General features: G+C 40.0%; 54 protein-coding genes, 1 tRNA gene and 1 CRISPR repeat array (1 of these 56 running past the window's edge). Of the genes, 22 read left to right on the top strand and 33 right to left on the bottom strand.

Annotated features, from left to right (window positions below):
- The 3 genes in view from alaS to CV014_RS04885 are tightly spaced (at most 39 nt apart) and all read left to right on the top strand, a layout consistent with a single transcriptional unit that may run on beyond the window.
- Positions 1–2573, top strand: partial view of an alanine--tRNA ligase gene (gene alaS, locus CV014_RS04895; RefSeq protein WP_236140992.1) — the 3' portion only. 70 nt of this gene lie to the left of the window's left edge; the window shows 2573 of its 2643 coding nt (coding positions 71–2643); its start codon lies beyond the left edge, outside the window; the stop codon is at positions 2571–2573.
- A 39-nt stretch (positions 2574–2612) separates the two neighbouring features.
- The gene (locus tag CV014_RS04890; protein WP_236140991.1) at positions 2613–2894 is read left to right on the top strand and encodes a hypothetical protein; all 282 of its coding nucleotides are present in this window, start codon (positions 2613–2615) and stop codon (positions 2892–2894) included.
- A complete protein-coding gene (locus CV014_RS04885) occupies positions 2872–3021 on the top strand; it encodes a hypothetical protein (protein WP_236140990.1) in 150 nt (49 codons plus the stop codon). Before CV014_RS04890 ends, CV014_RS04885 begins: the two co-directional genes overlap by 23 nt.
- Positions 3022–3315: 294 nt before the next feature.
- Here CV014_RS04885 and CV014_RS04880 read toward each other — a convergent pair whose 3' ends face one another.
- The 11 genes from CV014_RS04880 to CV014_RS04830 form a co-directional block, all read right to left on the bottom strand.
- Positions 3316–3663 (bottom strand): hypothetical protein, encoded by a 348-nt coding sequence (locus tag CV014_RS04880; RefSeq protein ID WP_236140989.1) that lies wholly within the window; start codon positions 3661–3663, stop codon positions 3316–3318.
- Between the two features lie 66 nt (positions 3664–3729).
- Positions 3730–5184, bottom strand: coding sequence for an ABC transporter ATP-binding protein (locus tag CV014_RS04875; RefSeq protein ID WP_236141033.1), 1455 nt, complete (start codon positions 5182–5184; stop codon positions 3730–3732).
- Between the two features lie 247 nt (positions 5185–5431).
- Positions 5432–6204: a CRISPR direct-repeat array (repeat unit 36 nt; unit sequence CTTTCCAAACCCTCTTCCCCTAACGGGGATGGAAAC).
- A 197-nt stretch (positions 6205–6401) separates the two neighbouring features.
- Entirely contained in the window at positions 6402–9437 is a 3036-nt protein-coding gene (locus CV014_RS04870; protein WP_236140988.1) for a type I restriction endonuclease subunit R, read from the bottom strand.
- Positions 9438–9657: 220 nt separating this feature from the next.
- Positions 9658–9873, bottom strand: a complete 216-nt coding sequence (locus CV014_RS04865; protein ID WP_236140987.1) for a DUF4351 domain-containing protein — start codon at positions 9871–9873, stop codon at positions 9658–9660.
- A gap of 249 nt (positions 9874–10122) precedes the next feature.
- On the bottom strand, positions 10123–11070 hold the full coding sequence (locus tag CV014_RS04860) for an Rpn family recombination-promoting nuclease/putative transposase (protein ID WP_236140986.1): 948 nt from the start codon (positions 11068–11070) through the stop codon (positions 10123–10125).
- Positions 11071–11182: 112 nt separating this feature from the next.
- Positions 11183–12094, bottom strand: a complete 912-nt coding sequence (locus CV014_RS04855) for an Rpn family recombination-promoting nuclease/putative transposase (protein ID WP_236140985.1) — start codon at positions 12092–12094, stop codon at positions 11183–11185.
- Positions 12095–12317: 223 nt separating this feature from the next.
- On the bottom strand, positions 12318–12548 hold the full coding sequence (locus CV014_RS04850; protein WP_236140984.1) for a type II toxin-antitoxin system Phd/YefM family antitoxin: 231 nt from the start codon (positions 12546–12548) through the stop codon (positions 12318–12320).
- Positions 12549–12562: 14 nt separating this feature from the next.
- Positions 12563–13918, bottom strand: a complete 1356-nt coding sequence (locus CV014_RS04845) for a restriction endonuclease subunit S (RefSeq protein WP_236140983.1) — start codon at positions 13916–13918, stop codon at positions 12563–12565.
- Positions 13919–14022: 104 nt separating this feature from the next.
- Complete coding sequence (locus CV014_RS04840; RefSeq protein ID WP_236140982.1) at positions 14023–14328, bottom strand: hypothetical protein; 306 nt, start codon at positions 14326–14328, stop codon at positions 14023–14025.
- A gap of 139 nt (positions 14329–14467) precedes the next feature.
- Positions 14468–16684, bottom strand: coding sequence for a type I restriction-modification system subunit M (locus tag CV014_RS04835; protein WP_236140981.1), 2217 nt, complete (start codon positions 16682–16684; stop codon positions 14468–14470).
- A 195-nt stretch (positions 16685–16879) separates the two neighbouring features.
- Positions 16880–16951, bottom strand: a tRNA-Gly gene (locus CV014_RS04830).
- A 485-nt stretch (positions 16952–17436) separates the two neighbouring features.
- On the opposite strand from CV014_RS04830, the gene CV014_RS04825 reads away from it, so the two are divergent.
- Positions 17437–18306: an Npun_R2479 family HD domain-containing metalloprotein gene (locus CV014_RS04825; protein WP_103136358.1), complete on the top strand. Its 870-nt coding sequence runs from the start codon at positions 17437–17439 to the stop codon at positions 18304–18306.
- A gap of 120 nt (positions 18307–18426) precedes the next feature.
- Positions 18427–19626 carry an ABC transporter permease gene (locus CV014_RS04820; RefSeq protein WP_236140980.1) on the top strand — a complete coding sequence of 400 codons (1200 nt, stop codon included), beginning with the start codon at positions 18427–18429 and terminating at the stop codon, positions 19624–19626.
- A 232-nt stretch (positions 19627–19858) separates the two neighbouring features.
- On the opposite strand, the gene cobJ is transcribed toward CV014_RS04820, so the two are convergent.
- The 3 genes from cobJ to CV014_RS04805 all read right to left on the bottom strand — a co-directional run bounded on the left by cobJ (position 19859) and on the right by CV014_RS04805 (position 23663).
- Positions 19859–21547 carry a precorrin-3B C(17)-methyltransferase gene (gene cobJ, locus CV014_RS04815; protein ID WP_236140979.1) on the bottom strand — a complete coding sequence of 563 codons (1689 nt, stop codon included), beginning with the start codon at positions 21545–21547 and terminating at the stop codon, positions 19859–19861.
- Between the two features lie 183 nt (positions 21548–21730).
- On the bottom strand, positions 21731–23056 hold the full coding sequence (locus tag CV014_RS04810; protein WP_236140978.1) for a DUF58 domain-containing protein: 1326 nt from the start codon (positions 23054–23056) through the stop codon (positions 21731–21733).
- A 289-nt stretch (positions 23057–23345) separates the two neighbouring features.
- The gene (locus CV014_RS04805) at positions 23346–23663 is read right to left on the bottom strand and encodes a hypothetical protein (protein ID WP_236141032.1); all 318 of its coding nucleotides are present in this window, start codon (positions 23661–23663) and stop codon (positions 23346–23348) included.
- Positions 23664–23928: 265 nt separating this feature from the next.
- On the opposite strand from CV014_RS04805, the gene CV014_RS04800 reads away from it, so the two are divergent.
- Positions 23929–25794 carry a PAS domain-containing sensor histidine kinase gene (locus CV014_RS04800; protein WP_236140977.1) on the top strand — a complete coding sequence of 622 codons (1866 nt, stop codon included), beginning with the start codon at positions 23929–23931 and terminating at the stop codon, positions 25792–25794.
- Here the strand turns inward: CV014_RS04800 and CV014_RS04795 are convergent.
- The 3 genes from CV014_RS04795 to CV014_RS04785 form a co-directional block, all read right to left on the bottom strand.
- Positions 25772–26341 carry a Uma2 family endonuclease gene (locus CV014_RS04795; protein WP_236141031.1) on the bottom strand — a complete coding sequence of 190 codons (570 nt, stop codon included), beginning with the start codon at positions 26339–26341 and terminating at the stop codon, positions 25772–25774. The genes CV014_RS04800 and CV014_RS04795 overlap by 23 nt on opposite strands.
- 474 nt (positions 26342–26815) lie before the next feature.
- Complete coding sequence (locus CV014_RS04790) at positions 26816–27175, bottom strand: type II toxin-antitoxin system PemK/MazF family toxin (RefSeq protein ID WP_236140976.1); 360 nt, start codon at positions 27173–27175, stop codon at positions 26816–26818.
- Positions 27172–27450, bottom strand: a complete 279-nt coding sequence (locus tag CV014_RS04785; protein WP_236140975.1) for a CopG family ribbon-helix-helix protein — start codon at positions 27448–27450, stop codon at positions 27172–27174. The genes CV014_RS04790 and CV014_RS04785 overlap by 4 nt, the downstream gene beginning before the upstream one ends.
- Before the next feature lie 159 nt (positions 27451–27609).
- Between CV014_RS04785 and CV014_RS04780 the strand changes: the two genes are divergently transcribed.
- Entirely contained in the window at positions 27610–27948 is a 339-nt protein-coding gene (locus CV014_RS04780) for an EF-hand domain-containing protein (protein WP_236140974.1), read from the top strand.
- On the opposite strand, the gene CV014_RS04775 is transcribed toward CV014_RS04780, so the two are convergent.
- Positions 27927–28881 (bottom strand): IS630 family transposase gene (locus CV014_RS04775; RefSeq protein ID WP_236140973.1). Its coding sequence is split into 2 segments (ribosomal slippage): positions 27927–28539 and positions 28538–28881, totalling 957 coding nucleotides; the frame shifts between segments, so codons are not numbered across the junction. The two genes, CV014_RS04780 and CV014_RS04775, sit on opposite strands and share 22 nt — an antisense overlap.
- Positions 28882–28912: 31 nt before the next feature.
- Here CV014_RS04775 and CV014_RS04770 point away from each other — a divergent pair.
- The 3 genes from CV014_RS04770 to CV014_RS04760 all read left to right on the top strand — a co-directional run bounded on the left by CV014_RS04770 (position 28913) and on the right by CV014_RS04760 (position 32075).
- The gene (locus CV014_RS04770) at positions 28913–29206 is read left to right on the top strand and encodes an EF-hand domain-containing protein (protein ID WP_236140972.1); all 294 of its coding nucleotides are present in this window, start codon (positions 28913–28915) and stop codon (positions 29204–29206) included.
- Positions 29207–29480: 274 nt separating this feature from the next.
- Positions 29481–30269 carry an N-acetylmuramoyl-L-alanine amidase gene (locus CV014_RS04765; RefSeq protein WP_236140971.1) on the top strand — a complete coding sequence of 263 codons (789 nt, stop codon included), beginning with the start codon at positions 29481–29483 and terminating at the stop codon, positions 30267–30269.
- 246 nt (positions 30270–30515) lie between these two features.
- Positions 30516–32075 carry a glucosaminidase domain-containing protein gene (locus CV014_RS04760; protein WP_236140970.1) on the top strand — a complete coding sequence of 520 codons (1560 nt, stop codon included), beginning with the start codon at positions 30516–30518 and terminating at the stop codon, positions 32073–32075.
- 128 nt (positions 32076–32203) lie between these two features.
- Here the strand turns inward: CV014_RS04760 and CV014_RS04755 are convergent, their stop codons facing one another.
- Positions 32204–33520, bottom strand: coding sequence for a hypothetical protein (locus tag CV014_RS04755; RefSeq protein WP_236140969.1), 1317 nt, complete (start codon positions 33518–33520; stop codon positions 32204–32206).
- Positions 33521–33746: 226 nt separating this feature from the next.
- A complete protein-coding gene (gene mnmG / locus CV014_RS04750) occupies positions 33747–35669 on the bottom strand; it encodes a tRNA uridine-5-carboxymethylaminomethyl(34) synthesis enzyme MnmG (protein ID WP_236140968.1) in 1923 nt (640 codons plus the stop codon).
- 202 nt (positions 35670–35871) lie between these two features.
- On the opposite strand from mnmG, the gene CV014_RS04745 reads away from it, so the two are divergent.
- The 3 genes from CV014_RS04745 to CV014_RS04735 are packed head-to-tail and all read left to right on the top strand — an operon-like array spanning position 35872 to position 38574.
- Positions 35872–37029, top strand: a complete 1158-nt coding sequence (locus tag CV014_RS04745) for an AAA family ATPase (protein WP_236140967.1) — start codon at positions 35872–35874, stop codon at positions 37027–37029.
- On the top strand, positions 37030–37719 hold the full coding sequence (locus CV014_RS04740) for a hypothetical protein (protein ID WP_236140966.1): 690 nt from the start codon (positions 37030–37032) through the stop codon (positions 37717–37719).
- 9 nt (positions 37720–37728) lie between these two features.
- Positions 37729–38574, top strand: coding sequence for a D-alanyl-D-alanine carboxypeptidase family protein (locus tag CV014_RS04735; protein WP_236140965.1), 846 nt, complete (start codon positions 37729–37731; stop codon positions 38572–38574).
- 294 nt (positions 38575–38868) lie between these two features.
- Here CV014_RS04735 and CV014_RS04730 read toward each other — a convergent pair whose 3' ends face one another.
- Both CV014_RS04730 and CV014_RS04725 read right to left on the bottom strand, forming a co-directional pair.
- Positions 38869–40164 (bottom strand): hybrid sensor histidine kinase/response regulator, encoded by a 1296-nt coding sequence (locus CV014_RS04730; RefSeq protein ID WP_236140964.1) that lies wholly within the window; start codon positions 40162–40164, stop codon positions 38869–38871.
- Entirely contained in the window at positions 40161–42593 is a 2433-nt protein-coding gene (locus tag CV014_RS04725) for a hybrid sensor histidine kinase/response regulator (protein WP_236140963.1), read from the bottom strand. Before CV014_RS04725 ends, CV014_RS04730 begins: the two co-directional genes overlap by 4 nt.
- Before the next feature lie 174 nt (positions 42594–42767).
- Here CV014_RS04725 and CV014_RS04720 point away from each other — a divergent pair, with 174 nt between their 5' ends.
- A complete protein-coding gene (locus tag CV014_RS04720) occupies positions 42768–43343 on the top strand; it encodes a TIGR04376 family protein (protein ID WP_236140962.1) in 576 nt (191 codons plus the stop codon).
- 298 nt (positions 43344–43641) lie between these two features.
- Positions 43642–44208, top strand: a complete 567-nt coding sequence (locus CV014_RS04715) for a nitrate transporter (protein ID WP_236140961.1) — start codon at positions 43642–43644, stop codon at positions 44206–44208.
- Between the two features lie 191 nt (positions 44209–44399).
- Here CV014_RS04715 and CV014_RS04710 read toward each other — a convergent pair whose 3' ends face one another.
- Positions 44400–44921 carry a photosystem I assembly protein Ycf3 gene (locus CV014_RS04710; protein ID WP_103136341.1) on the bottom strand — a complete coding sequence of 174 codons (522 nt, stop codon included), beginning with the start codon at positions 44919–44921 and terminating at the stop codon, positions 44400–44402.
- A gap of 105 nt (positions 44922–45026) precedes the next feature.
- A complete protein-coding gene (locus CV014_RS04705; RefSeq protein ID WP_236140960.1) occupies positions 45027–45728 on the bottom strand; it encodes an SOS response-associated peptidase in 702 nt (233 codons plus the stop codon).
- A gap of 199 nt (positions 45729–45927) precedes the next feature.
- Here CV014_RS04705 and CV014_RS04700 point away from each other — a divergent pair, with 199 nt between their 5' ends.
- A complete protein-coding gene (locus CV014_RS04700) occupies positions 45928–46560 on the top strand; it encodes a glutathione S-transferase family protein (RefSeq protein ID WP_236140959.1) in 633 nt (210 codons plus the stop codon).
- Positions 46561–46930: 370 nt separating this feature from the next.
- On the opposite strand, the gene CV014_RS04695 is transcribed toward CV014_RS04700, so the two are convergent.
- Positions 46931–47131: a hypothetical protein gene (locus CV014_RS04695; protein WP_236140958.1), complete on the bottom strand. Its 201-nt coding sequence runs from the start codon at positions 47129–47131 to the stop codon at positions 46931–46933.
- Between the two features lie 94 nt (positions 47132–47225).
- The gene (locus CV014_RS04690; RefSeq protein ID WP_236140957.1) at positions 47226–47609 is read right to left on the bottom strand and encodes a hypothetical protein; all 384 of its coding nucleotides are present in this window, start codon (positions 47607–47609) and stop codon (positions 47226–47228) included.
- Positions 47610–48056: 447 nt separating this feature from the next.
- On the opposite strand from CV014_RS04690, the gene kdpF reads away from it, so the two are divergent.
- The 3 genes from kdpF to CV014_RS04675 all read left to right on the top strand — a co-directional run bounded on the left by kdpF (position 48057) and on the right by CV014_RS04675 (position 50043).
- A complete protein-coding gene (kdpF, locus tag CV014_RS04685; protein ID WP_236140956.1) occupies positions 48057–48293 on the top strand; it encodes a K(+)-transporting ATPase subunit F in 237 nt (78 codons plus the stop codon).
- A 169-nt stretch (positions 48294–48462) separates the two neighbouring features.
- Positions 48463–48657, top strand: coding sequence for a heavy-metal-associated domain-containing protein (locus CV014_RS04680; protein ID WP_236140955.1), 195 nt, complete (start codon positions 48463–48465; stop codon positions 48655–48657).
- A 300-nt stretch (positions 48658–48957) separates the two neighbouring features.
- On the top strand, positions 48958–50043 hold the full coding sequence (locus CV014_RS04675; RefSeq protein ID WP_236140954.1) for an aromatic ring-hydroxylating dioxygenase subunit alpha: 1086 nt from the start codon (positions 48958–48960) through the stop codon (positions 50041–50043).
- 251 nt (positions 50044–50294) lie between these two features.
- On the opposite strand, the gene CV014_RS04670 is transcribed toward CV014_RS04675, so the two are convergent.
- Positions 50295–50471 (bottom strand): helix-turn-helix domain-containing protein, encoded by a 177-nt coding sequence (locus CV014_RS04670; RefSeq protein WP_329608331.1) that lies wholly within the window; start codon positions 50469–50471, stop codon positions 50295–50297.
- Positions 50472–50575: 104 nt separating this feature from the next.
- On the opposite strand from CV014_RS04670, the gene CV014_RS04665 reads away from it, so the two are divergent.
- A complete protein-coding gene (locus CV014_RS04665; protein WP_236140953.1) occupies positions 50576–51277 on the top strand; it encodes a Coq4 family protein in 702 nt (233 codons plus the stop codon).
- Positions 51278–51285: 8 nt separating this feature from the next.
- Positions 51286–51489 (top strand): hypothetical protein, encoded by a 204-nt coding sequence (locus tag CV014_RS04660; protein WP_236140952.1) that lies wholly within the window; start codon positions 51286–51288, stop codon positions 51487–51489.
- Positions 51490–51496: 7 nt separating this feature from the next.
- Here CV014_RS04660 and CV014_RS04655 read toward each other — a convergent pair whose 3' ends face one another.
- The 4 genes from CV014_RS04655 to CV014_RS04640 all read right to left on the bottom strand — a co-directional run bounded on the left by CV014_RS04655 (position 51497) and on the right by CV014_RS04640 (position 54771).
- Positions 51497–52369, bottom strand: a complete 873-nt coding sequence (locus tag CV014_RS04655) for an MBL fold metallo-hydrolase (protein ID WP_236140951.1) — start codon at positions 52367–52369, stop codon at positions 51497–51499.
- A 513-nt stretch (positions 52370–52882) separates the two neighbouring features.
- Positions 52883–53431: a ribosome recycling factor gene (frr, locus tag CV014_RS04650; protein ID WP_236140950.1), complete on the bottom strand. Its 549-nt coding sequence runs from the start codon at positions 53429–53431 to the stop codon at positions 52883–52885.
- On the bottom strand, positions 53418–54146 hold the full coding sequence (pyrH, locus tag CV014_RS04645; RefSeq protein ID WP_103136329.1) for a UMP kinase: 729 nt from the start codon (positions 54144–54146) through the stop codon (positions 53418–53420). Before pyrH ends, frr begins: the two co-directional genes overlap by 14 nt.
- A gap of 70 nt (positions 54147–54216) precedes the next feature.
- Complete coding sequence (locus CV014_RS04640) at positions 54217–54771, bottom strand: thioredoxin family protein (RefSeq protein WP_236140949.1); 555 nt, start codon at positions 54769–54771, stop codon at positions 54217–54219.
- Positions 54772–55178: 407 nt separating this feature from the next.
- Between CV014_RS04640 and CV014_RS04635 the strand changes: the two genes are divergently transcribed.
- Entirely contained in the window at positions 55179–56111 is a 933-nt protein-coding gene (locus CV014_RS04635; RefSeq protein WP_329608330.1) for an alpha/beta fold hydrolase, read from the top strand.
- Positions 56112–56200: 89 nt separating this feature from the next.
- Here the strand turns inward: CV014_RS04635 and CV014_RS04630 are convergent, their stop codons facing one another.
- Both CV014_RS04630 and CV014_RS04625 read right to left on the bottom strand, forming a co-directional pair.
- Positions 56201–56494: a hypothetical protein gene (locus CV014_RS04630; protein WP_236140948.1), complete on the bottom strand. Its 294-nt coding sequence runs from the start codon at positions 56492–56494 to the stop codon at positions 56201–56203.
- Positions 56495–56969: 475 nt separating this feature from the next.
- Entirely contained in the window at positions 56970–57161 is a 192-nt protein-coding gene (locus CV014_RS04625) for a hypothetical protein (RefSeq protein ID WP_236140947.1), read from the bottom strand.
- Between the last annotated feature and the right edge of the window lie 510 nt (positions 57162–57671).

Below are 57671 nucleotides of genomic sequence, written 5' to 3'. Positions count from 1 at the left end.
GGGAACACCAAATTTTACCCAGTGCTTCCCTAGTACCAGAAGATCCTACTGTGCTGCTGACGATCGCGGGGATGCTACCATTTAAACCGATATTCTTGGGGCAGCGCACACCAGAATTTAAGCGGGCGACAACTTCCCAAAAGTGCATCCGTACCAATGATATTGAGAACGTCGGACGCACCAAACGGCATCATACATTTTTTGAGATGCTGGGTAATTTTAGTTTTGGTGACTATTTTAAAGAACAAGCGATCGCTTGGGGATGGGAAATCTCTACGGAGGTGTTTGGCTTACCCAAGGAACGTTTAGTAGTCAGCGTTTTTGAAGAAGACGACGAAGCCTTTGCTATCTGGCGGGATCAAATCGGCGTACCAGCAGCCAGAATTAAACGCATGGGTGCAGATGATAACTTCTGGGTATCTGGCCCCACTGGCCCCTGTGGCCCTTGTTCCGAAATATATTATGATTTTCACCCAGAACTGGGCGATGAGAATATAGATTTAGAAGATGACACCCGATTCATCGAGTTTTATAACTTGGTGTTTATGCAATATAACCGGGATGCCGAAGGTAACTTAACACCTCTGCAAAATAAAAACATCGACACTGGTATGGGTTTGGAGAGAATGGCGCAAATTCTCCAACAAGTACCGAATAATTATGAAACAGATTTAATTTTCCCCATTATCGAAACAGCCGCCAAAATCGCGGGGATCAATTACCACAGCAGCGACGAGAACACCAAAGTTTCTTTAAAAGTCATCGGGGATCATGTTCGTTCCGTGGTTCACATGATTGCAGATGAAATCCGCGCCTCCAACGTGGGGAGGGGTTACATATTGCGGCGATTAATTCGGCGAGTGGTGCGTCATGGCAGATTAATTGGGATTAGTGGCGAATTTATTAACCAAGTTGCCGAAACTGCGATCGCTCTTTCTGAATCAGCATACCCCAATGTGCGCCAAAGAGAAGCGGCAATCAAAGCCGAATTGCAACGCGAAGAAGCTAATTTCCTCAAAACTTTAGATAGAGGCGAGAAACTCCTAGCAGAAATCATCGCCGAGGTGAAAAAGCAAGGCAAAACCGTGATTAGTGGTGAAAGTGCGTTTAGACTGTACGACACCTACGGCTTCCCCTTAGAACTTACCCAAGAAATCGCGGCGGAAAATAACCTGACTATTGATGAAGACGACTTTAATGTCGAGATGCAAAAGCAAGTCGAACGCGCCAAAGCCGCACACGAAACCATCGACTTAACAGTGCAAGGTTCTCTGGACAAACTCGCTGAACATATCCACGCGACAGAATTTTTAGGTTATACCCAACCAGCCGCAACAGCAAAAGTCGAAGTTTTATTAGTTGATGGTGTTTCCCAAGAAGCAGCCGAAGCCGGAACAGAGGTGCAGATAGTCCTCAACCAAACCCCATTCTATGCCGAATCAGGGGGACAAATAGGCGATCGCGGTTATATTTCCGGTGATGGTGTAGTTGTGCGCGTGGAAGATGTGAAGAAAGAATCCGATTTCTTTGTCCACTTCGGACGCATCGAACGCGGAACACTCTGCGTAGGCGATAGCGTCACCGCCCAAATTGATTGGGCTTGTCGTCGTCGCGCCCAAGCGAACCATACAGCCACCCATTTACTACAAGCGGCGTTAAAGAAAATCGTCGATGAGGGCATATCTCAAGCCGGTTCTTTGGTATCCTTCGACAGACTACGCTTTGACTTCAACTGTCCCCGCGCCTTAACACCGGAAGAAGTTCAACAAGTAGAAGAACAGATTAACACCTGGATTTCTGAAGCCCACTCCGCCAAAATCGAAGTATTACCCTTAGCCGAAGCCAAAGCTAGGGGTGCTGTGGCGATGTTTGGGGAAAAATACGGTGATGAAGTCCGCGTCATCGATTTCCCTGGTGTATCTATGGAATTATGCGGAGGTACGCACGTAAGTAATACTGCGGAGATTGGCGTATTTAAGATAATTACTGAAGCTGGGGTGGCTTCTGGAGTGCGGCGGATTGAAGCGGTATCTGGCCCCGCTATCTTAGACTACCTGAATGTCCGGGATAAAGTAGTTAAAGATTTAAGCGATCGCTTTAAAGTCAAACCCGAAGAACTACCAGACAGAATCACCACCCTACAAAGCGAACTCAGAAACGCTGAAAAGCAACTAGAAACGCTCAAAGGACAATTAGCGATCGCGAAATCCGACAGCTTATTACAAACCGCAACAACTCTAGGCGAACATAAAATTATCGTCGCCGAATTAGAAGGCGTAGACCCCGAATCCTTAAAAACCGCCGCCGAACGCTTACTACAAAAAATCGGCAACGGTGCAGTGGTATTGGGTTCAGTTCCCGAAGCAGGAAAAGTCAGCTTAGTTGCAGCCTTCAGCCCCGAAGTCAACAAGAAAGGCTTACAGGCGGGTAAATTTGTCGGTGCTATAGCAAAAATCTGCGGTGGTGGCGGTGGTGGAAGACCAAACCTCGCCCAAGCCGGCGGACGCGACGCAAGTAAATTACCAACCGCCTTAGAACAAGCACAGAGTGATTTAAATTCTGCTTTAGCTTAACTTTTTGTAACAATATTTTTCAATTCGGAGCAAAGCAACGTGACTAACGCACAACCAGAAGATTTAAACGCTCGATTAGATGACATTGACACAAGATTAGAAGCTTTGGGAGATGAAATAGACCTCAACCGGACAATTTTAGAAGGAGTGAGAAGAGAGACACGCGCCAACAGCCAAACAGCAGCTAGATTAGAGCGCACAGTCAACCAACTTCTCGACATAGCACGATTACATCAGCAAGCTCTCAGACAATCACAAATTGAAAATGAACGAATTTGGCAATATCTATTAAGACAAAGTGGAGGTAACGGCACCAATTAATTGTACAGGCGATCGCGGCAGTGGAAGACCAAACCTCGCCCAAGCCGTCCGAAAACTACCAGTCGCCTTAGAACAAGCGCAGAGTGATTTGAATTCCACTTTGGGAATTTCTTGTAGGGTAAGTTAAGATGCCTACCCTACAATTTTTTCTCGCATCTTGAAAGCAAAAATCTCTTTGCGTCTTTGCGCCTACCCTTCGGGAACGCCTTGCGGCGAATGCGTGAGCTAAAAATAATACCTCATCCCACACAGCCAAAATTACTTAAACCTCCTCAACCGTCGCCCTTTGTGCGTCCAAAATCCCCACACACTCACCCTTGTACATTACCGTGATGCGATCGCTCATCACCATCACTTTTCATAAATTGCACGTTTTGTACCAAGGTAAAACCCCTGTTACAAAACGTAATCGCAAATAGATTTAATTACTCTTGGTATAACTTATGCCGTCAAGCTGCATTGTGAATTTACCATTTTGTTCTTGAGGTGGCTGAGTAATTTTAAACTCCCTTTTAATGGGGCCTAAACCAATTGTCAAAGTTTTATCTGTAAAGGTTGTTGAACCACCTGTGACGGAACTATTTGAGGCTTTAAAATCGCCACCACCATCCAGATAAATCGTGACAGATGTACCATCACTAGCTACCCAGTTACCAGCATAAATCTGTTGCTCTGTACTTAGGGGAGTTTTATTAGCACTGCAACTAGAAACAATAGGCACAACAGCGAGAGTAGTAATCAGTGCGGGTATGGTTAATCTGTTAAACATATAAAGATTATTCGATAATTCGCTGATATGAGCTACAGTGCGGTTGCTGCCATTTTCGGATCAACATCAGCATTTTCCCCCACCCATCAACAAACCGATTTCCTCAACTGTTGCCGTTTCTGCGTCCAAAATCGCCACAAACTCACCTTTGTACATTACCGCAATGCGATCGCTCATCGCCATCACTTCTTCTAACTCAGTAGAAATATACACAATTGCCGCACCGCGATCGCGTTCTCTCAATAGCCGTGAATGTACCGCCGCTATAGCCCCCACATCTAAACCCCGTGTTGGTTGCATCGCCACAATTAAATCTGGTTCTCGCGCCAATTCTCGCGCTAACACCACCTTTTGTTGATTTCCTCCTGATAGCTGACTCACTGGAATATCTGCCCCAGTCGCCCGAATATCAAACTCTTGCATTGCAACTTGGGCATGATTTTTAATCACTGCTGATTGTAATAAGAAATAACGACAAAAAGGCAAGCTTTTAACCATCTTTAAAATCAGATTTTGGGCAATACTAAATTGCAACACCAAACCCATTTTTTGCCTATCTTCAGGTATATAACCGATAGCTTTTTCTCTAGTAATTTTCCCCTCTTTCACCCGCCGCAAACCCGTAATTGCATCAGCTAATTCCCGTTGTCCATTACCATCTACCCCCGCAATACCCAAAATTTCCCCAGCTCGCACATCAAAAGACACACCACCCACAGCAGTTACACCTCTATCATCCGCCACTTGCAAATTCTCCACCGACAAGACAACCTTTCCCAGTGACGCAGGTGATTTATCAACTTGCAAAGTTACTTCGCGCCCCACCATCAATTCCGCTAGTTGCTGGGGTGTGACAGCTTCAGTCTGGGTATTAGCCACGACTTTTCCCCGACGTAACACGGTGACTGTATCGCAGAGATTGATCACCTCTTCTAACTTGTGACTAATAAAAATAATCGTATTTCCAGCCGCCGCCAGTTGGCGCAAAATCATCATTAATGATTCCACCTCTGGAGGAGTTAAAACCGCCGTTGGTTCATCGAGAATCAATATTTTCGCCTGACGGTAAAGCACCTTGAGAATTTCTACCCGTTGCTGTACACCTAGAGGTAAATTTTCAACCTTAACACTGGGGTCAATTTCTAAGCCATAACTCTGGGATAAAGCCGCAATTTCCCGTTGTTTTTGGCGCAGATTTAAATGTAATGTTTTTTCTCTACCTAAAATAATATTTTCTGTAACAGTTAATTGAGGCACAAGCATGAAATGTTGGTAAATCATGCCAATACCTAATTTAATTGCTGTATTGGGTGAAGTTATCTTGACTAGTTGATGGTTGAGATAAATTTGACCAGCATCAGGTTGATATAGACCACTGATGATATTCATTAGAGTAGTCTTACCTGCGCCATTTTCACCCAAAATTGCGTGAATCTTGCCAGTATCAACGCTCAGGCTAATGTTGTCATTAGCGACAAATGAGCCAAAACACTTAGTAATGTTTTCTAATCGTAAAGACATTTTATGAGACTCTTGACAACTTTTAGTCTCATATTTTACTGTTCTAGCTAGTGTGTCTAAGATTTTCGACACCACTCGCCAGAACCTTGAAAACCGCATAATTTCGTTAAGTGGTGTCGATAGCTTACGCAGCATAGGTTTCAGCCTGTGAAATTCACTATTTTTCTTATTTATTTTTTGAGAGAAAAAGGTGGTGTCGAAATGGGTAGTTGAAACTCTTACCCTGTAAGGTTTCCAGATGGTAACTCTTTCCAAACCCTCTTCCCCTAACGGGGATGGAAACATTATCGTCCTCCTGAGCCTTCATGGATTGCTGCTCAAGCTTTCCAAACCCTCTTCCCCTAACGGGGATGGAAACTTTCAGATTTCATGGTGTTATTGTAGTTACCATTAACTTTCCAAACCCTCTTCCCCTAACGGGGATGGAAACTCGAAACCCGGGCCTTTCGGGTAAATCTATTCACTGGCTTTCCAAACCCTCTTCCCCTAACGGGGATGGAAACGGTATAGTTACCCACTGTGTCGGTGCTTGATTGAGTTGACCTTTCCAAACCCTCTTCCCCTAACGGGGATGGAAACTTTAGGGCTTGGTTAGATGAATATTCCAACCAAGTCCTTTCCAAACCCTCTTCCCCTAACGGGGATGGAAACGTTAAATTCAACAAGTCTCCGTTAGAACCAGCTTTTGCTTTCCAAACCCTCTTCCCCTAACGGGGATGGAAACTGTATGCTCCGAGTTTCTGGGAGCTTACCATGAGGAAACTTTCCAAACCCTCTTCCCCTAACGGGGATGGAAACCAAAAGACAGACATGGTGGCGTGGTCTCTGCCTCCTTCTTCTTTCCAAACCCTCTTCCCCTAACGGGGATGGAAACTTCTGACTAATCGCTATTTGCAATGCGTCTTCCAAATCTTTTCCAAACCCTCTTCCCCTAACGGGGATGGAAACGTTTGCACTTCGTCAATCACCAAAGGAACATTATGCCTTTCCAAACCCTCTTCCCCTAACGGGGATGGAAACTTGAATCTTCAGCTTGGGCAATCAAGGGCTTGAGTCTTTGAGCAAAGCTTATGTTTCAGGGATTTGTTGTATATTCCTTCAAGTGCGATCGCAAAATTCACATTGGCGAATCACTAGCAGCTATGTCTACAACGCAACTATTGAAGCAGGTTATTTCAATACCTGCTTTTCTGTCTTGATACTTCTCATACCCCTAATCATGAATGTTCGCTCTTGATACTCTCATAAATACTAGATAGTAATTTTTCAAACACAACTGCTTTAAACTCTTCACTATTCATCACTTGCATAAATATTTTTTCGTTACCATCCATGCGTTCAATAAATAGATTTTCTAGATGCTTGTCTAGAACCGGGGCAAAGTTTTCTTTGGTATTGACTTGAGCCGCTTGTTTAATGGAATCATTCGCGATCGCAGTTTCGGTAATCTGCTCAAAAAATAGCTGGTCTGCTACAGTAAAATTAGTACCAAAACGTTCGTTAAGGGTGTCGATAAGCTGGGATAAGGGGACTTCCTTATCTGGCTGACGAGTTCCAACTGCGATCGCACCGCGTAATGGTTCGGCTTTACCTTCAGTTAAATCAATTTTCCCTTCGCTGATTTTTTCCAGGCGATAAAATTTCAGTTCAATATCCTCAGATAAATCTATTTTAGGAGCCTGTAGACTGCGGGGTAATTTCTTGAGGAGAAATCGCCCGTAAGCATAAAGCTTTTCTAGTTCAGAATCTTGATAAGGAATAATTTGGGCAAGGAATAGGTAGAGATTGCGGAAGCTGCTAAGTTGGGTTTTAAATAGTTCTTTCTCTGCGTCTGGGAGAGCTTGATAATTATCAATAATTGGGTCTAGTAATGTATTTAATTTTTTGTGTTCGCTTCCTGTAAGAGAAGTTTTCGGGCGAAACCAAATTTCACACCACTGGTTGACATCATCTCGGCTAAAAAGTTGCCATTCATAAAGCTGGTAAGACAAATCATTTAATTGTTGTGGATCTGCGGTTTCGCCAACGGGAGTTTCTTCGTAGTAGGGTTTAAAAGCTTTGTAGATGTCTTCGGGTTTGTTGACAAAATCTAAAACAAAAGTATCCTCTTTCCCTGTGGTGGTACGGTTGAGGCGAGATAAAGTCTGGACAGCTTGCACGCCATCAAGTCGTTTATCAACAAACATAGTATGCAGCAAAGGTTGGTCAAATCCGGTTTGAAATTTGTTAGCGACAAGCAGCACTTGATAAGCATCACTAGCAAATTTATCAGGAATTTCGGAAGTTTTGATGCCACCATTCATGTTGACTTCAGTAAATGTTTGTCCAGGTAATTCATCAAGGATAATAGAACCGGAGAAAGCCACAAGGGATTTAATATCGCTATAGCCTTTGTCTTTGATGTATCTATCAAAAGCCAGTTTGTATTTAACCGCGTGTTCGCGAGAACTGGTGACAACCATTGCTTTCGCCCTACCGCCAATTTTATGGCGGGTATGGTTGCGGAAATGTTCGATGATGATTTCTACTTTTTGGGCGATATTGTAGGGATGAAGTTCCACAAAATTGGCGATCACCTTCGCTGCTTGGCGACGGGGTAAGTCTGGGTTATTCTCAGAAGTGCGGACAAGTTCGTAATAGCGATCGTAGCAGGTGTAATTTGCTAAAACGTCCTTAATATAGCCTTCCTCAATGGCTTGGCGCATGGTGTAGAGATGAAAAGGAACTTGTCCGTTCTCCCCTGGTTCGTCGAAGACAAGTTGGGTTTTGTGTTTGGGTGTGGCGGTAAAAGCGAAGTAACTGAGGTTGGGTTGCTTGGTGCGGGTGAGTTGTTCTTTGAGGAGTTGTTGTTTAGCTGCATCACTGAGATTCTCTTCCTCAAGTTCATCTTCTAACAATTGGGATGCGATCGCTGATTCAATACCATCTTTATTTAAAATTTTGCGGAGTTCGGCGGCGGTTTCTCCGGTTTGGGAACCATGCGCCTCATCAACGATGACCGCAAAGCGTTTATTTTTAGTAGTAATGTCTATGGTTTTACCTTTTTTCCCTAAAGTCTCGATGGCTTTAGTAATGAAGGGGAATTTCTGAATTGTCGAAATAATAATCGGTACGCCGTCGCTGAGGGCTGTGGCGAGTTGTTGGGTGTTTTCGTCAATTTTCTGCACAACTCCGGCTTTATGGTCAAATTGATAGATAGTGTTTTGCAATTGTTGATCTAGTATGGTGCGATCGGTGATGACAACAACGGTATGAAAGATTTTTTCATCTTGGTTGTCGTGGAGGTTAGCGAGGCGATGGGCTAACCAAGCAATAGAATTTGATTTTCCTGAACCGGCGGAATGCTGAATTAAATAATTATGTCCAGCTTGATTTTGTTTAGCGTGGCTGATGAGTTTCCGCACCACATCAAGTTGATGGTAGCGGGGGAAAATTAGGGTTTCTTTTTTCTGGTAATTAACCCCAGTGGCGGTAGGAATTTTGGTTTCTTTAATTTCGACGTGGAGGAAACGGGCTAGGATATCCAAAAGGCTATCTTTTTGTAAAACTTCTAACCAAAAGTAACTGGTGCGATATTCTTCATTATCCCCAGGGGGATTACCAGCACCGTGATGATTACCTTTATTGAAGGGTAGGAAATAAGTATTTTCACCAGCGAGTTTAGTAGTCATCCAAACTTCTTCGGTGTCTACAGCGAAGTGGACTAAGCAGCGTTGTTTAAATGCAAATAGCGGGTCTTTGGGGTCGCGATCGTGTTTATATTGATGAATAGCGTTTTGGTAGGTTTGTCCGGTGAAGGGGTTTTTCAGTTCAATGGTGGCGATGGGTAAACCATTGATGCTGAGGAGAATATCGGGAATGCGTCCGGTTTTGATAGTAACTTGGCGGGTGATGGTGAGGCTATTTTGTTCATAAAGTGCCAAGGTTTCCGGGTTCATCCCTGTGTTGGGCTGGAAGTAAGCAACTCGCAGGGTTTTACCATAGCATTTGAAGCCATTGCGGAGGACATCAAGCATTCCTCGGCTTTTGAGTTCTTTGGTGAGGCTATCTATAATAATTTTCTCAGCATCACTGGGGCTGGTGCTGGCTAGGCGTTCCCATTGTTTGGTTTGGGTTGTTTGGATAAAATTGATGATTTCCCTGGGGAAAAGGGCGGTTTCTGCGTCGTAGTCGTTTGCTTTACCTTGGTGATAGCCACTGATTTGCAGGAGTTCCCTTTCAATAATGTCCTCAAATTTATCTTCCGTGTGCATGAGGTATGAAGTATAAACATAATCAAGTATAAGTCAATGTAGTAAATGTAGGGTGTGTTGTCGCGCAGCGCAACGCACCGCCTCATGGATGGTGCGTTAGGCACAAGGATAGTAATTTTGTGACTAAATCATCTGGGAAATCAGAGCCTAACGCACCCTACAATAATTTTATTTTTTCTTGATAAATAACCTCTTAGTTTATGATTCAATAAATATTTCATCAATTTTGTTGGTCTAACCAATTTATCAAGTCTTCTACAGATTGGAAATCAAAAATCGCATCTGCTAGGTTTTCTATTTGCTCTACAGATAAAGAATCAATCCGATTTTCCAACGTAGAATCAATATTATTAAAGCGTCGTTTTACTAACTTTTTAACAATCTTTTGTTCCCCTTGTTCAATTCCCTTTTCCATCCAACTGGTGACAATTTCCATGATTCCTTCCTCTTCTACTAAGTTAGCTTGTTTTAATCTATGTAGGGTGTGTTACGGCTATGAAAGGATTTGGGAATCACAGACAAGAAAATTTAGCCGTAACGCACCGCCTCATGGATGGTGCGTTAGGCGCGAGGATAGTAATTTTGTGACTAAATCATCTGGGAAATCACAGCCTAACGCACCCTACAATAATTTTATTTTTTCTTGATAAATAACCTCTTAGTTTATGATTCAATAAATATTTCATCAATTTTGTTGGTCTAACCAATTTATCAAGTCTTCTACAGATTGGAAATCAAAAATCGCATCTGCTAGATTTTCTATTTGCTCTACAGATAAAGAATCAATCCGATTTTCTAAAGTAGAATCAATATTATTGAAGCGTCGTTTTAGTTGTCTTTTAACAATTTTTTGTTCCCCTTGTTCAATTCCCCTTTCAATCCCTTGTTCAATTCCCCTTTCAATTCCCCTTTCAATTCCCTTTTCCATCCAACTGGTGACAATTTCCATAATTCCTTCCTCTTCTACTAAGTTGGCTTGTTTTAATTCAGTATCAAGTGCTTGTTCTTCTGTAGCGTTTAATCGGAGATAGGTGTCAATAAAGCCGGAAATTAGTTCCATTTTAGCAGGGTTTAACTGCAAGGTTACTAACATCCTTAAGCATTCTAGTTTAACTCGGACTCTTTCTTCTGGTTTAAAGTCCATTTTCGCCATTAATGCAGCCGCAACGGGGTTTGGTTGATTTAAAAAGTTGCGCCAGTTGAGGTTATTTAGTTGAATGGCGATGTAATTAAATTCCAGGATTTTTTTGTTAGGGAAGTCAACTGTATATTGGCTTTTTTCTGGGCGTTTGGGTTCGTCGTAAGAAAAGATGACTATGGGGAAGATTGGTAATAGATATTTGGCATCTAAACGAGCGAAGTAATGAAACATCCGCCGTTCAAATTCTTTTTGGTTATATGCTTGATTTTCGAGGTGAATGAGAAAATATGTGTCTTGTTCTCTAAATTTGACTTTGGCGAGTAAGTCGATTTTTCTTTTATCTCCAGAGGTGACATCTGTAAATATTTCTTCTGGTAAAAATGTGAGGCTGTCTTTATTTACGTAGTCTAATACTTCTGGTAGGAATAGTTCTATAAATTCCCAAAAGAAGGTTTGGATTAATTCTTTAAATAATCTATCGTGGTCTATCATTGATGATATTACAAGATAACAAGTATAAATAATGTGATATAAACTGATTTTATGGTACATTTAAAATGCGTAACGCACCATAAAATTTTAATGTTTACTTATGAATATTTCCTCAATTTTGTTGTTCTAACCAATTTATCAAGTCTTCTACAGATTGGAAATCAAAAATCGCATCTGCCAGATTTTCTATTTGCTCTACAGATAAAGAATCAATCCGATTTTCTAACGTAGAATCAATATTATTAAAGCGTCGTTTTACTAACTTTTTAACAATCTTTTGTTCTCCCCTTTCAATTCCCCTTTCAATTCCCTTTTCCATCCAACTGGTGACAATTTCCATAATTCCTTCCTCTTCAACTAAGTTGGCTTGTTTTAATTCGGTATCAAGTGCTTGTTCTTCTGTAGCGTTTAATCTGAGATAGGTGTCAATAAAACCGGAAATTAGTTCCATTTTAGCAGGGTTTAACTGCAAGGTTACTAACATCCTTAAGCACTCTAGTTTAACTCGGACTCTTTCTTCTGGTTTAAAGTCCATTTTCGCCATTAATGCAGCCGCAACGGGGTTTGGTTGGTTTAAAAAGTTGCGCCAGTTGAGGTTATTGAGTTGAATGGCGATGTAATTAAATTCCAGGATTTTTTTGTTAGGGAAGTTAACTGTATATTGGCTTTTTTCTGGGCGTTTAGGTTCGTCGTAAGAAAAGATGACTATGGGGAAGATTGGTAATAGATACTTAGCATCTAAACGAGCGAAGTAATGAAACATCCGCCGTTCAAATTCTTTTTGATTATATGCTTGATTTTCGAGGTGAATTAGAAAATATGTGTCTTGTTCTCTAAATTTGACTTTGGCGAGTAAGTCGATTTTTCTTTTGTCTCCCGATGTGACATCTGTAAATATTTCTTCTGGTAAAAATGTCAGGCTGTCTTTATTTACGTAGTCTAATACTTCTGGTAGGAATAGTTCTATAAATTCCCAAAAGAAGGTTTGAATTAATTCTTTAAATAGTCTATCGTGGTCTATCATTATTGATGTTTGGAGATAACAAGTATAAATAATGCGATGTGAACTTATTTTTATAACCCCTCTCCATAGCTTGCTTCTCTTACGAGACGCTACCGCGAACCCGCAGGGTACCTCTCCGCTTCGGGGAGAGAGGCTTTGAATCTTTCTCCCCTTCCCTTGTAGGGAAGGGGTTGGGGGTTAGGTCTAAGATACAATTGCACACGGCGTTATCAATAACTAATTTTTACAACTCAATATCATCTAAGGGTAATAATCCTTCATCCACATCAGGAAAGTCTTCGTCTAATGGTTCAAGGGTAGAAAAGGTTTCTAAAAGGGATTTTTTCTTAATGGGGGATATGATGGCGATCGCAACACCATTTTGTATGATGGGGAAGGGTTCGCCTGTTTTTTGCGCTTCGTTAATTAGGTTTTGGACGGTTTCGGGAAGTTCTGCAAGGGTGATTTGTGTCATGGTGGTTTCTGGGGTTAGGGGATGGGGACTTGGCGCACGTCTATTTTACCTGTGACGGCGTTGGTGATGAGGGCGGTGCGATATTCTTTTAATACTTCAATGGCTTGTTGAATCTTGGCTTTTTGTTGGTCAATTTCGGCTGTTTTTTGCTCTATGAATGTGACAATTTTTTCTTGTTCTGTTAAAGTTGGTAAGCATATAAGTAAATTTTTCACTTCTTCAACATTTATTCTCTTAAATGTTGAACCCAGTAAATATGTATTAATTTGTGACTTAATGAAGAAAGCCCGAAAATTGTAATTCAAAAATATTGAGTCAGTTTTTATTGGTCTTATTAGACATACATCTTGTCCCATACAGAAAATATCATTTCTGACAATAGCTGACGCTCCTACCGTTGCATTACGGCTAAAAATAATATCTCCATTTTGAGGCTCTCTACCGCCTTCAATCATATCTAAAAATTCTTCTCTTGTTGTTTTTTTCGCTGCTGATAAATCAATATAAAAGTTTTGTACTTGAGCAATACTAGCGACAGGTAATCCATCATCGATAAAAGAAACTGTTTTATGTTTACAATCATAAATTTCAGAAAACCTTTTGATGGATATTATGTTCCAATGCTGCGGGATTTCGCCTAGCCACTCAATACCAGAATCTTTCATCGGGACGTTTGGATCTAGTCCTTTGGTGACAGCGTGACTGATGAGGGCGGTGCGTTTTTCGTCGAGTTTTTCAATGAGGGCTTCTTTCTTGGCGATGAGTTCATCTATTTGCTTGGTTTTATAGTCGAGAAAGCGGGCGATTTTCTCCTGTTCCTCCAGTGGCGGAATTGAACTTTGAAGTCGATTCATTCCTCCTAAAGAAAGCGCAGGTTGAGCAGTTATACTCACTTGTAAATCAATTGCACCTGATTCTTTTAAATGCAAAAGAAGGTAGTGGATAAATTTTGTACAACAAGTATTAGTATTTATTGAGAGTTTTAACGAATTTCCTGATACAACTGCTGGCTTACTTAAGTTCGGTAAAATATTATTCAATCCAAAATATGCACCTATCTTGGCAATTATAATATCGCCTCCTTTAGCCGAACTTCTTTGAATTGTTAAAAAATGATCTAGTGTAATTTGCTTTAAGCCTTCTTCTATAAGTTTTCCTCTGGTAGCAAATTCACTTTCTATAACAAATGCGTCTCCATCTGTTACAAAATGTACTGTTTTTAAATTTGAACCAAATGGGCCATCAACAAAAGCATTTTTCTCTTTGGATTTTATATATTTTAATTGCTTAACTTCCCAATGATCAGGAATCTCCCCCAACCACTCCACAGCAGAATCTTTATACTTTCCATAACCCTGATACTTACCCATTATTCTCCTTTAACTCCCTTCGTTGTAGGTTGGGTTGACGTAAGGAAACCCAACACCTCGAAATTGTTGGGTTGCGCTGCGCTTAACCCAACCTACATCTATTCTCACTCATCAAAAACACCGTTTAAATCATCATCCATTGCTAAATCATCTTCTATCAATTCAAGCTCAGGACAAGTACCAGCTAAATTAATGATACCCGAAGTATGAAGCATATTTTTTTGTCTAAAAAACTCCTTTAATTCATCATCAGATGAAAAATTAAGTATCTCTTTTAGCTCATCAAAATCAATCAAACCTTCTAGAAAAGCATCTAATACAAGGCTTGCAATTATCTTTTGTGATAAATTACCCCATTGTTCTTGTATCTTTTCTGCTAATTTATCTGGTAAATCAATTGTGATTTGCATAACCTTAAAATCTCTCGAATCTACATCTTTATTTTATTAATCTCGTAGGGTGTGTTATTGACGATAATCCTAACGCACCGCCAGAGATTTACGGTGCGTTACGCTGGCGCGATAACACACCCTACATTTATTGTAATCCTTAAACTACTTCCCCCAGCATCGCCATAATATCTGCTTCCAAAGACTTAATATCATTCTCAATCTCATCTAAAGGACGAGGCGGCTGATACACATAAAAATGACGATTTAACGGAATCTCATACCCTACTTTAGTCTTATCAAAATCAATCCAAGCATCAGGAACATGGGGCAATACTTCCGCTTTTAAATACTCCTCACAATGCCCCTTTACCAACTTAACCAACTCATTTACATCTGCATCCTTGTCATAACCCAACGGTAATGGCAAGGTAATATCATCAGGTAAAGCGACAATTTCCGTATCCCGCAAATTACTATCCGGTTCAGGATTTCCCTTCGCATCTCGGCAAATTTCCGCTTCTGTATCTGTCTCTCCCAAGGCTGATAAAATCGCCTTTTTCACAGGGGCTTTTAAACCTAATCCGGTATTTTTTAACACCCGATTTAAGTCTTTTTCAAACTCACTACGCGACATATAAAGTTTACCCGCATCCAACTTCTGCAAAGCATCAATAATTTGATTTTGCAGATTTTCACCCATCTCAATTTCTAACTGTTGTACCTTCGCATCTTTACGCTTCTTACTGGTTGCTAAATCCTGAAACGCTTTTTGTTCAGATAACCTCGCCAAACGTTCCTCACTCGCCTGAAAATTTAACCGTAAGGGACGCTCTACGGTAATTTTAAGAAAGCCAAACTTATGATTATCAAAAATCTTCGAGCAAACCCGCTTTTGTGTCTCCCCCTCTGACTCTACTTCACTAATATCATTATGCTCAAAATCCCCATACAACCGCACAACTTCCGCAATATGTTCTGGGGATAATTCATTGCGTTTATTACCCAAACTCTTTTTCATCTTCTGGAAATGGCGCGTACCATCAATTAACTGCACCTTTCCCCGACGATGGGCAGCTTTTTTATTTGTTACCAACCAAATATAAGTAAAAATTCCAGTATTATAAAACATCTGATCAGGTAACGCCACCACCGCATCAAGCCAGTCATTTTCAATAATCCAACGGCGAATATTACTTTCCCCACTCCCCGCGTCCCCTGTAAATAAAGGCGAACCATTAAATACAATGGCAATCCGCGAACCATCACCCCCCACCTCTGGCGGTAAGTGCATTTTCGATATCATGTGTTGCAAAAACAACAATGAACCATCATTGATGCGCGGTAAACCAGCCCCAAAACGCCCTTTAAATCCTAAATTTTCATACTCATCTTTAATAAAATCTTCTTCTGGTTTCCATTCCACCCCAAAGGGCGGATTAGCCAACATATAATGAAATTGTTTATCAGGATGACCATCATAAGGTAAAAAGTTATTACTCTTGCTTTTGGCGTTTTTTACTCCTAATGTATCGCCATAAACCAGATGATTAATCGGCTCATCTTTGATCAGTAAATCAGAACAGCAAATTGCATAAGATTCAGGGTTATATTCTTGCCCAAATAACCCTAAATTCGCTGCTGTATTTTGCTTTTTAATATATTCCTCCGCGACAGATAACATTCCCCCTGTTCCGGCGGTGGGGTCATATACTGTGCGATAAATCCCTTGCTTAAAGATATCCTGCTCATCACAAAAAACCAGATTTACCATCAACCGAATTACTTCACGGGGGGTAAAGTGATCTCCTGCTTCTTCATTGGCTTGTTCGTTAAATTTCCTGACTAATTCCTCAAATAGATAACCCATTTGCAAATTAGAAAGCCTAGCGGGAGATAAATCAATATCTGGCTTACAAAACTCTTTAATAACTAGATATAACCGATTACTTTCATCGAGCTTTTGAATTTCACTATCAAAATCAAATTTCTCGAAAATATCCCTAGCTCTGGGGGAGAAACTATTAATATAAGCCCTTAAATTACTGGCAATCCCATCCGCATCACCTAATAATTTTTGAAAGGTAAATTCACTGAGATTATACAACGGCTGCTGGCGATCGCCTCCAATGGCAACTTTAGCGATCGCCTTTTCAAATGCTTCCCCCTCTAAACCCATCGCCGCATATTTCGCCTTCGCCTCTAACACCGCTTGCTTAGTGGGTTCCAAGACAGCATCCAACCGACGCAACACAATTAAAGGTAACATCACCCGGCGGTACTGGGGTGGACGGTATGGGCCACGCAGTTTATCAGCAATGCTCCAGATAAAACCGACTAACTCTTGATTAGTAGAACTTTCTATACTTGCCACCATTAGGAATTTTCAGTAAAGAATATCCAGTTTACCGCGTTCCCAAATCATGCTCACTAATATCATTGCAGAGATTGCGATCGCTTTTTACGTAGCGTCTTACAGAGAAGCTTCAGCCTCCGGCGATCGTGATAATATTTAATACTATATTTGCAGGCTAAATGCTGGAAATGCCCACAGAATAATGATTTTTTTCAAAGCGGGCGATGGGACTCGAACCCACGACGTTCACCTTGGGAAGGTGACATTCTACCACTGAATTACACCCGCGTAACTTAAGGTACTAGTAAGTATAGCATAAGCTTACAGGAGTCGTAACATTTTGAATGCGGAAAATCAAATCATTTAGCGATGTCAGACTTTAGTCACAAATAATATCAGTATCTTCACAATTAATCAAAACATATTAATTTAAGTCACAAAATATTAAACATCCGATAATTATGGACGATCTGGCTGTAATAACTGCCACTATAGCCATCATATATGATAGTATTAATTTTATTTATAAAATAAAATAATAACCGTATTTACACGGTGATACCTCAGCAGAATAAACCTTATATTTTTGTCAATCAATCATAATCATTTAAGTCACATACTCTTGGTTTTGAGATCACACTCATCTAGTCAATAACAATGGAATATGGATAATGCAAGATAAATATAGATTCTGACAATCCTCTCCAGGAATATCCTGAAGATGCTGTTTGTAAAAAACTTTAAATAATTGCTATCGAACCCAAGTAACTGATATGTTCAACGCCACTGAAATTTTAATTGATGCTTTTGTCAGACAAATTAGAGAAGGTTACAGCCGGACATACGGCTGTTTCAAAAATGAGTATGAAGATATCATTGCTTGGGCAGGTAACATGGCGTTAGAAAACATAGCCAACAGTGATGCCCTCTATCATAATGTTGAACATTCTATACTGGTAACTCTGGTAGGGCAGGAAATTTTACGCGGTAAGCATATCCGCGAGGGTGGGGTTTCTAGTGAAGATTGGTTACACTTCATTATTTCCTTGCTGTGTCATGATATTGGCTATGTTAAGGGAGTTTGCCGACAAGACCAAGAAAACAAAGGCTTATATTCTACAGGCAAAAATGGCAGAATGATTTCCCTCCCGCCTGGGGCTTCTGATGCTAGTCTGACTCCCTATCATGTAGATAGGGCTAAGTTGTTTATTGATGAGCGTTTTGGCGGACATAAGCTCATAGATGCTGAAGTAATTAAAAGTAATATTGAATTGACGAGATTTCCTGTTCCTACAGCAGAGGATCATCAAGATACAACGAGCTTTGCGGGATTGGTGCGTGCTGCTGATTTAATTGGACAATTAAGTGACCCCCGTTATTTGAAGAAAATCACCTCTTTGTTTTATGAATTTGAAGAGACTGGGGTGAGTAAAGTTTTAGGTTATAAAACACCTGCCGATTTACGCAACAATTACGCTAAATTCTATTGGAATGGAGTTCACCCTTACATTACAGATGGATTGCGCTATTTATCTTTGACGCAGCAAGGCAAGCAAATTATTGCCAATCTCTACTCTAATGTATTTGTGGTAGAACACGAAAAAATTCAGGAAGAACAAAGATTATTAGTTGAGCAATTGTAGAGTTAGTCAATCTAAAATTCGTGGGGTGAATGGGGAAAAAGTTTACGTCTTGCCCCTTGACTATATCGACTATTCACCCTTAACTAATGACTAATAACTAATGACTAATAACTAAAAACTATGAATTGGTGGCGAAGACTTCAGAAAAATCCTTTGGCGCGATTTGGGGCAGTTGTGCTGTTGATTTTCTATATGGCAGTAATTGCTGCTGATTTTATCGCCCCTTATAACCCCTATGCTTCACAGCCTAATGGTTCGCTATTACCACCGACGCGGATTTATTGGGTTGATAAAACATCGGGTAAGTTTATTGGCCCCCACATTTATCCGACAACCCAGGGAGATACGAATTTAGAAACAGGCGATCGCCAATTAATTGTAGACTACACAAAGCCTTCTCCTGTGCGTTTCTTTGTTTCTGGTGCTGAATATCGACTGTTTCAGTTGAGCCTACCACTACCCTCGACATGGGAAAAAACTACCATTATCCCTGGTATACCGACTAAAAAATCTCGGCTGTTCCGGTTGAGTGTACCACTACCTTCAAAATGGGATGACTTTACTATTATTCCTGGTATACCTTTAAATTGGCACTTGTTTGGTGCAGATGGAGAAGCCAAAATCAACATTTTAGGCACTGATGAACCAGGACGCGACCAACTCAGCCGTCTATTGTATGGCGGACGCATTAGTTTATTTATTGGGATTATTGGAGTAATTTTTACCTTCCCTCTAGGTTTGTTAATCGGTGGTATTTCTGGCTATTTCGGAGGTTTGACTGATAGCGTCATTATGCGGATAGCAGAAGTGCTGATGACTTTCCCCAGTATTTATCTATTAGTTACGCTAGGTGCAGTTTTACCCAGTGGTTTAAGCAGCAGTCAAAGATTTTTATTGATTGTTTTGATTACTTCTGTGATTAGCTGGGCTGGTTTAGCAAGGGTGATTCGGGGACAAGTTCTATCGATAAAAGAACGGGAATTTGTGCAAGCAGCAAGAGCTATGGGTGGTAAGCCGATATATATTATTATCCGTCATGTTTTGCCACAAACAGCTACATATATAATTATCTCTGCTACTTTGGCAGTTCCCAGTTTTATTGGTTCAGAAGCAATACTCAGTTTGATTGGTTTGGGTATTCAGCAACCTGACCCATCCTGGGGAAATATGCTGTCTTTAGCTAGTAATGCTTCTATTTTGGTACTGCAACCTTGGTTAATTTGGCCTCCAGCTTTGCTAATTATCGTCACAGTTTTGGCGTTTAATTTGCTAGGTGATGGTTTAAGAGATGCTCTTGATCCTCGGAGTTTGCAAAGATAATACCAATTCGCAATGGACTTCGTCCCGCTACGCTAACGCAATTCGCAATGGACTGCGTCCCGCTACGCTAACGCAATTAAGAAAGTCAGATAATATCTGGGTTTCAAGCTTTGCATCTGTTGCCGAATTTTGGAGAATTGGTATTAGGGATAAAGGTAAAAGGTAAAAGGTAAAAAGAAGGGAAAAGATTCTTTTGCCTTTTTACTTTTTACTTTTTCTGGGATTGGGGAGATTATTGGTAGCGACGAGGTGTATAAACGTAGACATCACCGTTGTGGCGGTTAATCATTCTAGTTTGACTTGAACCAACGATAATCACTGTTCGCATATCAGCAACTTCTGGTGCTAACTGGTCTAGGGTGATGACTTTGACACTTTGTCCTGGTCTGCCGAGATTGCGTCCTAAAACTACGGGTGTATGAGGTTTTCTATATTGCAGTAGAATATCTCTGGCTGCGGCTAATTGCCAAGTGCGTTCTTTGGAAACGGGATTGTAAAAAGCGATAACAAAATCAGCTTGAGCGGCGGCGGTAATGCGTTGTGTAATGACTGACCAAGGCTTCAAAATATCTGATAGGGAAATCGCACAAAAATCATGTCCTAAAGGTGCGCCAATGGTGGCGGCGGCGGCTTGCATGGCAGAAATTCCTGGTGCGACGTGAATATCAATGGTGTTCCATTCGGGTTTGTGGTGGAGGTCGAGGACTTCAAATACAGCCGCCGCCATTGCATAAATACCAGGGTCGCCGGAGGATACTACTACCACATAACGTCCGCTAGCAGCTAAATCTAGTGCTATTGTTGCCCGCGCAATTTCTTCGCGGTTGTCTGACTCGTGACGTTGTTTACCAACTGCTAAAGCACCGACTAAATCTAGATAAGTTTTATAGCCTACTAAGTCGGTGGCAGATTTGAGGATTTCTTTGACTTCTGGTGACATCCATTGAGAACTACCGGGGCCTGTACCGATAATTGCTAACCTACCTTGGGGTTGACCGATAGTCTCAGGGTCAAGGGGTTGGGGAGAGATGGCGATCGCTATATGCGATGATTGAACAATTAACTGACCATCTTTACCTGTAGCGGCTAAGGCGATATTTTCAGCTAGTTGATGGCTAGGGAAAAAGCGCGCCGGTACGCCATAAGTATTAACTAAGGTGTGAATAATGGGGTGAGATGCGATGGTGATGGGTGCAAATATCCCAGCGATAGATGCGGGGGCAATATTGGCATTGGTGAGTAATTCTTGTATTGTCTCTAGAGTAACATCGGCGTGGTCAATGGCGATCGCTACGGTTTGGGGATGATATACCAGACAATCGACTGTAGAATTCACACAGTTTTCCGTGACTCGAATTGTTAAATTCCCTTCAGGATTAATCGGTAACTGACTATTACTTAACCAAGGTGCTGTTCCTTCTAGCTTGACTTGCGCCCCGGCTAACAAATCGGAAATAAATTTCTTGGCATCTTCTGGGTTTGCTAAATGATAGCCAGGGGGAGGAGATAGTAAAGCTGTGCGAAAACGAATATCCCCTGTGGTAGTAATTGCAGCTTGGGTATTTAATACCTCAGCCACCCGCCGCGCCAAGTCATTAACGCCGTTGAGTCCCCCCAACAAAGGGACAACCGCGCTACCATCTTCAGCCACAGCTAATACTGGCGGTTCTTGACGTTTATCGGAAATTAACGGGGCTAGGGTTCTAATGAGAATACCCGCCGCACAAATTCCAATTAATGGTTTTCCTTGGGCAAATAATTCTCGCAGTGTGTTGCCAAAATTCGTAAAGCTGACATCTACCCCAGAGGTACGACCTGCTAAACCGTGAATTATCGCCCCTGGTAAAATGCTGGTCAGTTTACGGGCTAATGCTACGCTATTTTGGCTTAAAACGATAATGGCGGGTGCAATCTTGTTCATAGACTTGGGCATGGGGCATGGGGCATGGGGCATGGGGAATTGGGGGCTTCCAAAAAATAAGTTATCCGATTTCCGAGAGAGAATATTGTGATTTCCCCCTGCTCCCTGCCCCCCTGCTTACCACAGCAATTGTATATTTTTTTAGTTGGAAGTCCCTTGTATCTGGGTTCAGCAACGCCCACATTAGAGTTGATTTTTAGCTTTTAGTTGCAGATATCGTTCTACTAATTGGTCACTGATTTGATTAGCTGGTGCATCTAACACCAACACGCCTTTTTGCTTTAACTGGGCAAAAGCCACTTGACGCTGTGCTAATAAATCTAATGCTACAGCACGGGTGTAAGCTTGAGTCACATCATCTGTAAACCTATGGGCTAAATCATCTACTTTGGGGTCTCTTAAGGTGACGCAAAATGGTAAATAGCGGGGTGCTAGTCGTGTGAGGGCGGCGAGGAGTTCTGTAGAGGCGGTGGCATCAACTAAGTCTGTAATAATTACTACTAGCGATCGCCTAGTTTGTTGCTGCACTACATGAGTTACAGCCCCCAAGTAATCTGATTCTAATAAAACTGGCTGAATAGGCGTTAACCGGTCAATGAGTTGATTTAAATGATTTTGTCCTCTTTCTGGTGGCATCCATGTGTGCATTTGGTTATCAAATACACCTACACCCACGCGATCGCCTCGGTGTAATCCCGCTAATGCCAGAGATAAGGTTGCATTTAAACCCCAGTCAAAACGTTGCAAACCTTTGACTCTAGCGGTCATCAATCTTCCTCTGTCGAGTAAGATTAACAGAGTTTGTTCCTGTTCTGGTTCGAGGACTCGCACTAGAGGCGGTGTGTTACCATGTGTCCCGACGCGTCTTGCTGTAGCCTTCCAATCAATTAAGCGTAAATCATCACCAGTGCGATAGTTGCGTAATTCTGCAAATTCTGTGCCAATACCTAATCGTCGAGATTGGCGGATAGCACCAGATGATTGTAATGTCAAACGAATGGAGAGCGATCGCAGTCCGATTAAATCAGGGTAAACTTTGACTGTCAGACCGTGGCGAATTTGCCAATCATCCCAAGCTAAACCCCAAGGACTTAATTGTCGGACTTGAATATTTCCCCAAGCAAATTCACCGCGCTGTGTGGGGTGAACTGTGTAAGTTAACTCTTGAGTAGTATTAGCTGCAACAGTTGTATTTAATACAGATTTAGATGCACCAAAATCTAAGGGGTGATAGTCACGAATTTGAATGATGGCGTTAGCTTTCTCAGATGTGATATTTAGCACTACTGGGTTATCTCTACCAATGGAAAAGCGAGACGGTAGTTGACGAGTAATTTGCACCCGTAGAGGCTTGACGCGTAAACCATCCACCACCATCAAAATCAGGACAACGATATCAAAGATGAGAGTGACAGTAATAGCAAAGGCGACGCTCAAGAATAAGGATAAGAGAAAAGCGATCGCTAAACCCAAAAGTAATAATAAATAAACTCTTTTAGCCGCAACCATAGATTTTTTTGTAAAACTTGATTATACCTGCTATATAGGTATTCACCCATGCACCAAAACAATTCTATGAGCAGAGTAGGTTAAACCAATTCGTAATGATGCTCTCGTCACGCTTCTCTACGAGATGCTACGCGTAGCTTTGCTTCCAGTGGAACGTTAACACAATTATGTGTTGTGGCGGGTTTGAGACCACACCACAACACTTGCGGCTTAATAGAAGCTGAGGAGTTAAATTCCTAAATTTTGTTAAAGTTTAAAATCAACAGTCAACAATCCACCAATCAACCTTTCAGCTTGTAGCCTGTACAGGTTTTTGCTGTGAAACATTGCCAGGAATTGGTTCAGTTTTTGTTCCAGGTTCTACAGCAGTTAATTCAATATGATTTAATAATGTAGTGACAAACGCAAACAATAGGAAAGGTAACGACAGTACAACCACAAGACCAACGGTAGCCAAAGCATATACGGGTCTTCTAGCACCCATTAACGCCAAAGCAGATGCCAAACTGATAGTAACTGTAATTAACCAAACGATGATTTGACCGTAGATATCACCAAAAGTCAAAGTGCAGACAAACCGATAGTTTTGAATATTATTTTTGTTCATCATATTTTACCTCGATTTTCTCCTATAGGTTCTACGTTAGAGCTATGTTTGACTGACGGTCGATTTCTCAATATTTTTCCAAGGTTCGTAATATCACTTCACAATTAAGTGTTGCTTTTATGTCATTTATACAAACAATGCAAGAATACACAATCAATTTCTTAACAGTTTACTCATAAAATTTGTTGTGGAAGCATAAAGCAACGGAGGTAAAGGTGACAAGTTACCAGGGGCAAAAATCTTGAATTGTGAATTTTGAATTTATATGACCAATTGGTTAAGAACAGTGCAGAAGTGGTGGAAAAAATTAGTTACCATTGCCACCATAGGTGAAATAACCAATGTTTACACAGTTCACCCAACTCAGGTGCAGGAATGGCTGACTAAAAGACATCGTTTTTTGTGGCAAAGGTTGTATCTGTGGTTATGGCTAGCATTAATTTGCCTAGTCACTTTTAGTTTGCGAAATGTTTATGATTTGTTTTTCCCTCTGCAAGAGTTGAAAACACTACCCCAAGTCTTGAAAATTCAAGTTTTGGTGCTGAATGGGGCTATTTTTCTGAGCCTGATGATTTGTTTTCTCCTACACAAAACGAAATTTGGTCGTCGTTACCCTGGAATATTATTTTTAGGCTCATCTTGGTCACTAAATTTAACCGCGCAATTATTCGCTACACTTAAGGGATTTGCACTTCCTGATACTGCTGGTTGGTCACTGGTGTTTTTAAGTCAAGCGATACTAATGCCAACACGCTGGACTTTGCATTTAATCTCTCAGATAGGGGTGTTAATTTACTATTTTGGTGTGAATACAGTTTTAGGACTCAAGACACCCATCACCAATCATCCAGACCTTGATAATGTCTCGTTTCTCTTATATGTTTTATGGTCATGTATAATTTGTGATTTAGGTGTTTATTTGTACGATCGCCTGCAACGCTCTGAATTTTATGCGCGGAAAGAATTAGAATTAACTAATACCAAACTTCAGTTAGCAGAGGCGAAATATCGCAGTATTTTTGAGAATGCCATTGAAGGGATTTTCCAAAGTAGCCCTGACGGACGTTATATTACAGCGAATCCGGCTTTAGCTTGCATTTATGGTTACAATTCTCCCCAAGAGGTGACAGATAATTTTACAGATATTGAACATCAGTTATATGTTGACCCAAAACGACGGGCTGAATTTGTGCGTTTAATTGAGGAACAAGGCTTTGTTTCTGAGTTTGAATCCCAAATTTATCGCCGAGATGGTAGCATTGTGTGGATTTCGGAAAAAGCCTACGCTGTCCGTGATGAACAGGGGAACCTACTTTACTATGAAGGATTAATTGAAGACATCACCCAACGCAAACAAGCCGAGGAAGCCTTAAGAGTATTTCTGCACGCCGTTTCCCATGATTTACGCAACCCAGTCTTAGGTACTGTCATGGTATTACGGAACCTATTAAATCAGCACAGAGAAAATATACCCCAGTCCCCAGTCCCCAGTCCCCAGCGAAGCACTGAGCTTGTCGAAGTGTCCCCAATCCCCAATCCCCAGTCCCCAATCCCAGTCCCACGGCTAATTTTAGAACGGATGCTGCAAAGTAGCGATCGCCAATTAAGCCTAATTAATTCGCTGTTGGAGGCGCATATTAGTGAAGTGCAAGGTATCGCTTTGCAATGCCAAACAGTAGAATTACATAGAATAGTGGCAGATGCGATCGCAGATTTAGAACCCATACTTGCAGACAATCAAGCGACACTAACAAATCTCGTCACCGCAGACTTACCATTAATAGCAGCTGATCAAACACAACTATGGCGGGTATTTTCTAACCTGATCTTAAATGCTATTAAACACAATCCACCAGGATTACAAATTACGGTCAATGCTAGTTGTCAAGGAGATAAAATTTACTGCACGGTTACTGATAATGGTGTGGGTATCAGTCCCCAGCAATGTGAAAGGCTATTTGACCTCTATTTTCGTGGTGATATGCGTAATTCCGTCAGCTTGGGTTTAGGGTTGTATTTATGTAAGCAAATTATCAATGCTCATGGTGGTGAAATTGGTGTCAACAGTCAATTGCAACAAGGTGCAACTTTTTGGCTGACTTTACCGATTATTCGGGAAAAAAGCAACTAACAGCGCAACTAAATCCTGGTAAAAGTGGCGATGTTATTTCATCATCACCCAATAAAGTTGCAACTAACGCTAATTTCGCTTTCTCTCGCCGATAAACTTCTACTTGTTTATTAAAACGGTTGACAATCCAATATTCACTCACACCTTGAACTGAATACAACTTAAGTTTTGCTGCTTTATCTCTGAGTTCATTTTGTTTACCAGGGGATAACACCTCTACCACTAACTCTGGCGCGCCAGTTAAATGTCCCGCTTCATCGACAATTTGCGCTAGTCGTTCTCGACTTACCCAAACTACATCGGGAATAACGCTATCTGCTTCGGAAAAAATCACCCCAGGACTGAAAATTGCTACTCCTAAGCCAGTTGTATTTGACCAAGCATCAAGTTTTATGGATATTTTGCCACAAACTTGTTGATGAAGGTAGTGCGGATGACTAACCGCAAAGAGTTCTCCATGAATAATTTCATGGCGCGTCCACTCATTTTCAGGTAGAACTTCTATATCGTGAATTGTCCAGCGTACACCCTCACTGGCTTGATTCATGGTTAATCGTCCTCGGCGAGACACTTGCCTTTGTTTGATTTTAACTGATGGTAAGATATGGAAGTCAGTGAGATGTTGAGTGTGATGGTGTCTGTTAACAAAACGACGTAGAACAGTTTGCAGATTCTTTTTGGATACGTCTTCACCCACCGCCACAGAAAGCGATCGCCACAACTGTGAACCTACTTGTTTAATATAGTCATATTCATAATTTAATTCTTGGGCAATTACTGCATAGGTACATCCTCGCCAGCTTTTCTCAAACACCACAGATTCCACATCATTCAGCTTTTGTCCTAACTGAGCAGAGTTTAGCAGTGTATCAACTAGTTTTAGGGCTTCTTGTGCCTTCATGGTGAGCTAGAGTTTATTTATTGCTTGAATTGTCTAAAATTTCAAGCCATTATCCCCTTTTTACGTCATTCTTTACATTTATTCACAATGTTTTTCACTTTTTCTCATCGCCAAATGTATTTAGATGATCTCAGCTTGATGTGGCAAATCTAAAGCGATTAATAGAGCTTGATTTAATAAACCAATAACTTCATCACTGAGAATTCCCCGCAAACTCAGAAAGCGGGTTTTTGATAATACCCGTACCTGATCAGCCATAGCGATAGAATCGCTTGTCAATCCTCCATCTGGGGCTGAAATTAATACTTGCGTGGGATAAACCCGTTTACCTATTTTATAAGTAGTACAAGGAACAGCTAGAACTAAAGGACTGTAGGCTGCGATCGCATCTCTGCTAACAATAATAACTGGACGAGTTCCGCCTTGTTCCGATCCCTCCGTTGGTTCTAATCGTGCATCATACACTTCTCCTCTCTTCATGTTGGTGATTCTCCCAATTGCAATGCTTCCCAACTTCCAACTGCAAACTCAGCCTCCATCTTTAACACTTGGGCTTGGTATTCTGGATCTTGCGCCATTTCCGCTAAAGCTGCATCAATTTCAGCCCGTTTTATTGCTTCCAATTCATTTTTAATTGCCTGTGCTAAGAATTCATTGCGATTCTTGGCTTTTCCCTGACTAATCGCTTTGTCAGTTGCGGCTAAAAGTTCTGCGGGGAGAGTAACAGTTGTGCGGACAGTAGGATTTTTATTCATGCTGGTGACTCAATTGATGTCAATTAAAGCATCAATTTCAGCATAGCAAAAAAGTCAGGAGTGGTGAGTGCTGAGTAGTGAGTGCTGAGTGGTGTTAGCGCGGCGTTTAACCAGTGCTGAGTAGTGATTTCGACTACGTACTGATGTGGTAATGTGAGTATGTTTAGTCAGCAAAGAGGAAAAGCATTGTTAAGCGAATATCATAGAAAAAAGTTACTGCATCACTTTCACTGTCTGGATGCCGATAATTCAGGCTACATTGGGAAAGAAGATGCGGAGATTTTTGCTGAGAGGTTCGCCAAGATCCGTAACGCAGAGCTTGGTTCAGATATTCACAAAGATTTGTTGTTTAAGTGGCTTCAGATTTGGGAGAATTTTTGGTCTAAAGCGGATGTGGATGGGGATGGTAAGGTAAGTCCTGAAGAATTTTGTCAGGGCGTAGAGAAAGTAGTTTCCAATCCAGATTATAGCCTTTCTCAGTCTAGTGAAGTACAATAACAACAATGAGTAAACCAATTAAAAATATCATCTAAAGAGACTTGGCTAAAAGCAGTTTCAATTGCTATTACTAAATCTGGATAACTCCTAGCACCGATAGAACGGAGTGCATTCTTAATCTTTGACCAACAATTTTCAATGGGTGAAAAATCAGGAGAATACGGTGGTAAATAAATCAACTTAGCTCCAGCAGATTCGATGAGTTTTTCAATATCCCCACCTTTATGAATTGAGCAATTGTCCATGATTACATAATCACCTTTCTTCAGTTTCGGAACTAGTTTTTGCGAAATATAAGCCTCAAATGTTAGACCATCAGTCGCTCCTAAAATACTGTATTGGCTAACGACTCCTCTCAAACCAATTGCACCAATTATCGAAACATTTTTACTACGTTTTTGCGGTCTTTGACCATGCGCTCTTTCACCTTTTTTGGCACGAGCAGACTGTCTGTCCAAAGATAGATTCGCTCCGGCTTCATCTAGAAATATCAGCTTTTGGGCTGGTATTCCTCGTATTTGTAGCCAAAACTGTAATCTTAACGATTGAACTCTTGGAGTATCTTTTTCTGCGGCGTGCAATGTTTTTTTTTAAGCTAATTTCCATCCTCTTTAACATTCTGTCTACTGTCGAAATTCCAATGGTTATTCCTGTTTTTTGTTTGAGTAGCTCCCGAATTTCTGATAAAGTGGCATCATTTTTGGCTTCTACTATTTCCTGAAGCACATTCAATTGCTGAGAGTTTAGCTTTGGTGGCGTTTGTTGTGTTCTGACTTTCGGTGCGATATTTCCTGTTTCTCTATACTGTTTCAGTAATTTCTCTATAAATCCTAAAGTTACACCAAATCTTTCTGCTAACTTTCGTTGTGATATTCCATCTTTTAAATATGTATCCAGTATCTTTTGACGCAAATCGAGGGAATATGCTTTCATTTTTACCCTAGACTAGTATGTACAGCTTTATTTGCTCAATTGTACTTCAGCAGACTGGGAAAGGCTATACAATGACCCTTTAATAGAGACTTTGTTTGACATTGTGGATTCAGACGGTGATGGTCACATATCACAACAAGAGCATAGTCTCTTTTTCAGTGTGTTTGACCTAGATGCTGAACAATCAGCTTTTGTCTTCTCCAAGCTTGATATTGATCAGGACGGTATCATCTCTAAAAAAGAGTTTGTTTCTGCTAAAAGAGAATTTCTATCTGAAAGAGAACCTGGTGCTGTAGGTAACTGGTTTTGGGGTTCTGTGGAGTAATACAAGCTTTAATTTTGGGGTTTTTGGTTCATACTTTTTGATCTCTAGGTGTCATTGCGATCGCAGCAATCCCAGAGATTTTGCGATTGTTGCGCTCACAATGACAGAACATAAATCTATATAAAACTTCAGACTATATCAGAATCAGGGAAAAATCTTAGTCAGTAACTGTTTACGTATATTTACAGAGGTTCTCACCTTTTCTCACTGACAAAGCGATCGCTTTGAGGTTATGAATGTAGTTGACACATTCACATAACCAGGAAATAAACCGATGAAATTTGGTATTGATATCGGACATAATTGCCCACCTGATACTGGTGCAACAGGTCTCAAACAAGAAGATGATTTAACTAAAGCTGTTGGGACTCTACTCATCCAAAAACTCAAAGCAGCTGGACATACCGTGATTGATTGCACACCTCATAGTGCTGGTAGTGTGAATGATTCTCTCAGACAAAGAACTGACAAAGCCAATAACAATAATGTGAATGTGTTTGTCTCAATTCACTTTAATGCAGCAACTGGCAAAGCTGACGGTACAGAAGTGATTGCTATTAGTAATACATCACAAGGAATTGCTCAATCAGTCCTCAAACAAATTGTCAAACTCGGTTTTAGAAATAGAGGAGTGAAATCAAACAGTCTCTTTGTTTTGAGAAATACCCAAATGCCAGCTATTTTAGTTGAGTGCTGCTTTTGCGATTCTCAAAAAGATATGGATTTATTGAATGTCGAAAAAATGGCAGAAGCAATTAAAGATGGGTTAATTGGCGAAGATAGCGAAGACGCACCACAGCCAGATAAAGATTACATTTTAGAAATTACCAAGCCCACAATTTTAAAACCATCAACAGAACAAGCATCTGATTTACCCAAAGAAAAGCTATTTGATATTCAACCAGGCAATTACCCAATTGCAGGATTCACCTTTGAAGAACACCATTACTGCGTAACTTGGACTGATAAAAGTATAGGCGATCGCAATAAGCATTTCGTGTTTGCTGAACATTGCAAAATTATAGAAAAAGCTGATATTGCAGTACCAACAGGTGCTAAATAAGTAGAACTGTGTAAATCAAGGTTTGTAGTAAGGACTTTAGTCCTAATAAAAGGGCTATTCTTCTTCGCAGAAACCACAAGGTAGCCCTTACTACAAGCTAATTTTCTCTAACTTTAAGTAGAACAAGGTAAATAATTAAAGGTTTGTAGAGAGAACTTTATTTCTTTCTATGAGACGCTCCGCGAACAGAAAAGGACTAAAGTCCTTACTACAAACTGAATCCTAGTATTTTTTCAAGGGTGATTTATGGGATTATTAGATGATTTAATTAGTAAATACGCACAAGCTGATTTAGCTGCAATTTTTACCAAAGTTGGTATTAAGGGAGATAAAATATCTGAGATTAATCGCCAGATTTTAAAGGAAGCTACCCTGGCACAATGGTTATTAGAATCAGGTAGAGCCGCAAGTGAACTAGCAATTAAAGGTAATAACTTTGCTGGGTTGAAATGGCGAACTCCCGACATGATGGGTTTTGCTGAACCTTTAAAAATTAAAGTGCCATCAGAACAAGAATCAGTCGAATTTTGTCAGTTTATCGATGTTGAGGCATTTATTGTTGGCTATTGGAAATTTTTAACCCGTTCTCCCTACAAAGGTTTAGAAGAACATACCAATACACCAGAAAACTTCTTGGGTTTTCTCAGAGCTAAAGGTTTTTCCACTGATCCTAATTATGTTTCTAAGGTAGTAAGATTACTTCCAGAAGCTCAAAGATTACTCACTAATAACAGTGTAGCAGTTCTCGCTTCCCCCACTGCCGTAGAACAATTACAAATTCTACGTGCGCCGCAAGAAGTAGCTGCTGGACAAATTTTCAGTATGGAAGGTGTAGCAAGATTAACTGATAAAGGTAGAGTCGTGTCGGTGATGATTGACGATCGCTTCCCTGCCTCTGATGTCACAATTGGTGAGGATGGCAAATGGCGCATGAACTTTGTATTTAATCAAGCAGGCGATCGCACTATGTTACTAGCGATCGATGACCAAAGTCTAGAACTGAAATTTAAAGTTATCCTGGGTGTTTCCCAACAGAATGAATCAACTGCAAGCAAAACCGAAGCCAGAGTGATTCAACTCACCGGTAGCGTAGGGGTAGGCGGAGTCAACAAACCAGAAGATGTGCAAGCTGTCAAAGCCAGACTCCATGAACTAGGTTACACCTGGGTAGGCGACCCCAACACAACCAGTTTCGACAGAGGACTATACGACGCAATTCGTCTGTTTCAATCAATTATTGCTGGTCGCAGCACCATTAACGGTGATGGTAGAGTTGATGTTGATGGTACTACTCACCGGTGGTTGCAAGCTGATAATGCACCAAAATGGGTAACAATGCCAGAAAGCCAACCTCAGAACGGTTTGATTAACGGCGAACTCGCGGATATCAACGATAAACACGACTTCGGTACACACTGGCTAGCTGAAACCATTCAAGCCATTGCCGAAGACTATCAAAATACCTATCGCAATACTCGCCCTAGTGCTGCACCGTTCGCCATTAATGATGTCAGTTTACCTCATGGCGGCGATACTCCCGACCACCACGGACATGAAACTGGTCTAATGTGCGATGTTTTCTTACCCAGAAAAGATGGCAAGTTTGGCGGCATTGATTTCAACAGTGCAGATTATGATCAAGATGCCGCGCGAGCTATTCTCAAGTCAATTCGCAAACAAAAGCTAGTCCGTGGAAATGCAGTATTTTTCAATGATCCCACCCTCGTAGGAGAAGGACTTTGTCAACCTCTAGGTGGTCATCATCATCATATTCACTTTGAAATCAATCCACCAGCGAGGAGTTAGTTAAATTCAAAATTCCTTCTTTGGTAAACTTAGGGACACAACAATTAAGTGTCCCTAATTTTCACCCTGCTCAAAACTACTACAAATACCATCTTGGCTGGATCTCATTTCTTCATGGCGAATTGATATTACAATTTTTGTCCTGTGAAAATCGAGCGTACCTCGCCATTACGCCGGACTATGGCTTCACCGTTATTAACTTCTACTAATGTCCAACCGCTAGAGCCAATGCTCTCACCGATGCTAACGCGACGACTAACGCCGTTAATTTGAAATAGTGCTACAGATTTATTCCCTAACTCTAATAATCCTTCTAATGTGTTACTGGGCGCAGGAGGGGTAACATTGAGAGATGCAACTTGGACGGCTTCTGTATTGGTAGATGGTCTTGGTAAACTGGCACCGAAGGGAACAACCGGTAAATTAGGTAAAGAACTGGGTGACTGTTGCACTTTTATCGGTGCATTTCTCACAGCCACAGGTTTCATATCAGAACGCACCGCCGCCGCTAACATATTGACGCTGCTGGGTTTGCCGGCTGGTTGCACTTGATTTAAAGTGTTCTTGACTACATTCGGTTGGTTGGCAACTAGTGGTAAGGGAGAAACTAAATTAGGAACTGGTGGGAGTGCAGAGCGCATTGGTGAAGGTGGTTGGAACACAGGAATATAAATGCGCTCCACAACGTTAGCAGACCGGTTGGGTGTAGGTGCTGTATTGTTGGCAGTCAGGGGTGATGGTAGATTACCTATGGGTTGATTGTTAGATAAAGCTAAGGATGTCGGATTGCTAATTACCCGATTGGCTAATGGAGAACGGACTTGACTTTGAGTGTTGTTGCCTTTGCCATCAATGACGGCTAATGCTCCCATCATGTAGTTAACTAACTCAGCTTGGACATCTGGTTTTGTCGGTACTTGGGCTGTGGGAGTATACACATTTGGTTGCTTGAATTGGGAGGTGAGAACAACTAAACCCCCCGATTGGAATATATATAGTACACCAGCGATCGCCACACCAATAGTTGTACCCACAATCAGCAGTTTACCCAAGGTGAGTTTAGCTGTTTGAGTAACTTGAGTGATGGATTTAACTTGGGGTTGTTCGACAACAACGGAATTGACTTGTTTGTTGCTAATGGTGGCAACGGTCTGTACGGTACGCTTGGTTGTATTCGGTAAAACAATCTGCGGGACATCTACGGTTTGCAGATGGTCATGCTCTATAGTGGTTTGCTGGGAAGTATATGACCAGTCGCTTCTCGGTGCAGTCCCTGGGCGTGGTGATTGATGATGGCTGAAATTGACATCCAGTATTTCGTCAATACTGGCAAACAATTCATCCATCAAGCCATCAGCATAGAATTCTATTGACCACGGTTCGTTAACAATGAGGTCTTCTGATGGTTCGGGGATAATCAGATTGGAGCTAGCTTCTAGTAACATAAGCAAATGTTAGGTGGTAGTTGCCAGGATGGGGCAACACCGCCCCTTTTACCTGGGTATCAGGATTTTCAAATTAGCCAATCTTCTGTCCAAACTAGACGAGTTGATTGTTTATTGTATGAAATTCAACTCCTAATCGGGGATCATTGATGATGCCAGGGTTGAATTCTTGTCATCTATCATACCCATCCCACTTCTAATATACTCACCCTTCATAAAGATGAAGTTAAGACAAAGCCGCAACCCCTGATTGTGGTTGAGATTGACGCAATTCTAAAAAAATTAATAAAGCGTTGACATCAGCCGGATTCACACCACCAATGCGGGCGGCCTGACCAATGGTGAGGGGTTTGACTTGGGAGAGTTTTTCCCGTGCTTCTTTAGAAAGAGTGTCAATTTTTGTGTAGTCTAAATCTGCTGGTAATGGGCGATTAGCTTGACGGGCAATTTGTTCGATTTGACTTTGTTGTCTCGCTAAATAGCCAGAATATTTAATGTCAATTTCAGCCCCTTCTCGTTCAGCTTGGGTAAGGGTAGAATTACCAAGTCCGTATTTATGCAAGTCTACATAGTGAAATCCCGGACGACGCAGTAAGTCGGCTAGGGTAATAGAACCTTTGATGGCTTGTTGGGTATCAGAGGCGATCGCTTTCCCAATTTCCTCATGTTCTTTGACTCTAGTGGCATACAACCGTTCTTTTTCGGCGGCAATCTGGGCTTGCTTATTGGTGAACAATTCCCAACGGCGATCGTCAATTAAGCCAATTTCCCTGCCCAAAGGTGTCAACCGTTGGTCAGCATTATCAGAGCGTAGTAACAACCTATACTCAGAGCGACTAGTCAACATTCGATAAGGTTCGCGCAAATCCTTAGTACACAAGTCATCTAATAATGTCCCCAGGTAACTTTGCTCACGGGGAAAAATAATCATTTCTTGACCACGCACCAACCGCGCCGCGTTGATTCCCGCGACAATGCCTTGGGCTGCGGCTTCTTCATAGCCTGTTGTACCGTTAATCTGTCCCGCACAGAATAACCCCGCAATTTTTTTCGTCATCATTGTGGGATAACACTGAGTCGCAGGTAAATAATCATATTCCACTGCATAGGCCGGACGTAACATCACGCATTTTTCTAACCCAGGCAGACTACGTAACATTTGCAGTTGCAAATTTTCCGGCAACCCTGTAGAAAACCCCTGGATGTAGAGTTCGGGGATATCTCGTCCCTCTGGTTCAATAAAGATTTGGTGACTTTCCTTATCGGCAAAGCGGACAATTTTATCTTCAATACTGGGACAGTAACGCGGCCCCTTCGCTTCCACCCAACCACCGTAAACCGGAGATAAATGTAAATTTTCCTGAATTAAGCGATGGGTTTCGGCGGTGGTGCGGGTCATATGACAAGGCATTTGTTCCCGTTCTACCCACACTTGGGGGTCAAAACTAAACCATCTGACTTCCGCATCTCCTGGCTGGAGTTCCATTTTGCTGTAGTCTACTGACCGCCTGTCTACCCGTGCTGGTGTCCCAGTCTTGAGTCTACCAGTTTCAAATCCCAGACGATTCAAAGTTTGGGTCAAACCTTCCGCCGCAAATTCTCCGGCGCGTCCCGCCGCCATTGACTTATTGCCTACCCAAATTTTGCCGCCGAGAAATGTGCCGGTGGTTAAAATTACAGCTTTACATTCAAAAGCCACACCAAAGTAAGTTTCTACCCCAATTACTTCATCATTCGCACCCAAAACCAAGTCTGTCACCATCCCTTCCCGGATGCTTAAGTTTTCTTGGTTTTCCACAATATTTTTCATAACGGCGGCATATTCCCGCTTGTCAGTTTGGGCGCGTAATGCCCATACCGCAGGGCCTCGTGAAGAGTTGAGGATGCGCTTTTGTAGATATGTGCGGTCTGCCATTTTACCAATTTCCCCACCCAAAGCATCAACTTCATGGGTCAATTGAGATTTAGCAGGGCCACCCACAGCCGGGTTACAGGGTTGCCAAGCAATTTTATCTAAATTTAATGTCAACAGCAGGGTACGACAACCGAGGCGGGCAGTAGCAAGGGCTGCTTCGCAACCGGAGTGACCTGCACCGACAACGATGACATCAAAAGCGTCTTGAAATTCAACGGACTTGTGCATGGTCATACGTACAGGATGAGCAAATTGAGAATTACTACTAATGTTAACTTAATTCAGTGATTGTATTGATGTATGTGTGTCTGGAGATTTGAAGATGTGTTAATTCATCAGACTCGAAATAATTACACATTTTTGATTAATATTAAGTTAAAGTTTAAAATAGTCCTACGATTTTATTATTGTTCAATATCTATATTTTTGAATAAAGATGAATATGATAATTCATGAACTAACATATTATAACCATGAACTAGAATGGCGTTTTGAATCAATTAAGTTTTCCGATTTTAATCTTCTAGTAGGTGTATCTGGTGTTGGTAAAACACAAATACTGAAATCTATTATGAACTTGCAGAAGATAACTAAGGGTACTTCATTAAATGGTATTGAATGGGACGTAAAGTTTACATCAGCAGGTTATCATTACAGGTGGTTAGGAGAATTTGAAACAAAGACAATAGATAAATTCGCCTTTCTTATTAATGACGAATTAGAAGATAAGAATAATTTTTTAATAATTAGGGAAGAATTGTATCTCAATAATAACATTATTATAGAAAGAAACAAGGAAGAAATAATATTTAATGACAATAAATTACCAAAGTTGTCACCATTCAAAAGTGTGGTAGAAATATTAGGCGAAGAAGAATATATTGCGCCCGTCAAAAATGGATTTAACAAAGTAATTCCTAGCAGCGAACTAGGATTAGTGGCAAACTCTATAGATAGTCAAATACGGATGCACTTATTTGGTTACAAAAATTTGCATGAACAGTATTCATCATTAGAAAAAATAAAAGAAAGTAATTTACATATACAAGCTAAGTTAGCATTAATCTATAATCACTATCAAAAATTATTTCAGAAAATCAAAAATGATTTTACAAACATATTTGAGCAAGTAGAAGATATAAAAATAGAACCGTATGACGATATTGATGAATTAACTAAATTCTTGGCAGATTATCCTATTATAAAAATAAAAGAAAAAGGTGTAACTAATTGGATAAACCAAGAACACATATCATCAGGAATGCTGAAGACACTAATACACATTAGTGAACTCTATCTTTCTGCTGAAGGGACGGTAATTTTAATTGATGAATTTGAGAATAGTTTAGGAATTAACTGTATTGATATTTTAGGTGATTTGCTATCCGAAAACAGAGAATTACAATTTATAATCACCAGTCATCACCCATACATTATTAATAATGTGAGTATGGAGCATTGGAAAATTATCACTCGCAAAGGTGGTGTAGTAACTGCTAGAGATGCTCAAGATTTTAACCTTGGGCAATCTAGACATCAAGCTTTTATGCAATTAATTAATCTGGATGAATACAGAGAAGGAATTACAGCCTAAATGAATATCTACTTTCTTGTAGAAGGTAAAAGCACTGAAAGAAAAGTATATCCGGCTTGGTTGGCGCATCTTTTACCAGAACTCCAACGTGTGAAAAATTATAATGATGTCGTTAAAAATAACTATTATTTATTCAGTGCTAACGGGTATCCCTCTATAATTTATGAGCATTTACCTAATGCGATCGCAGATATGAATGCTAATGGTAATTACAGTTATCTTGTAGTCTGTCTAGACGCAGAAGAAGTGACGGTTGATTACAGAAAACAAGAAATCAAAGACTTTTTAGGTTCTCAAAGTTGTGTTTTAGAAAATGCTCATATTGTTCTAATCATTCAGAACCGATGTTTTGAAACTTGGTGTTTAGGGAATAAAAAGATTTATACAAAGAATCCCAGTGAGCATCCGCTGCTAACATATACTCGTTATTATGATGTATCAGTTAATTGTCCTGAATTAATGGGTAGATACCCAGATTTTTCTACTCATGCTAAGTTTCATGAGGCTTATTTAAAGGAATTATTTAGATCAAAAAATATTAGTTACTCTAAATCTAATCCTGGAGATGTTATCAAACTGTTCTACTTAGAAGAATTACTAAAAAGGGTGCAAAATGAAACAGAACATTTACCCAGCTTTCAAAGCTTTATAAATTTTTGTAATATAGTCAAGGGAAAACTTACAAACTAACTTATACCCATGAGATTAACTGTAAAAACTGTAAAACAAGCAATTTATATTTTTATATCTATATTGGTAATTTGTATAGTCGTGGCTATCACCAGGATTAATCTTCCTCAACCCAATGTACAAACTTCCAATGCGTGTAACACAGTTAATTCTCCATCCTGTGTTCCTAGTGGTTCAGTACCCATTTCACCCACACCTAACTTTAACATTCCACAGACTGATAAAGAAAGGTTTTTAAGTGCGATCGCCAGTCATTTATCTAACATTCCCCAGCCTGGAAGTTATGAATATATCCTGCTCAAAGCCTATGGAGCAGTTTTTATTAATCAATTAACAACTGTCAAATTACCATCAAATGTACTGCTCCATAACGAGGAAGAAACCCAAACATTTCAAAATAATTTAACAATGGTGAAAATCGAGGGAACAAATGATTGTTACCTGCAAGCAATAGCCGCCACAGCTTTAAATCAAGCCCGTTCTCAAGAAAATATTCCTTTAAAATCAGGTTACGGTTCTGGTGATTGTACTCGCACTTTTGCGACTAATTTAAGATTCTGGCATAAATATGCTAACCAACATACCTTAGACAAAGTCAAACAAGGACAGGAAACAGCAATTCTTAGTACAGTTGCACCTCCAGGCGCATCACAACATCTTTGGGGTTTAGCGATTGATTTGCGGATATCTAATCAGCAACAAAGAAAGACACTCAATGAATATGGCTGGTTTCAAACTGTGGTTAATGATGTACCCCACTGGACTTACTTAGGTTTAACTGAATCGGATTTAGTCAATTTAGGGTTAGTTAATAGAGTAGAAAAGGGAATTAGCTATTGGGTGACTCCGCTTTAAGTAGAATGATTTGCAAAAATCAAACTATATTACAATACCGTTCAGTTAGCGTCAAAAATCTCCAATCGTTTAGTGTAGGTTGGTTTGAGGAACGAAACCCAACATTTTCGCCGATTTGTTGGGTTTAACTTCGTACCCCTACGGGGAAGCAAGCTACAACCCAACCTACTAGCACGGCAAGTCTAAAATGTTGTGTTCATCAAGTTCAAACACTAAAATGCAATCATGATAATTAATTACTCAACCCAACAACTTAGATTAGACGCGCTACTACATTTATTTATGTCGAATATATTAATTTATGGGTAATTCAATGACAAATTCTAGCCCGAATCCTGGTCGAGAATTACATAAGATTTTGCCGTTATGATTCACGACTATAATTTGGTGAGCTATTGATAAACCTAAACCAGTACCTTTACCGATGGGCTTAGTCGTATAAAAAGCATTAAATATTTGATTTTTAACTTCTTCACTAATTCCTGTACCATTGTCAGAAATGTGGCAGATGACTCTATCTTCTATTACCTCTGTTTTGAGAATAATCTTCCCAGGATTTTGGAGTATTTCATGGTAGTTCTGATTTTTTTGGGATTCTTCGATAGCATCAATAGCGTTAGTAATTAGATTCATAAAAACCTGACTAATTTCCCCAAGATAGCAATCAATCAATGGCAAATCTCCATACTCTTTAATAACTTCGATAGCGGGACGTTGAGGATTAGCCTTAAGTCGATGCCCAAGAATGAGTAGTGTACTTTCTAAGGCTTCATGGAGATTAGCTAATTTCTTACCTGTTTCACGATTGCGGGAAAATTTGTTTAATGAAGAGACAATTTCGGTAACGCGTTCTGTACCTAATTTCATTGATTGAATAACATGATATAAATCATCTAAGATATAGCTGAAGTCATTTGTTTGAATTACCGCCTGAATTTCATCTGGTGGATTAGGCAAATATTTTTGATAAAGTTTGAGTAAATCTGTTAACTCTTGTACATACTGTTGGACAAAATTTAAGTTACCAGCAATAAAATTGATGGGATTATTCACTTCATGGGCAATACCGGCTGCCATTTGACCTAAACTCGCAATTTTTTCGGTTTGTATGAGTTGGCTTTGGGTGTTTTGCAATTCTGTGTTTTTGGCAATTAAGCTGGTTGTCAGATATCTCAATTTCAATTGATGTTCGATTCTGACTAAAACTTCTTCATGTTGAAAAGGTTTGGTGATGTAGTCTACTGCTCCTAGTTTAAAACCTTTAACTTTATCGGCTGTTTCTGAAAGCGCGGTCATAAATATGACGGGAATATCCCAAAAACGGGGGTCATTTTTGAGATGTTGACAGGTTTCAAAACCATCCATACCAGGCATCATCACATCTAATAAAATTAAATCTGGTAATAAATCATTTTCTAATCGTTGTAGGGCTTTTTCACCACTCCGCGCCGCCCAAACTTCAAAATTAGATTCATCTAAAAAACTGGATAAAACTTGTAAATTATGAGGATGATCATCAACTATTAAAATTATGCCTCTAATCGGTGCGCGATCGCTAAAATAGTTGGGGTTATCTACAGTCGCTCTCATGCTATTTCCACCTGATATTCCATCAAAAATTTAAGGATTGCATCTTCGTCAAATTGTCTGGCTAGTTGCTTGAGTTGTTGAGCGAAATCTGCAAAGTTGGGATCTGCTGTTTCTAGTTGCTCTGCACACTTGATAATGGCGTTAAAGTTACCCCTTTTGGCTAACATTATTAGTTCTTGTAAGACTTCTGGGTGGGGTGGAGTTAATTGTGCTGAGGGGTTTTTCTGCGGTGTGACTAAATCTAGAACTGCTTCAGACTGGGATGGTTGATAAATCCAGACTAAACTTAAATGACGCTCTAATTGACGTAGTAATTCATCTATCTGTATGGGTTTACTGAGAAAATCGTCACCACCTACTGCTAGGCTGCGATTTTGGTCAGAATCAAATACACTCGCCGAAGAAACAATAATTTTGAGATTGTGGAAATTAGGGTTTTGTCGCAGATTTTGAATTAAGGCAAAACCGTCCATTTCCGGCATAATTAAATCTGTGATGATTAAATCTGGTGGGGTTGCGTCGGCTTTTTCTAGTGCGTCTTGACCATTGACTGCTACCACTACCTGAAAACCTAATGGTTGCAGGATATCAGTTAAGACTGTACGATTTTCCCAGCGATCGTCTACTACTAAAATTGTCTTGGGACTACCTTCAAAGCCAACTATTTTTCCGGCTGATACCGTCATCGCTGATTCTAACCATTCACTGGTTGCTAGCATTTCCAACTCAAACGAAAAAGTGCTACCTTGTCCCACCCGACTCGTGACTTGGATATCACTTCCCATCATCTGCACCAACTGACGAGTAATTGCTAAACCAAGTCCAGTTCCTTCGGTTTGCCGCTTTTTTTGGCCTACCTGTTCAAAAGGTAAGAAAATTTTGCTCAATTCTGCGTCGGTCATGCCGATGCCTGTATCTTCTACAGTGTAGCGGAGGCGGTATTTGATTTGTCCTTGACTGGGAGATTGTTCAATCGTGGCAATTTTGAAGGTGACTTCCCCCTTGTCTGTAAATTTAATGGCATTTCCCAGTAGATTTAACAAGACTTGTCGTAGTCTTTTGGCATCAATATGTACTCCCGTAGGTAAATCACTGGAGGTTTCATAGATAAATGTAATCCCTTTTTGGGTAGCGCGAATTTGACAAATCTCGGCGATTCCTTGGATAAAAGACGGAAAATGTACATCTTCAGGACAAATTTCTAGTTTTTTCGCCTCAATTTTGGAGAGATCCAAAATGTCATTAATTAAAGTCAACAAATGAGAGCCACATTGTTCAATAATGTTGACATGATATTGCTCTTGTTCGCGTAAGTCGGCGGAACGTAACAAAATTTGCGCGCAACCCAAAATGCCATTTAGAGGTGTTCTCAGTTCATGACTCATATTGGCTAAAAATTCGCTTTTGGCATGATTAGCTAAATCAGCCGCTTCTTTAGACTTTTTCAGTTGCGCCTGTTCAAAAGCTTGCACTCGCCATAAAACGGTAATCATGGTGATAGTCAAACCCCCAACAATCACAGCAATCAAATCCAAAAATTGCAAGCGAGATTCAATATTTTCGCGGGGAATCACCAAAGCTACAGACCAATTAGCGGTTTTTAATGGTAAATAGGCAACATATTTTTTGGTACCGTCAATTTCCATTAATTGAATTCCCTGCTTTTTCTTGACCATTTTCTTGGCGATCGCCTGCAAGTTGGAATTACGCAGTAGACTAGGTGCAGGCTTTTCTACAGTTGTCATTAATGCTGCGTCAGGGTGGACAATTGCCTCTCCTTGGGAGTTGAGAGCAAAAGCATAGCTATTTTTGCCGTAGCTGAGGGAGTTGACAATCTCTGCCATGTGATCAACTGTCACGTTACCGTGAAATACACCGATTGGGGAATGGGGAGTTTGTGGAGTTGACCAAATCGGAGTCGCGATCGCAATTAACGGAATTCCCGTAGAACGACTGATAAAGGGGTCAGAAATATTACTCTGTCCCGTCATTGCTTTTTGAAAAAATTCTCTATCCTTAATATTTTTGGTTGACCGACCAACTTTAGTATTAGAAAATGAACCGTCTGGGGTAACTATTTGGAAAAAGAAAAATTCATTGGTTCGTTTCACCTCTGTCTGTAAATAAGGTTCAGCTACAGACCAATTTAAAGAACGCACATTTGATGTGTTGGCTAAAGTTTCTACCTCCGCTTTGCGAACCTTTAACCACGTCTCTATTTGATCAACTCCTGTTTGCACTTCTAAAAAAGCATTCTTGCGGATGTCTGCTAGTGCTAGCTTACGGGCTGCTGAATAGCTACAGTAAGCAGATATACTGACAAAAATAATCGTACCGCCGAGAATCAACCGCACCATAACACTGCGTAAAGACCGCTTTTTTACCCTAGATGCTGGTCGGTAGGAGTCATTGATGGCCAAAGATTTCATACCAGGAAAAATAGAGTCTATCTTTAGACGTAGGAAGTTATACTTTAGATTGCCCAATTCATCCTAGAGAATCACATCTATCCTTTTGGGTGGCGCAGTTCCCCTATTTTCTTTCTTCGGCGTTGATAATTACTACAATAAAATCATCACACCCCCAACTCTGGAGTTCTGACAGTGGGCTTATTTGATGATTTTAGTCGGTTTCTGGAAAACCGTTTAGAGGAATTCTTGCGTAATAATCCGCATTTGGAATTAGAAGCGTTGTTAGAACAGCTGCGACAGCAAGAGGAAGATACATTAAAATTAATTGCAGATTTACAATTACAAGAGAAGCGATCGCAAGAAGATATTCTCTCCACCGCCCAAGAAATTCAACGTTGGCACATCCGCGTCCAAAAAGCCAAAAACGGCGGTAGACAAGATTTAGCCGCCGCCGCCCAAGACAGAGAAGCCACCCTACTGCGGGAAGGAAATCAGCTTTGGGGACATATGCAAGGGCTAAAAGAACGCATCGCCCAATCCCAAGAACTTTTACATAAAATCCAGGTGCGACGACAAGAAGTCAAAACCAAAGCCGCCGAAGCTCAAACAGCACGCGCTAAAGCCCAAACTCAACAGCGTATAGAAACTGGTGGTTGGTGGAATCAAGCTAGCACCTCTAGCAGTAGTTTTGATGACTTAGAAGAAAAGTTCCGCCGTTGGGAAACTGAAGATGAATTAGAACAGATGAAGCGCAATTTAGGAAAATAATCTGTACATTTCCCCAACAAAATACCAATGCTCACAATATTTTAATAATTAGGGGTTGAATAATGTTCAATCCCTAAAATATGGGTTTATTGACATCAAATTTATCAAGCAATTAAGCTTGAGTTGACGTTGGGTAATAGTAAATTACTGCAATATTAAAATATCTCTTGCTTTCCTCTATTAAAATTCACTTTTCTGGTATGATGAAATTAACCAGAGTGTCATATTTGTCGTTTTAAGAATTTTAATTGTTGTAATTGCCGCAGTATTTTTTGCCGTTCCAGATTAGAACTGAGGCATGGATAGAAGTATATTTTTAGATGTTTTGTATAGTCTACAAAGATTGTTTGTAGGCTACATCCCTGCTGCTGTCGCAGGCAGTTTACTTGGTTATTTAATTGGGGTTAATGGCACAATCTATCAGATACTTAGACGCATAGTGCAAATACCCCATAGCATCCCCCCTATCGCCTTGCTACCTCTTGTTTTGGTAATACTACAAGAGAAAGAATCAGCAGTTGTGATAGTCACTTTTCTTGCTACCTTCTGGACAATTGTCATCAATACAGCTATCGGGATGCGACATTTTTATAGACAAGACAAGAACTTTCGTGTAGCTATTTTTCACCTCTTTCATGCACTGAAAGTTGGACTTTGGGTAGCATGGTTTACAGTAATTGCTCAAGAAATGTTAATTGAGCAAAAAGGACTAGGGAATTTGGCTTGGGAGGGTTATAAAGCTGTCAACCTTAACTACATAACTGAGGCTATATTTTATGTAGGGATTATCGGTTTTTTCTTAGATCAATTACTGGATTTAACAGGCTATATGCTAGCTAGAATTGTCACCATTAATAAAAAATAATGGGTTTATACATTAGTCCATAGTTAAACCAATTCGCAATTCGCAATTCGCAATTTGCAATTCGCAATGGACTAACTTCCCGCTACGCTAACGCAATTACGTGTTGTAATGGGGATTTAAACCCCCTAAATTTTGTTCAAGGGGTTTGACTATGGACTAATGACTAATGACTAATGACTAATGACTAATAACTAAAAGAACACATCAATTTGCATTCTGCCGGTGGTTTTGAGCCAGTTTTGGGCTTCAATGTAGTTATTGGGAGCCATGCGAATTGCTCTTACCCAATAATCGGCTGCTTGGTCAAAAAGTGCTTCGCCACCGTCATTATCTCCAGCTTCTTTGGCTTTTTCGCCTTTATAGTGGTAAATTACCGCAATATTATTTAAAGCTTGGGGTAAGCGGGGATTGAGTTCGATCGCTTGGTGATAAAGTTCTAATGCTTTATCATGATCACCATTGCTGGCGTAGATTAAACCCATATTGTAGAGAATAAAACCGCGATCGTTGGGGTCTTCCTCTAAAGATAGGGCTTCCTCATAGTATTCTAGGGCTTCAGCGTACTCACCCTCAGCTTGGGCGGACATCCCGTCTCGATAATACACAAATGCTTCTTTGGCTTTTTTGTTAGCTGGCAGTATCTTGAGGATAATATCTGCCATGACTGTAAAAGATTTATCAATAAAGTTATCGTTTTTTTGCGTTCTTGGCATACTGTTATTGGGGATCGGGGATCAAGGACTGGAAACTAGGGGATTCAATTCTGAATTGAGTTTCAATCTCAAATCCAAAATTCCTCATACCCAGTACCTCATTAGTTAATTTAACTGATTTGGGAGTTGATTCTGTTCGTCGGTTGCGATGATACATTCTGGAGTGTTGTTTTTTGCACTGTTAACCAATTTGCTAACTGGGTAAGCGGTCATGGCTGCGGCTGGATAGGGAGATAATAAAGGCTGTAGGTCTTGTGCAGTCTGGATTTCAGGATTTAGCCATGTATCGTAATCTTTAGGGTCAATAATCACCGGCATTCGATCATGGATAGATTGCAATAACTCGTTGGCTGTCGTTGTCAAAATTGTACAAGAGATCACTTCTTCCTGAGCAGGGGAAATCCATTTTTCCCACAACCCAGCAAAAGCAAAGGGGTTTCCGTCTCCCAGACGAAAATAAAATGGCTGTTTTGTGCGTTGTTGTTTTTGCCATTCATAAAAGCCATCAGCTACCACTAAACAACGACGCTTTTTGAAGGCGGAACGAAAAGAGGGTTTCTCAGCAACAGTCTCAGCTCTAGCGTTAATTAACTTTGCCCCGATACCAGGGTCTTTAGCCCAAGAGGGAATTAAGCCCCAACGCAAATGCTGTAATTGTCGTTTGTTGTCACTAGGATTATATAGCACTGTCGCCACCATTTGCGTAGGAGCAATGTTATATTGCGCCGTCAAATTTGGAACTTCTTGTATTTGAAAAAATTCGGCTAAAGCTTGTGATGACTGGGTTAAAGTGAATCTGCCACACATAATTTTGATTTATGATTGCATCAAATAAAACACTTAAATATCAAATTTAAAGAATATGGTTTTTATTTATTCAGATAATTAATGTTCTCGTAAATAAAGGTAGAAAAATTCCAAAATATCCTGTTTATTAGTAATGATTTTGTAAGGTATTGTATTTTAGACCCTAAATTAACCACGTATTATCTCTCATATTTTGTATATGGAAACATTGCGTTTGTACGATTTTTTACTTTCAGGTAATTGCTATAAAGTGCGCCTTTTACTAACTCAAATGGGCATACCATTTGAGAGAGTTGAGGTTAATATATTAAAGGGAGAAAGCCGTACAGTAGAATTCTTAAGTAAAAATCCTAACGGTAAAGTTCCTGTATTAGAGATTGCCCCAGAAAAATATTTAGCAGAATCGAATGCTATCTTATTATACCTTAGCGAAAACACAGAATTTCTGCCTTACGATCGCTATTTAAAAGCGCAAGTCATGCAATGGTTATTTTTTGAACAATATAGCCATGAACCATATATTGCGACATCAAGATTTTGGATGTCTATTTTAGGAAAAGCACAAGAATATCGCACCGCACTAGAACAAAAGCGTGAACCAGGTTATGCAGCCTTAAAAGTCATGGAAAATCATTTACGTCAACATAGTTATTTTGTAGACGAACGCTACACAATTGCCGATATTGCTTTATTTGCTTATACTCATGTTGCTGATGAAGGAGGGTTTGATTTAACACAGTTTCCGGCAATTCTAGCTTGGCTAGAACGAGTGAAAAATCAACCAGGATATATCAATATTACCCACGAACCGCAGTTATGTTTTGATTGGTAAAGTGGAGGAGTCAATAGTCAATAGTCAATAGTCATTAGTCATTAGGGGCGGGTTCTGTGGGATATTCACGTTAGAAAACAGATATTTTGGTTAAAACCGCCCGTACATTAGTCAAGAAACAAGGTACGTAAGTTATCAAAGTGACAAGGCGACAAGTTAACAAATAGTTGAGTTAATTTTTCAGAATACTTCTATTAATTACAAAATGTTAAGCAAAAACATCAGTTTTTAAGAGGCTGTATTCACTGTATTTCGCTTAGAAGCTCAAATTTTACTGATGCTAACTACTATTAATCTGAACTTTACTTCTGGAAAATACTGCTATACAGCCCTATTGAAAGTGAGCAAAAATTTTACAATCGTCAGAGTGTTATCTCAGTAGTCTTGTGACCCTGACATCATATTCTGTACCGTTAGGATGTTCTTTTCTAGCTTGGCTTCTAGCCATAGTATCTGCATTTTGTTTTGACTCTGCCATGATTTCAAATCTGGATGTTCCACGTTGGCAGATACTATTAGTTAGATCAGCAAATTCTTTAATATCTACCAATACCTCGTAAGTGTGAACCATTTCGGCACCTCCTCGTGCTAATGGTTTTAGGAATACGATCCAGTATATGAAGTGCAGGAATATTTGTTCTCTGACTAATACAATTCTTTATCAATTATCTACCAGAGTTATTAATTGATGACTCTGGTTGACTAGGTTGGGAATTATTGTGTTGAGGTGGCTGTTGTGTAGATGGCTTTGTTTCTGCTTCTGGAGTAGGATTGATCGTATTATTCTGATTATTCGGGGTGTTTTGAGTATTTTTACCGTTGATGTCATTTTGTAGTTGATTAACTTCATTAACAGTATTTCTCACACCTCTAATTGTATTATTTAAGTCTTCTATACCTTTCTGAACATCATCAAAAAAACCGCCAACAATCACAGGATTTTGTTCATGATTGACAGGAGCTACCTTTGGAGTAGCCATAGCAGATTTTGATACTAATATATCAGCAATTACTATATAAATTAGTATGGGAAAAATAAAGCGTCGCATGATGATCTCCAATTTAATGAAATTAGAAAGTGAAAGGAACAGGGAAATCTCCCTAATGGAAATTATTGTGTTAATCGTTAAGCTTCTATCGAGGTTAGTTTAACAACTGATGTGATAATTTTTAAGTGACACTTTAGGTATTAAATGGAAGAGAATGGATAAAAATTTCAAAATTTTATCTATATTTATGTAAATAAAAGTAAATTTCAATAAATTGTTGTCTGATAGTAATTTACTGGTAATAAATACTGAAAATATAGTGAGTAAATATGTAAATATTTAACCTGTGTAGAATTTTGTAATTAGCTGAAAGCACTACACCTATGCTGAACATTTGTCTAGAAATCAATCAAAATACCGATGTTATTTGCTGTTAGTAGCTGATAATAGTTAAAATTCTCATCGTGACGATAGGATGAGCGTAACTGAATGAGGATAATATAATTGATGAGTAGTCCAAATTTTTTAGAATTATTTAATTTTTTGCGTATTAAACGTTACAGGCTTCCTGTATCTTTGTTTGTATTACTGTGTGTGGATGTGTTGCTAGCATCAGAAGTACAAGCTGCAACTACAATCCAGCTATCACGGACAGCATCTTACGCGATCGCTACTTTAGGAATAGTCACCTTAAGTCTTTGCATTTATCTGTTTGTGGTGATTTTTCAGCCAGAGCGATTTTAATGAATCAAGCTATGGTGTGAATACTTGGGAGTTGCCATAGCCTGTCCACCAGGAAAGGGCAAATTGAGATAAACTAAATTTCTGCTCTAATTATGTTGCTATTTGAGCTTTAGTCTTATCTATTCCCTAGATATGATAAAAGCGCAGACCACTGAATTTCCGTAAATCTATGACAATCCAACTCACAGTCCCCAATATGTCTTGTTCGGTTTGTGCAGGCAAGATTACTAATGCAGTCAAAAGCGTTGATGCTGAGGCGATAGTTGAGGCTGATCCTCAAACAAAGCTAGTGAATGTGGAATCACAAGCCTCAGAAACAGCTATCAAAGATGCGTTAGCAGCAGCCGGTTATCCTGCTAATTAGTTTACTGTATAGCAGATTATACCAAATTTTAAAATCCCGATTTCACAAAGTAATCGGGATTATTTTTTTATCAATAAACTTTTGAAATCACATCATAATTCAAGACAGTTTATATCAGTATTTTTAGATTTTACCGTTACCAATAACTGAACTTTATTGCATCATAATTAAGTTTTGAATTTTGAATTTTGAATTTTGAATTTGGAGCGAAGCGACGCGACGTACTCAAAATAACTGTTTTTCTCAAATACTTATGTTATTTGTAGGTCAACCGCTTCACTTATCAGTGAAACCTTAAAAATGGATGTTAATTTTCAGTCTCCTCAACCAATTCGTAAACCGAAAAATTTCAATAATCTCGAACGTTTCATTGAAGGGTGGTATTGGGTAATACCCTCTAAAAATTTGCTTGTAGGTGAAGTAAAACCTATGACAATTTTAGGGAGAAAAATAGTTGTTTATCGTGGGGAAGATGAGCAAGTAGTAATTGCAGATGCCTACTGTCCACACATGGGTGCTGACTTAGCAGAGGGCAGAGTTGAAGGCAATAATTTACGCTGCGCTTTTCATCACTGGAGTTTTAATAATCAGGGAATTTGTGTAGAGATACCGTGTTTAGAAGAACCCTTACCCTTGAAGTTAAAAACCTGGCCGACGGCTGAGAAATATGGATTAATTTGGATTTGGACTGGTGAAAATCCTAGACAACCTCTACCTTTTGTACCAGAGTTAGAGTTTCATGAGTGTGAAAGTGTTGTAGGTTCTCGATTTTTGATAAACTGTCACCCTCATATTGTCATGATTAATTCCATTGATGTACAGCACTTTTATGCTGTGCATAACCTACAGTTAGATATTACTTTTGAAAAACAGGAACTCAATCAAAATGCTATTGTTTTTACCAAACAGAGACGTAGTAATAAAGATAGTAAATTCTTTAAATTACTGCGTCCGATATACAAGAATAATGTTTATAGTATTTCCTATTGGTATGGCAGCACTTTTACTGTAACTGTCGGGCCGGATATGCTGCATTTGTATATTATGTTTACAATGCGGATGCTTGATGATGGTAAATCACAGATTCAATCTGTCTTTTTAACTAAAAAACGTCCTGGTTTTATTGGTTGGTTGGTGAATCGCTTCGTGCTGTGGTTGACTAACATTTTTATTCAGCACTTTATCAAAGATGATGCGAAAATTTTGCAAACAATTAATTTTGATTTCAGAACTCCTCTCAAAGCAGATGTATCTATTATGCAGTTAATTCATCATGTGGAGAGACAAAAACCTTTAAGATGGAAAACTTGGTTATTAGCGCGATCGCCTGAAGCGGAAATGAAGGATAACCAAGAAAAATGGCGTGATACTATGACTAATGACTAAATAAAGGTAGAAAGTAAAAAGTTTTATATTCCGACTTTTTACTTTTCTCCATCAGGCAATTGCACCCATAAAAAGAAGTGGCAAAGCCACTTCACATTTCCCAGGTAGAACCTAATCATGAGTATATCGACTAAAAGAAATTAAAATAGTATAAATTGACACTAATTTTTGCTGTGACTGCACTTTAGCTAGGGTGCATCCCAGTTTTTATTTTTCAGATAGAGGATAATACCGATGAGCTAGCGATCGCACTATCGCTTCTTTGTCAGGAAAAACTGATACAACAACCCGACAGGAACACCAGCACGAGTGGCGATCGCTCTTGTGCTGGTTTGCTCATATCCCAATTCAATAAATAACTGTTCTGCTACATCCAAGATGTGATGTACTCTTTCTTGGCTACACGTCTGTTTGGGTTGTCGTCTCATTCTGGAAATTTCACAGATCATAGTTGACAAAACATGAACAGTGTTCATATATTGATAAATATGAACACTGTTCACGTTTATGCTATCTCCTTAGAGGTCACATCATGCAATCCATCGTCAATCAACCCACTGGGATTAACTTGTCATCTCTTGTACGGACAATCAAAGGCATCAAAGCCTTTGTAACTATGCTGTTTGATGAAAGCGGTAATCTAGAACCTGTCTGGGAATTGAGCAATAGCCTGGTTGATAGTCGTTCCTTTCAATTAGCAGTTACCGCCATGAAAACCACGCCAGAAGTCGCAGACATCATCCAAGAACGCTATATTGCGCCTCGCCATGATTTAACAGTTTTACTGCAATATCCTCCAGACTCGTTGGGATATACCTACGCCAGCACGATGAAAGCATATGAGTTTGAAGTCATAGATTTAAACATTGAGATTAATTCTGATAACAGTTACGTAGAACATCGTTGGCAGCAAACCCATGATATTTGGCATATCATCACCGGATTTGATGTCACCGGCATCGGGGAAATTGGCTTACAAGCCTTTTATCTGGCGCAGTTCCAATTACCTTTAGCCAGTTTGCTGATTGCCAATGCTTTGATTGCTGCTACTGTGCTAGAACCACAAACACTTTCACCTCTTTTGAGGGCGATCGCACGCGGATGGGAAATGGGCAAAAATGCCAAACCATTGATTGCTCAAAAATGGGAAGCAGCGTGGGAAAAACCTGTGGAGGTATGGCGTAAAGAACTGAATGTACAACCAGTTAAAGCTGGCGAATTTGCCCTTGCCTAAGTTTTAGTGTGTTCTGTAAGTTGTTTTGGTGGTTGATTCGCCGCACCTACCCTTGGTTGTCTCTAGTTCTTCACCTATGGCGCATCACCAATTCCACAGATAGGCAACGTCATCGCGCCCAAGTGAGATTCTGGATACTGTGGAGTCAGATTGATTTTGCTAGTTTAATAGCGATCGCCAATGAATTAATTCAACCCGAATACTGGGCTTGAAATTACGTCACAAACTTTCCATCAACTCAATACACTTTTGCATTTGCTGTTGCATAGTCTCAACATCAGCATGAAATCGTCGCCCATGTCCTGGTAAAACCCATTCAAAGCTATAATTTGCCAATTTTTGCATTGATTTGATTTGTTCTGACCACGAATACCAGCAATAATCACGAAAGGCTGCTAACTGATGCCGACTTTCTGACCAAGCTAGATGATCGCCAGTGAACAGAAACTGATTTTTATACAGTAAAACTGTGTGTCCCTTGGTGTGACCAGGAACAGGAATAATTAACAAATCTGGCGCAAGTGCAAATGGTTCTGCAATTGTCAGTGGCATTTCTACATCATGAGTACCCGTAGTAATATCATCAACATGGAGAATGCGATCGCACTGGAAATGTGCAGCAAATTTTTGATGATCTGCCACATCATCTTTATGGCTCAGATACAAATAACGAATTCCCCCCATAGCTTCTATGTTTTTGACTAAAGGTGGTGTAAATCGGGGAGAATCTACCAATATATTGCCTTCTGGTCGTTGAATGAAATAACTAGCAGCACCATAGGATTTTTCGGAATGATAGCCACAGTGATAAACATTTTCTGCGACTAAAAGCGGAAAACTTTGTTGAGCAATTTTGATATCTTGCGGCTTTTCTACTGTACCAATAGAGCTAGTGGGACAAGCTAAAAGAGCTTGGAGAGCAGCTAATCTTTCTGTTTCTGTAGTTGGTTGATGATGTACTGCTGATTGTTCATCAACTCGATAAAATACTTCAGGAGTCATCCAGCGACAGGTATCACAATCAATACAAGTAGTGTCAATGTAAAAATCGCCGTTGACATTTTGGGAGCGACGAAGATTTAAATGAGCCATATCATACCTCTATGTGCCTAGCTAGCTCTTATTTCACTAGGCTAGCAAAATCCACCTGCATCTATCAGCACCACTAGAAATATATGGGCGGAATATATCCCGCCCCTGTCTGCATCTCTCATTCCAGAGAGAAATTCAGTGATAAAAATTTAAAATTCCTTGAGGTTAATTTCCTGTACTGTCAAAGTAATCTTCATTTCTACATTTATTACAGTTCAAAACGATACGTATAGTGCCGTAGCCTTTATCAACGTACCTGATTACCTTCATGTCTGTAGCACCACAATGGTCACAGATATACTCCCCGTAACTACCTTTTTTAGCCATGATTTCTTGCTTCGTGAATTCAATAAAGCCAGGGTAGCCGTTACTTAGGAAATTTTGAAACTGATATGATTACTGAAATTTAAGAATCTACTGCTATTACATAATATGAAGGGGAAAAGCAAATGAATTTACTTTTTGCTTTTCCCCTGTTATCCATGACAGAAAACGCTATTTCCTATTCCCTACTTAAACAGTGCTGATGTCTTTTTCTTTATCTGCTAACAACTGGTCAATTCGGGTGGTGTACTGATTGGTCAGTTTTTGCAGTTTATCTTGTAGGTCTTTGGATTCATCTTCAGAAATTTCTGAAGCTTTCTCTTGTTTGCGGATGGAGTCTATAGCATCTCGGCGGATGTTACGAATCCCCACGCGACCTTCTTCGGCGTATTTAGCTGCAATTTTGGCTAATTCCTTACGGCGATCGCTGGTTAGAGGTGGTATATTTAACCGAATTACAGACCCATCGTTACTGGGTGTTAAACCTACGTCTGAGAGGGAAATTGCCTTCTCGACTAAGTTTAAGCTGCTTTTATCGTAGGGCTGAATCAGGATAGTTGTAGCATCTGGGGTACTGATATTAGCCAAAGATTTTAACGGTGTAGGTGAACCGTAATAATCTACTTGGACTTTATCTAGTAGACTGGCATTGGCGCGACCAGTGCGAATGGTGTTGAAGGCTTGTTGAGTCGCTTCAACGGTTTTTTGCATTTTACTTTCAGCGTCAGCTAATTTCACACGAACCTCCCACAAGGGTACCGATAGATTCTCCTAAAACTGCACGGCGAATATTACCGCGCACCGTTAGGTCAAAAACTAAAATGGGGATATTGTTTTCCTTACACAAAGCGATCGCGGTACTATCCATCACCCGCAAATCGTTCGCTAAAACATGAGCGTAGGTCAGAGTAGTGTAACGTTTTGCATTAGGATAAATTTCCGGGTCAGCATCATAGATACCATCTACTTTAGTAGCTTTGAAGATAACTTCCGCATCAATTTCTGCGGCTCTTAATGCTGCTGTAGTATCTGTAGTAAAAAATGGGTTGCCAGAACCCGCACCAAAAATAACCACCCGACCTTTTTCAAGATGACGGATGGCGCGACGACGAATATATGGTTCTGCTAGTTCTTGCATGGCGATCGCGGTTTGGACTCGCGTCTGCACTCCTATTCGTTCTAGTGAATCTTGCAGTGTCATGGCATTCATGACTGTGGCAATCATCCCAATATAATCGGCGGTGGCTCTGTCCATTCCCGCAGAGGCTGCTTTTACGCCGCGAAAGATGTTACCGCCACCTACGACGATGGCTATCTGAACGCCTGTGGCTATCACCTCTGCTATTTCTTGGGCTATTTCCTTGACCACTTCTGGATCAATCCCATAGCCCATGTTGCCCATTAAGGCTTCACCGCTCAGTTTAAGTAAAACCCGTCGGTAATTCGTTCCCATGAAGTCACGCTTTATCAAAAAAGTTGCAATTGCCTCCAATTTAAGATAGCAGTAGTGTGACTATCTATGTCTAGATACGCCAGATTATTGGGGTGCCGACTGGTTCTGTTTCAGGTATAAGTATTTCTTTCCCTTGCAACAAAGCTGCGATCGCATCTCTGAGATAGTCTTCACTCTTGGCTAACGGTTTTTGAGGGTGATTGTCAATCTGTCCTCTATATCGCAATATACCATGACTATCTATCACAAAGGCCATTGGTGTGGCGATCGTGCCAAAACTCCGACTGACATCTTGGGTAGAATCCCACAGGTAAGGAAAATTCAACTGGTGTCTCTCGGCAAAATCTCTCATCTTTTCTAAATTATGCCCAGGAAGCCCAGTATTATCACTGCCATTAATGGCAATTAACACAAATCCGGCTGTAGCAAACTCTTTCTGAATTTCCTTTAATCTATTAATGTATAAATTCACATAGGGGCAGTGGTGGCGTATAGAAACAACACCTACCACGCCAAAATTATCTAAATAACGGCTCAAATGATGTACTTGATTGTCAATGCCAGGCAATTCAAAATCGGGTGCATAGTCACCAACAGGAGTACCAATTGTTTCAACTCTAGTCATTGTCTTTCGCTGAAAGGTACTAGCGATAAAATTTTAAATTAAGTTTGCACCATGTTGGATGTGCAAACTACTTATTAGCAGATGCTTAATAATCAATCTATCTTATAGGCTGATTGTGGATACGCAACTTGTAAAACTACTGAATTTAAGTTGGTTTTGCTAGAATCTTCTTTATCAAATCTTTGCTAATTTTTTAGCAACAATTAGCTAAAACCTCAACACTTTTAATTCATGTGGAAATCTGATTTGATGATTGAAATTCAGATCAACCTATTAAAAGCAGATGTCTCTATGCGCTACACCCCTATGTAGGTATTCCTAGACGGAAATGCTTGATATAATTTTACAAAAGTTTAAAATTATATTGAATCAATCATAAATAAATTTTTTAGTATTCATAATTTCTGATGACTAATTCAATAATCAGCCTTGACTCCCCAAAAACCTGGATGTGGCGAGGCTTTCCCATTTGCTATCAAACTCAAGGAAATCATGGCCCGGCTGTGGTTCTAGTCCACGGCTTCGGTGCTTCATGGTTGCATTGGCGAAAAAACATCCCCGTATTAGCAGCGAATTGTCGTGTTTATGCCATAGATTTAATTGGGTTTGGAGGTTCAGCTAAACCCCAACCAGATACCGAAATGACTTACACACTAGAAACATGGGGAGAGCAAATAGCTGATTTTTGTCGTGAAGTCATAGGTGAAGCAGCTTTTCTAGTGGGAAATTCCATTGGCTGTATTATCGTCATGCAAGCAGCCGTCAGTTACCCAGACATAGCATTAGGAGTCACCTTAATTAATTGTTCTTTAAGATTACTGCACGATCGCAAGCGAGCCACTTTACCTTGGTCGCGTCGTGTTGGCGCGCCCATACTACAACGCATATTATCTATTAAACCTATAGGTAAATTCTTTTTTGATCAAGTAGCACAACCAAAAACAGTCCGTAAAATCTTATTGCAAGCTTACGCTAACGCCGAAACCGTCACAGATGAATTAGTTGATATTCTCACCGCGCCAGCCAAAGATCCTGGTGCAGTCGCCGTATTTTTGGCGTTTACATCCTATTCTACAGGGCCTCTACCAGAAGACCTTCTACCACAACTACCTTGCCCAGCAATCATCTTGTGGGGAACTGCCGACCCGTGGGAACCTATAGATTTAGGTCGAGAATTAGCCAATTATCCCCAAGTCCTCAAATTTATACCCTTAGAAGGTGTAGGACATTGTCCGCAAGACGAAGCACCAGAACTAGTCAACCCAATCATACAAGACTGGATTTGGGAACGCTCCAGTATGTTAGCAGCAGAAAAACTCAATACCTCACAAAATAACTAGAGACGTTGCATAGCAATGTCTCTAGTAAAAGCTGAAAATATTTTCCCGACTTGCTCAAAGTTGAATTTGAGCAAGTGATCAGGATTTAATTAGTCTTCACCACCAGAACCTACACCACCTCCATCAGTGCCAGAGTCTCCATTAGTGCCAGAATATCCATTTAAACACTTAGAAAATGGTGTTGCTGTGATGATGAAGCCGATTGCTAAACGTCCCCCTCTGAAGGGTACTGATCCTGAAGTTGACTCTTCAGTGCTACCAACACCACTTCCACCACCATAACCACAGCCTTTTCTGTAACGTCCATATCCACCAGCTAAAACTTGTTGTTCATCTGTGGATAGATCAGTCAATAAATCAGATGCAATTGTTTGACTAAACATAATTTTTTTCCTCACTTACGTTACATAGGTGTTCATCACCTATATCTCTGTTATAGAGAGATTTTCCCTGTAATAAACTAATCCTTAGTTATAAAAAAAATAGTAATTAATTCTATCTATAGGCATTGTATTTTTAATATTTAAAATTAGGTTTCTTATAAAAATCTCCATAATTAAAATCAACAAAGATTCGCGTGTTAAATAATTATTTAAGATGTATGTGTGAACTTAAAATATATAAGCACCCATGAAATAAAATTACCTCATGGGTGCATAATAAATATGTTTTAGAAGTCCAAGGTGTGAATAGACGTTGTGACTGGTAAGAAAGCTAGATATTAGGGATAATATCTAGCTTGTTGATTTCTAAGTTGTTAATTAAACTAACTTAGAAAAGATATCAGACTTTTAAAACTTGCTACATTAAATGAGCAGCAGTTTTATCAGTCTCTCCTCTCACCACAAACTGAGATGATTAACGGATTTTACGAACTCTCACAAGTGCGGTGCTGCTAATTCTGTAGAGGCGAGTGGTACCTTCATCATCATCAGATGATCTTTCACCATCTTCTCTACTATCGTCAAGGAATTGTCCACCAGCTAGCAGCTGTTGTTCGTCTGTGGATAGATCCACCATTAAATCTGATAAAGCAATTTGCTGTGACATGAAATTTTTACCTCACTTACTGAATATAGGTGTTTCATCACCTATGTTTTTATTATTAAATAAAGCCGGATATTTTAAATTATTCCAAAGTCATAATTAGTAAAATATTTTTTACTTCTTTAGACTCATGAAAAAATGAATATTCAAGATTCATTTGCTATAGTACATTGAGATATTACAAATTAGTAATATCGGATTAATAATTGATTTTTAAACAGATACGTAGTGGCGTGACAAGGCTAAAATAGTACATTAAATGTAGGTTGGGTTGACGTTAGGAAACCCAACATTGGTTAGTTATGGCGTTGGGTTTAGCTTTGCTCAGTCCAACCTACGCCTAATCAATCATTTTAGGCTTGTCAGTCCAGTAGTCCACTACATATACTTAGATTTTTTCAGAAATCAAATTCGATTTCTAAGTAGAACAATTTGAAAAAACCAAACTATGTGAAGTAATGTAAAAAGATTGGAATCTAGTTCGTAGTAAGGACTTCATTCCTTATCAGAGGA

Origin of the sequence: Nostoc sp. CMAA1605 (assembly GCF_021596505.1) — a bacterium.
GTDB lineage: Bacteria > Cyanobacteriota > Cyanobacteriia > Cyanobacteriales > Nostocaceae > Trichormus.
Note: the sequence above shows the minus strand (reverse complement) of the source record. Positions and strands in the feature narration are given on the sequence as shown.

What these genes read in the sequence shown, in the direction of transcription:
- CV014_RS04880 (WP_236140989.1), bottom strand. Translation starts at nt 3,663, where the DNA reads ATGTTTAACAGATTAACCATACCCGCACTGATTACTACTCTCGCTGTT.
- CV014_RS04875 (WP_236141033.1), bottom strand. Translation starts at nt 5,184, where the DNA reads ATGTCTTTACGATTAGAAAACATTACTAAGTGTTTTGGCTCATTTGTC.
- CV014_RS04870 (WP_236140988.1), bottom strand. Translation starts at nt 9,437, where the DNA reads ATGCACACGGAAGATAAATTTGAGGACATTATTGAAAGGGAACTCCTG.
- CV014_RS04865 (WP_236140987.1), bottom strand. Translation starts at nt 9,873, where the DNA reads ATGGAAATTGTCACCAGTTGGATGGAAAAGGGAATTGAACAAGGGGAA.
- CV014_RS04860 (WP_236140986.1), bottom strand. Translation starts at nt 11,070, where the DNA reads ATGATAGACCACGATAGATTATTTAAAGAATTAATCCAAACCTTCTTT.
- CV014_RS04855 (WP_236140985.1), bottom strand. Translation starts at nt 12,094, where the DNA reads ATGATAGACCACGATAGACTATTTAAAGAATTAATTCAAACCTTCTTT.
- CV014_RS04850 (WP_236140984.1), bottom strand. Translation starts at nt 12,548, where the DNA reads ATGACACAAATCACCCTTGCAGAACTTCCCGAAACCGTCCAAAACCTA.
- CV014_RS04845 (WP_236140983.1), bottom strand. Translation starts at nt 13,918, where the DNA reads ATGGGTAAGTATCAGGGTTATGGAAAGTATAAAGATTCTGCTGTGGAG.
- CV014_RS04840 (WP_236140982.1), bottom strand. Translation starts at nt 14,328, where the DNA reads ATGCAAATCACAATTGATTTACCAGATAAATTAGCAGAAAAGATACAA.
- CV014_RS04835 (WP_236140981.1), bottom strand. Translation starts at nt 16,684, where the DNA reads ATGGTGGCAAGTATAGAAAGTTCTACTAATCAAGAGTTAGTCGGTTTT.
- CV014_RS04825 (WP_103136358.1), top strand. Translation starts at nt 17,437, where the DNA reads ATGTTCAACGCCACTGAAATTTTAATTGATGCTTTTGTCAGACAAATT.
- CV014_RS04820 (WP_236140980.1), top strand. Translation starts at nt 18,427, where the DNA reads ATGAATTGGTGGCGAAGACTTCAGAAAAATCCTTTGGCGCGATTTGGG.
- cobJ (WP_236140979.1), bottom strand. Translation starts at nt 21,547, where the DNA reads ATGAACAAGATTGCACCCGCCATTATCGTTTTAAGCCAAAATAGCGTA.
- CV014_RS04810 (WP_236140978.1), bottom strand. Translation starts at nt 23,056, where the DNA reads ATGGTTGCGGCTAAAAGAGTTTATTTATTATTACTTTTGGGTTTAGCG.
- CV014_RS04805 (WP_236141032.1), bottom strand. Translation starts at nt 23,663, where the DNA reads ATGAACAAAAATAATATTCAAAACTATCGGTTTGTCTGCACTTTGACT.
- CV014_RS04800 (WP_236140977.1), top strand. Translation starts at nt 23,929, where the DNA reads ATGACCAATTGGTTAAGAACAGTGCAGAAGTGGTGGAAAAAATTAGTT.
- CV014_RS04795 (WP_236141031.1), bottom strand. Translation starts at nt 26,341, where the DNA reads ATGAATCAAGCCAGTGAGGGTGTACGCTGGACAATTCACGATATAGAA.
- CV014_RS04790 (WP_236140976.1), bottom strand. Translation starts at nt 27,175, where the DNA reads ATGAAGAGAGGAGAAGTGTATGATGCACGATTAGAACCAACGGAGGGA.
- CV014_RS04785 (WP_236140975.1), bottom strand. Translation starts at nt 27,450, where the DNA reads ATGAATAAAAATCCTACTGTCCGCACAACTGTTACTCTCCCCGCAGAA.
- CV014_RS04780 (WP_236140974.1), top strand. Translation starts at nt 27,610, where the DNA reads ATGTTTAGTCAGCAAAGAGGAAAAGCATTGTTAAGCGAATATCATAGA.
- CV014_RS04765 (WP_236140971.1), top strand. Translation starts at nt 29,481, where the DNA reads ATGAAATTTGGTATTGATATCGGACATAATTGCCCACCTGATACTGGT.
- CV014_RS04760 (WP_236140970.1), top strand. Translation starts at nt 30,516, where the DNA reads ATGGGATTATTAGATGATTTAATTAGTAAATACGCACAAGCTGATTTA.
- CV014_RS04755 (WP_236140969.1), bottom strand. Translation starts at nt 33,520, where the DNA reads ATGTTACTAGAAGCTAGCTCCAATCTGATTATCCCCGAACCATCAGAA.
- mnmG (WP_236140968.1), bottom strand. Translation starts at nt 35,669, where the DNA reads ATGACCATGCACAAGTCCGTTGAATTTCAAGACGCTTTTGATGTCATC.
- CV014_RS04745 (WP_236140967.1), top strand. Translation starts at nt 35,872, where the DNA reads ATGAATATGATAATTCATGAACTAACATATTATAACCATGAACTAGAA.
- CV014_RS04740 (WP_236140966.1), top strand. Translation starts at nt 37,030, where the DNA reads ATGAATATCTACTTTCTTGTAGAAGGTAAAAGCACTGAAAGAAAAGTA.
- CV014_RS04735 (WP_236140965.1), top strand. Translation starts at nt 37,729, where the DNA reads ATGAGATTAACTGTAAAAACTGTAAAACAAGCAATTTATATTTTTATA.
- CV014_RS04730 (WP_236140964.1), bottom strand. Translation starts at nt 40,164, where the DNA reads ATGAGAGCGACTGTAGATAACCCCAACTATTTTAGCGATCGCGCACCG.
- CV014_RS04725 (WP_236140963.1), bottom strand. Translation starts at nt 42,593, where the DNA reads ATGAAATCTTTGGCCATCAATGACTCCTACCGACCAGCATCTAGGGTA.
- CV014_RS04715 (WP_236140961.1), top strand. Translation starts at nt 43,642, where the DNA reads ATGGATAGAAGTATATTTTTAGATGTTTTGTATAGTCTACAAAGATTG.
- CV014_RS04710 (WP_103136341.1), bottom strand. Translation starts at nt 44,921, where the DNA reads ATGCCAAGAACGCAAAAAAACGATAACTTTATTGATAAATCTTTTACA.
- CV014_RS04705 (WP_236140960.1), bottom strand. Translation starts at nt 45,728, where the DNA reads ATGTGTGGCAGATTCACTTTAACCCAGTCATCACAAGCTTTAGCCGAA.
- CV014_RS04700 (WP_236140959.1), top strand. Translation starts at nt 45,928, where the DNA reads ATGGAAACATTGCGTTTGTACGATTTTTTACTTTCAGGTAATTGCTAT.
- CV014_RS04695 (WP_236140958.1), bottom strand. Translation starts at nt 47,131, where the DNA reads ATGGTTCACACTTACGAGGTATTGGTAGATATTAAAGAATTTGCTGAT.
- CV014_RS04690 (WP_236140957.1), bottom strand. Translation starts at nt 47,609, where the DNA reads ATGCGACGCTTTATTTTTCCCATACTAATTTATATAGTAATTGCTGAT.
- kdpF (WP_236140956.1), top strand. Translation starts at nt 48,057, where the DNA reads ATGAGTAGTCCAAATTTTTTAGAATTATTTAATTTTTTGCGTATTAAA.
- CV014_RS04680 (WP_236140955.1), top strand. Translation starts at nt 48,463, where the DNA reads ATGACAATCCAACTCACAGTCCCCAATATGTCTTGTTCGGTTTGTGCA.
- CV014_RS04675 (WP_236140954.1), top strand. Translation starts at nt 48,958, where the DNA reads ATGGATGTTAATTTTCAGTCTCCTCAACCAATTCGTAAACCGAAAAAT.
- CV014_RS04670 (WP_329608331.1), bottom strand. Translation starts at nt 50,471, where the DNA reads ATGAGACGACAACCCAAACAGACGTGTAGCCAAGAAAGAGTACATCAC.
- CV014_RS04665 (WP_236140953.1), top strand. Translation starts at nt 50,576, where the DNA reads ATGCAATCCATCGTCAATCAACCCACTGGGATTAACTTGTCATCTCTT.
- CV014_RS04655 (WP_236140951.1), bottom strand. Translation starts at nt 52,369, where the DNA reads ATGGCTCATTTAAATCTTCGTCGCTCCCAAAATGTCAACGGCGATTTT.
- pyrH (WP_103136329.1), bottom strand. Translation starts at nt 54,146, where the DNA reads ATGGGAACGAATTACCGACGGGTTTTACTTAAACTGAGCGGTGAAGCC.
- CV014_RS04640 (WP_236140949.1), bottom strand. Translation starts at nt 54,771, where the DNA reads ATGACTAGAGTTGAAACAATTGGTACTCCTGTTGGTGACTATGCACCC.
- CV014_RS04635 (WP_329608330.1), top strand. Translation starts at nt 55,179, where the DNA reads ATGACTAATTCAATAATCAGCCTTGACTCCCCAAAAACCTGGATGTGG.
- CV014_RS04630 (WP_236140948.1), bottom strand. Translation starts at nt 56,494, where the DNA reads ATGTTTAGTCAAACAATTGCATCTGATTTATTGACTGATCTATCCACA.
- CV014_RS04625 (WP_236140947.1), bottom strand. Translation starts at nt 57,161, where the DNA reads ATGTCACAGCAAATTGCTTTATCAGATTTAATGGTGGATCTATCCACA.